This window comes from Streptomyces sp. NPDC006314 (assembly GCF_040613075.1).
In the GTDB taxonomy this organism is placed as follows: Bacteria; Actinomycetota; Actinomycetes; order Streptomycetales; family Streptomycetaceae; genus Streptomyces.
In genome coordinates, this window is sequence record NZ_JBEXRL010000030.1 from 1 (window position 1) to 57,320 (window position 57,320).

The window sequence follows — 57,320 nt, forward strand, 5'->3', positions numbered from 1 at the left end:
CGGTTACATTCCGAACCCGGAAGCTAAGCCTCACAGCGCCGATGGTACTGCAGGGGGGACCCTGTGGGAGAGTAGGACACCGCCGAACAAATCTTCAAAGGTCGGATCCTGAACTTCGGTTCAGGGTCCGACCTTTTTTTGGTTTGTGTAACGTGTCGTTCACGTCGCGCGCCCAGCATCCCAGACATGGCAACTGCAGCAATGCTCAGCGCCGCCGGCGTCGGAGTCGGTGACGAGGTCGTCGTACCGGCCTTCGGGAACGTCGAGGTCGCCAGGGCCGTCACCGTGGCGGGTGCGCTCCCGGTGTTCGCCGACATAGATCCGCTGACGTACTGCCTCGACCCGGACGCGGTCGAGGCTGCCGTAACCCCGCGTACGGCCGCGGTCGTTGTCGTACACCGCTTCGGACGGCGGGCGGACATCGGTCGGTTGCACACCCTCGGGCAGCGGCACGGGCTGCTGGTGCTGGAGCGGGGCGAGTCCGAGGCGCCGTACGACGAGATGGCGCAGCGCAGGGCACGTGCCGCCCATCTCGACGCCAAGCTCAAGGGCGTACGGACGCCGGACGGCGGTGACGGGCACACCTATCAGCAGTACGTCGTGCGGGTTCCGGGGAACGGCCGGCCGGACCGGGACGCGTTCGCGCGTGCCGTGCGCGCCAAGGGAGTCGAGTGCCGGGTGCCGGTGAAGACGCCCGTGCACCGCTTGCCGGAGTTCCGTCGGTGCGTATCGTTGCCGCAAACCGAGCTGGCCGCCGACGAGACGCTCGCGCTCCCCGTGGACGCCTCGCTCACCAAACGGGAGATGCAGCGCATCGTGTCCGCCTGCAACGCACTCGGCGGACTGCTCCAGCCCGCCTTCTGAACGGTCACCGAACGAATTTGGGAAGTCGGGCCTGTTCGGGGTAGAGTTCCTTCGTCGCCGCGGGGAGAAGCCCCGAAAACGACAGGCCCCTATAGCTCAGTCGGCAGAGCGTCTCCATGGTAAGGAGAAGGTCAACGGTTCGATTCCGTTTGGGGGCTCAAGAAAAAAGGCCCCACCCTTCCGGGTGGGGCCTTTTCTCATGTCTCCTGGTGGATTCCCGGAACCCGCATCGCCAGAATCGCCATGTCGTCGGACGGTGCGTCCGACGCGAAGCGTTCCACCGCGCGCATGATGCGCGCCGCCACCGCGCCCGCCGTGAGACCCGTGCAGGTGGTGAGGACGTCGGCGAGGCCGTCGTCGCCCAGCATGCGCGTGCCCTCGCGGCGTTCGGTGACGCCGTCCGTGACGCAGAGCAGCACGTCACCGGGATCGAGGGTGACCGTCTCCTCGTACAGCTCCAAGTCCTCGATGACGCCCAGCAAGGGCTGCGGTTCGGCCGCCGCCACCACGGTGCCGTCCTGGCGCAGGCGCAGCGGGAGCGGGTGGCCGGCGCAGACGACCTTCAGTTCGGCGCTGCCGTCCTGCTGCGGGCGCAACTCGCCGTAGAGCAGGGTCAGGAAGCGGCTGCGATCGCCTTCGTCGAGGATCGCGGAGTTCAGGCGCTCCAGTACGGCCGGGCCGCTCAGGCCCTCGCGGGCCAGCAGGCGCAGGGCGTGCCGGGCGAGGCCGGTGACCGCCGCCGCGTTGGGGCCCGTACCGCAGACGTCGCCGATGGCGAAGCCGTACGCGCCCTCGCCGATGGGGAAGACGTCGTAGAAGTCGCCGCCGACCTCGTTGCCCTCGCCGGCCGCGCGGTAGATGACCTCGACCTCGACGCCCTCGATGTGAGGGGTGCCGGGCGGGAGGAGGCTGCGCTGGAGGGCCTGGCTGATGGCCGTGCGCTCCGAGTACAGGCGGGCGTTGTCCAGGGCGAGGGCGGCCCGCCGGCTCAGGTCCTCGGCGAGTTCCAGGTTCTCCTGACGGAAGTGCTCGTCGGTGGGCTTGCCCAGGGTCAGCATGCCGATGACGCGGTTGCGGGCCACGAGTGGAAGCACGACCGTCTCACCGCCGACCGCGCCGGCCGTGGCCAGCGTCGGACCGATGCCCGAGGCGACCTGGCGCGTGGGGCCGCCGGACAGTCCGAGGCTGCGCATGGAAGTACGCAGGGCGGCCTGGTGGGCGACCTCACCGGGGGCGGTCCAGACGCGGGCGCCGGGGGTCGGTACCGGATCCGGCGGCGGGATCTTCGCCAGCAACGACTTGATGCCGTCGATGAGTTCCTCGTCCTCGTGCAGGACGTAGGACAGGCGGGGCTCGGAGGCCTGATCGGCGATCGTGTACACCGCGCACCAAGTGGCCAGTGTCGGCACCGTCATCTGAGCCATTAGCGCCAGGGTCTGGTCGCGGTCCAGGGTGCCGGCCAGCAGGTCGGAGGCCTCGACCAGGAAGCTCAGGGAGCCGCGGCGCAGCCGCTCCAGCTCTCCCAGGCGGGCCGACTCGACGGCCAGGGCGATCCGGTCGGCGGCGAACTGCAGGCGCAGCGCCTCCTCGTTGGAGTACCGGCCGGGCGCCTCTGCGGCGACGCCGAGGGAGCCGGTGAGGCGGCCCTCGACCTTGAGCGGGACCGTGACGACCGAGCGCATGCCGGTGCCGCCCAGGAGGGGTACGGCGCCGGGTACGGCCGTCAGGTCGTCGTGGACGGCGGGCATGCGCGCGGAGCCGTAGCGGCCCGGACCGGCTTCGACGGGGACGCGGGCGAAGCGCTGGCGGGCCGAGGGCAGGCCGGTGGAGGCACGCACCTCCAGCTCCGTCTCGTCGTCGGTGGCGAGCAGCAGGAAGGCGGAGTCGCCGTCGAGCATGTCGCGGGCGCGTTCCACCGTGCGCTGCAGCAGACCGTCGAGGTCGTCCGGGGCGGGGGAGCCGATGAAGATTTCGAAGGGGTCGGCGCTCTGCCCGTCGTGGGACTGCGCCTGGTCGTTGGCCGGTACGCGCGACGGCGTCTGCAGCACGGCGCGTTCGTGGTCCCGTACCAGGAGGCAGACGGTGGAGGGCTCCCCACCGGTGTCGCGGACCCTGAGATGGGAGGCGTACACCCGGACGACGCGGCCGTCGACGCCGCGGATGCCGTAGCTGCCCTCCCAGCGCGAGAGCTGGAGCGCTTCGGCGACGCCCGTTCCGGTGCCCGGGGTGTGCGGCCAGGCCGCGAGTTCGGTGAGGGGTTTGCCGATGACCTCGGCCGCCGGGTAGCCGAAGAGCTCCTCGGCGTCCTCGTTCCAGGCGCTGATGGCGCTCTTCCGGTCGACCTGCACGACCGCGACGCGAACCCGGCCGTCGGCCAGGGGCAGGAGGTCGGTAGGGAGGGACGGGCCGGCGGTGCGGGTGCCGACCGGGCGTTCGGGCAGGTCGAGCTGGAACCAGACGTTCTTGTGGGTGGGTGTGTAGTCCACGCCCCAGCGGGTGGCCAGGGCCGCGCACAGCTGGAGGCCGCGGCCGCCCTCGCGGTCGGGGTTGCCCATGGCGGCAACGGAGCGCTCGAGCGGAACCTCCCGCTCCGGGTAGCGGTCGGAGACCTCGATGCGTACGCCGTCCTCGGTGCGCAGGCACAGCACCTCCGCGTGCGTGCCCGCGTGGACGACGGCGTTGGTCACCAGCTCGCTGGTGAGGACGACCGCGTCGTCGACGATGTCGGCGAAGCCCCACCCCTGGAGGGTGTCGCGGACGAAGGACCGGGCGGTCGCGACCGATCGCCCGACGGGCTCGAAGCTGGCGGCCGCGCGCGCGGTGATCACAAAACTCCTCGGCCGATTGTCGACGTGCGGGTCTCCGGGGCCGGCCGGCTCGCGCCGCTGCAGCGGCATCAGCTCACCCGTCGGCTGTGGCTCCGGGGGCATTCCCCCGGGGATCAGTCCGGTGGTCATGGTCTGCGGCCGCCCCTTCGATGCCCGCTCGTGCTCGTGCCACCGCCCAGGCCGGTCGGACCGGTGCGGCTGGACAGCCGCATGCAAGGTTACTTACCTTCGCCGTCCGAGCGGATGCCGGTCGCCGGTGTTTACCCCCCAGGGTGTGCGGACGATGTGCGAAGCTGCCGAACTGTTATGGCCTGGTTCGGCCGGGGTGAAACACTGGGCAGGCTTCCGGCGAAGGTCGGGTCGGGCTGCGTGCGTTCCGTGCACGGCGGGCAGCAGCCCCGGGTGTGGCCGGATCTCATCCGGCAGAAATACGCAGCAGTAACGGGTACGCGGAAGTAACCGGTATGCCGATGACCGGCACGCCGGGGCCGAGGCGGCCGAGCACAGCAGTAACGGTCTACCCCTCCGGGAGGGACACAGTGGAGTCTGGCGCAGCGACGCGGGGCACGAAGACGCGCGCGAAAGGCGGACCGTCCCTGGGCAGGAGCGGCGGTACCACCGCCGTGGACACAGCTGCCCTGAACCGGCTGCTGGCGGCACTCCTGTCGATGCGTGACGGGAACTTCCGCAAGCGGCTCACGGTGTCCGGGGACGGCGTGATGTCCGAGATCGCGGCCGTCTTCAACGAGGTGGCCGACCGGAATCTGCATCTGACCGGTGAGCTGTCCCGGGTGCGGCGCATGGTGGGACGCGAGGGAAAACTCACGGAACGGCTGGAGACGGGGGCCTGCGAGGGCTCCTGGGCGGCCGCCATCGACAACTCCAACGCGCTGGTGGACGATCTCGTCTGGCCCGTGTCGGAGGTCAGCCGGGTCCTCACGGCGGTCGCCGACGGTGATCTGTCGCCGCGTATGGAGCTGCGGACGCAGGCGGCGGACGGCGGTACCGGGCATCCGCTGCGCGGTGAGTTCCTGAAGGTCGGCCGTACCGTCAACAACCTGGTCGACCAGCTGTCGACGTTCACGGACGAGGTCACGCGCGTGGCCAGCGAGGTGGGCACCGAGGGCAAGCTCGGCGGCCAGGCCCAGGTGCGCGGTATGTCGGGTTCGTGGAAGGACCTGACCGAGTCCGTCAACACCATGGCGTACCGGCTGACGGCCCAGGTGCGGGACATCGCCCTGGTGACCACGGCGGTCGCCAAGGGTGACCTGTCACGCAAGGTGACCGTTCATGTCGCCGGCGAGATGCTGGAGCTGAAGAACACCGTCAACACGATGGTGGACCAGCTGTCGTCCTTCTCCTCGGAGGTCACACGGGTGGCCCGGGAGGTGGGTACCGAGGGCATCCTGGGCGGTCAGGCGCAGGTCCCCGGGGTGGCCGGGGTGTGGAAGGAGCTGACCGACTCCGTCAACACGATGGCCGGCAACCTGACCGCTCAGGTGCGTGGGATCTCGCAGGTCACGACGGCCGTCGCCAACGGTGACCTGTCGCAGAAGGTGACGGTGCCGGCGCGCGGCGAGGTGGCGCAGCTAGCCGAGACGATCAACCAGATGACCGAGACGCTGCGGATCTTCGCCGACGAGGTCACGCGGGTGGCGAACGAGGTCGGTGCCGAGGGCCGGCTCGGCGGGCAGGCGAACGTGCCGGGTGCGGCCGGTACGTGGAAGGACCTGACGGACTCCGTCAACACGGTCTTCCGGAACCTGACCACGCAGGTACGCGACATCGCCGCGGTGACGACCGCGGTGGCCAGCGGTGACCTGTCGCAGAAGGTCACCGTGGACGTGGCCGGCGAGATGCTGGAGCTGAAGAACACCGTCAACGGCATGGTGGACCAGCTGTCGGCGTTCGGTGCCGAGGTGACGCGGGTCGCACGGGAGATCGGTGTCGAGGGTGAGCTGGGCGGCCAGGCGCAGGTGCCGGGCGCGGCCGGTACATGGAAGGACCTGACGGACTCCGTCAACACTGCGTTCCGCAATCTGACCGGGCAGGTGCGCAACATCGCCCAGGTGACCACGGCGGTGGCCAACGGTGACCTGTCGCAGAAGGTCACCGTCGACGTCTCCGGAGAGATGCTCCAGCTGAAGAACACCGTGAACCGGATGGTGGACCAGCTGTCGAGCTTCGCCGATCAGGTGACGCGGATGGCCAGGGACGTGGGCACGGAGGGCCGCCTGGGCGGTCAGGCCCGGGTGGACGGTGTTTCGGGCACCTGGAAGGAGTTGACCGACTCCGTCAACTTCATGGCCGGCAACCTGACGTCCCAGGTGCGGCAGATCGCCCAGGTGACGACGGCCGTGGCCCGCGGTGACCTGTCGCAGAAGATCGATGTCGACGCGCGCGGTGAGATTCTCGAGCTGAAGAACACGATCAACACGATGGTCGATCAGCTCTCCGCCTTCGCGGACCAGGTGACCCGGGTCGCCCGGGACGTGGGGACCGAGGGCCGCCTCGGCGGGCAGGCGCAGGTGCCCGGTGTCGCCGGTGTGTGGCGGGACCTCACCGATTCCGTGAACGGCATGGCAGGCAACCTCACCGCCCAGGTCCGCAACATCGCCCAGGTCGCCACCGCCGTGGCCCGCGGTGACCTCTCCCAGAAGATCACCGTGGACGCGCGCGGGGAGATCCTGGAGCTGAAGAACACGCTGAACACGATGGTCGACCAGCTGTCGTCGTTCGCCCAGGAGGTCACGCGTGTGGCCCGTGAGGTGGGCACGGAGGGCATGCTCGGCGGCCAGGCCGAGGTCCAGGGCGTCTCCGGCACCTGGAAGGACCTCACGCAGTCCGTGAACTTCATGGCGAACAACCTGACGATCCAGGTGCGCAACATCGCCGAGGTCACGACCGCGGTCGCCAAGGGTGACCTGTCGAAGAAGATCACCGTTGACGCGAAGGGCGAGATCCTTGAGCTCGTCACGACGGTCAACACGATGGTTGATCAGCTCTCGAGCTTCGCCGAGCAGGTGACCCGGGTGGCCCGTGAGGTGGGCACCGAGGGCATCCTCGGCGGCCAGGCGCACGTCCCGGGTGTCACCGGTATCTGGAAGGACCTCAGCAACAACGTCAACCTGATGGCCAACAACCTGACCATGCAGGTGCGGAACATCTCCCAGGTGGCGGCGGCGGTCGCCAACGGTGATCTGACGCGTCAGGTGACGATCGAGGCGCGCGGTGAGGTCGCCCAGCTCGCCGACACCATCAACACCATGGTCAAGACGCTGAGTTCGTTCGCCGACCAGGTCACCAAGGTGGCCCGCGAGGTGGGTACGGACGGCATCCTGGGCGGCCAGGCGCACGTGCCGGGCGTGGCCGGCACCTGGAAGGACCTCACCGAGTCCGTGAACCAGATGGCGTCCAACCTGACCGGTCAGGTGCGCAACATCGCCATGGTCACCACGGCCATCGCCAAGGGTGACTTGACCAAGAAGATCGACATTGACGCGCGCGGTGAGATCCTCGAGCTGAAGACGACGATCAACACGATGGTGGACCAGCTGTCCAGCTTCGCCGAGGAGGTCACGCGGGTGGCCCGCGAGGTCGGTACCGAAGGGCAGCTCGGCGGCCAGGCACGCGTGCGTGACGTCGACGGCACCTGGCGGGACCTGACCGAGTCGGTGAACGAGATGGCCGGGAATCTGACCCGGCAGGTGCGTGCCATCGCGCGCGTGGCGACCGCGGTGACCCGCGGCGACCTGAACCTGAAGATCGACGTGGACGCGTCCGGCGAGATCCAGGAACTGCAGGACTACATCAACAAGATGATCGCCAACCTGCGGGACACCACGATCGCCAACAAGGAGCAGGACTGGCTCAAGGGCAACCTCGCCCGCATCTCCGCGCTCATGCAGGGCCGCCGGGACCTGGAGGACGTGGCCTCGCTGATCATGAGCGAGCTGACGCCGGTGGTCTCCGCGCAGCACGGCGCGTTCTTCCTGGCGATGCCGCCTGTGGACGGCGTGGACGTGGTGGACGGCGAGGAGGCCTACGAGCTGCGGATGCTGGGCTCGTACGGCTACTCGATGGGGTCCATGCCGACGTCGTTCCGGCCCGGCGAGGCGCTGGTCGGCACGGCCGCCATGGAGAAGCGCACGATCCTCGTGGAGAACGCGCCCAGCGGTTACCTGCGGATCTCCTCCGGGCTCGGCGAGGCCCCGCCCGCACAGGTGATCGTGCTGCCGGTGCTGTTCGAGGGCAAGGTGCTCGGCGTGATCGAGCTGGCCTCGTTCACCCCGTTCACGCAGATCCAGAAGGACTTCCTCAATCAGATCGCCGAGATGATCGCGACCAGCGTCAACACCATCTCGGTCAACACCAAGACCGAACAGCTGCTGAAGCAGTCGCAGGAGCTGACCGAGCAACTGCGCGAGCGTTCGGCCGAGTTGGAGAACCGGCAGAAGGCGCTGCAGGCCTCCAACGCCGAACTTGAGGAGAAGGCCGAGCTGCTGGCCCGGCAGAACCGGGACATCGAGGTGAAGAACACCGAGATCGAGGAGGCCCGGCAGGTCCTGGAGGAGCGTGCCGAGCAACTCGCGGTGTCGATGCGCTACAAGAGCGAGTTCCTCGCGAACATGTCGCACGAGCTGCGCACCCCGCTCAACTCGCTGCTGATCCTGGCCAAGCTGCTCGCCGACAACGCCGAGGGCAACCTGTCGCCGAAGCAGGTGGAGTTCGCGGAGACCATTCACGGCGCCGGTTCCGACCTGCTCCAGCTGATCAACGACATCCTCGACCTGTCGAAGGTCGAGGCGGGCAAGATGGACGTCTCCCCGACGCGCATCGCGCTCGTCCAGCTCGTGGACTACGTGGAGGCCACCTTCCGGCCGCTGACCGCCGAGAAGGGCCTGGATCTGTCCGTGCGGGTCTCCCCGGAGCTGCCGGCGACCCTGCACACCGATGAGCAGCGGTTGCTGCAGGTGCTGCGCAACCTGCTGTCCAACGCGGTGAAGTTCACCGATTCCGGGTCGGTGGAGCTGGTGATCCGGCCCGCCGGGTCGAATGTGCCGCACTCCATCCGGGAGCAGTTGCTGGAGGCCGGCTCGCTGACCGATCCGGACGGTGAGCTGATCGCGTTCTCGGTGACCGACACCGGCATCGGCATCGCGGCCAGCAAGATGCGGGTGATCTTCGAGGCGTTCAAACAGGCGGACGGCACGACCAGCCGCAAGTACGGCGGCACGGGCCTCGGGCTGTCGATCTCGCGGGAGATCGCGCAGCTGCTCGGTGGCGAGATCCACGCGCAGAGCGAGCCGGGCCGCGGCTCGACGTTCACGCTGTACCTGCCGCTGCACCCGAGCGAACTGCCGCCGCAGGGCTACCAGCAGTCCGTGCCCCCGCTGGAGGCCGGGGAACTGGTCGCCTCCCAGCTGGAGAAGTCCCTGGAGCTGTCCGCCGCGGAGATCGAGACGCCGGCCGAGGTGAAGTCGTACCGCGAGACGCAGAACGGTCCCGCGGCGCTGTTCCGGCGGCGCCGCCGGAGCCTGCCGCGGGGCGAGCAGCGGTCCGAGCAGTGGGCGGCGGTCCCCGAACCGGAGAGCGTGCCGCAGCCGGCCCGCTCGGTGCGGTTCGGCGGCGAGAAGGTGCTGATCGTCGACGACGACATCCGGAACGTGTTCGCGCTCACCAGCGTCCTGGAGCAGCACGGGCTGTCGGTGCTGTACGCCGAGAACGGCCGCGAGGGCATCGAGGTGCTGGAGCAGCACGACGACGTGGCGGTCGTCCTGATGGACATCATGATGCCGGAGATGGACGGGTACGCGACGACCACGGCGATCCGCAGGATGCCGCAGTTCGCCGGGCTGCCGATCATCGCGCTGACCGCCAAGGCGATGAAGGGCGACCGGGAGAAGGCGATCGAGTCGGGCGCTTCCGACTATGTCACCAAGCCGGTCGACCCCGACCACCTGCTCGCGGTGATGCAGCAGTGGATGGGCGCGCAGTGACCGCGAAGCGGGCAGTGACCGCTCGGGACGCGGTGACCGCGAGAGGCGCGGTGACTGACGGCTCAGGGGCGCGGTGAGCCGGCGCGGTGGAGTGGATGTGAGCGTCGCGGGAACCTTGGGGTGGCACGGGGAGTTGTCAGACCATGGGGGCCGTGGTGTGGGAATCCCGGATTTCGGGAACCCTCCGGGCTCCCGCCGCGTTTCTTCTACGTGCACAGTGACATCGCGGTGACAGGGTGTGGCGACGGGCGGGGTGCGGCTACGATGACCGGCACAAGGACGGGCGGCGAAAGGGAGTCGTCCCCTGGGGCGGCGCCCGGTGTACCGCCGGGACGAGGAGGGCGGGCCATGGTGCAGAAGGCCAAGATCCTCCTGGTCGATGACCGGCCGGAGAATCTGCTGGCGCTGGAGGCCATCCTCTCTGCGCTCGATCAGACGCTGGTACGGGCATCGTCCGGGGAGGAAGCGCTCAAAGCACTGCTCACGGACGATTTCGCGGTCATTCTGCTGGATGTCCAGATGCCGGGCATGGACGGTTTCGAGACCGCCGCGCACATCAAGCGGCGCGAGCGGACCCGGGACATCCCGATCATCTTCCTCACGGCGATCAACCACGGCCCGCACCACACCTTCCGGGGCTACGCGGCGGGCGCGGTGGACTACATCTCCAAGCCGTTCGACCCGTGGGTGCTGCGCGCGAAGGTCTCGGTCTTCGTCGAGCTGTACATGAAGAACTGCCAGCTGCGGGAGCAGGCGGCGCTGCTGCGGCTGCAGTTGGAGGGCGGCGGCAAGGGCGCGGTCGGCGGCAAGGAGTCCGCCGGGCTGCTCGCCGAGCTGTCCGCGCGGCTCGCGGCCGTGGAGGAGCAGGCCGAGGCGCTGTCCAAGCAGCTGGACGACGACTCGGCGGACGCGGCCGCGGTGGCCACGGCGGCCCACCTGGAGCGCAAACTCACCGGGTTGCGTCGCGCGCTCGACGCCCTGGAGCCGGGCACGGGTGCCGGCGGTGCCTCCGTGCCCGTGCGGAACTGACGTGGGGGCGGACCGCTGTTGCCCATGAGCGTGCGTCAGTTTCGCGCCTCGGCAGGGGCGACACGAACGGGTGAAGCAGTGGGCACACGTGTCCGCTGTCGTCTCCCCCGGTAACCTCACACCCATGGCCTCACGTCCCTCCGCAGCCAAGAAGCCGCCAGCGAAGAAGGCGGCCGCTCCCGTGAAGGCTCCGGCGAGGAGGGCCGCCGCGAAGAAGGTCCCGGCCAAGAAGGCGCCCGCGAAGAGGGCGGCGAAGAAGTCCGCGCCGCCGAAGCCGGTCGCCAGCCCCACCGGGGGTGTGTACAGGCTCGTACGCGCCGTCTGGCTCGGCCTCGCGCACGCCGTCGGCGCGGTCTTCCGCGGCATAGGGCAGGGCGCGAAGAACCTCGACCCGGCCCACCGCAAGGACGGCGTGGCGCTGCTGCTGTTCGGCATCGCGCTGATCGTCGCCGCCGGTACCTGGGCCGACCTGAAGGGGCCGGTCGGCGACCTGGTGGAGATCCTGGTCACCGGCGCCTTCGGCCGGCTCGACCTGCTGGTGCCGATACTGCTCGCGGTGATCGCCGTACGGTTCGTCCGGCACCCCGAGAAGCCGGAGGCCAACGGCCGGATCGTGATCGGCCTGTCCGCGCTGGTCATCGGTGTGCTGGGCCAGGTCCACATCGCCTGCGGTTCGCCCGCCCGCAGCGTCGGCATGCAGGCCATAAGGGACGCCGGCGGCCTCATCGGCTGGGCGGCGGCGACCCCGCTGACGTACACGATGACCGACGTGCTCGCCGTACCCCTGCTGGTGCTGCTGACGATCTTCGGTCTGCTCGTGGTGACCGCCACCCCGGTCAACGCCATCCCGCAGCGGCTGCACGCGCTCGGCGTGAGCCTGGGGCTGTTGCGGGACTCCGAGGAGGCGGAGTTCATCGGGGACGAGGAGCGCTACGACGAGCAGTGGCGCGAGGCGTTGCCCGCGCGCCCCCGCAGGCGCTCGAGCGCCCCCCAGGCGTACGACCCTCACGGCGCCGAGGAGGAGGCCCTCACCCGGCGCCGCGGCCGTCCCCGGCGCTCCGCGGTGCCCCAGCCGGACCCGCAGCGGCCGCTGGACGCGGTGGATGTCGCGGCGGCCGCCGCTGCCGCGCTCGACGGTGCCGTTCAGCACGGCATGCCGCCGTCCCCGCTCGTCGCCGACCTCACCCAGGGCGTCAGCGTCGGCGGCCGCGAGGACACCACGCCGGTGCCCACGCCCACACCGGCACCCACGAAGCCCGCCGCGCCCTCGCCGGTCCCGGCCGCGCGCCACAGGCAGGAGGAGATCACCTCCGGGACCGTCCCGGACCTCACCAAGAAGGCCCCCGACAAACCCCGCGATCTGCCCGCGCGCGCGGAGCAGCTCCAGCTCTCCGGCGACATCACCTACGCGCTGCCCTCCCTCGACCTGCTGACCCGCGGCGGCCCCGGCAAGGCGCGCAGCGCCGCCAACGACGCCGTCGTCGCCTCGCTCACCCAGGTCTTCACCGAGTTCAAGGTCGACGCGGCCGTCACCGGCTTCACCCGCGGTCCGACGGTCACCCGCTACGAGGTCGAACTCGGCCCCGCCGTGAAGGTCGAGCGGATCACCGCGCTGACCAAGAACATCGCGTACGCGGTCGCCAGCCCCGACGTGCGGATCATCAGCCCCATCCCCGGCAAGTCCGCGGTGGGCATCGAGATCCCGAACACCGACCGGGAGATGGTCAACCTCGGTGACGTGCTGCGCCTCGCGGAGTCCGCCGAGGACGACGACCCGATGCTGGTCGCCTTCGGCAAGGACGTCGAGGGCGGGTACGTGATGCACTCGCTGGCGAAGATGCCGCACATGCTGGTCGCCGGTGCCACCGGCTCCGGCAAGTCCTCCTGCATCAACTGCCTGATCACCTCGATCATGATGCGGGCGACGCCGGAGGACGTCCGGATGATCCTGGTCGACCCCAAGCGCGTCGAGCTGACCGCCTACGAGGGCATCCCCCACCTGATCACGCCGATCATCACCAACCCCAAGCGGGCCGCCGAGGCGCTGCAGTGGGTCGTACGCGAGATGGACCTGCGCTATGACGACCTCGCGGCGTACGGCTACCGGCACATCGACGACTTCAACCGCGCGGTACGCGAGGGCAAGGTCAAGCCGCCCGAGGGCAGCGAGCGGGAGCTGCAGCCGTACCCGTACCTGCTGGTGATCGTGGACGAGCTGGCCGACCTGATGATGGTCGCCCCGCGCGACGTCGAGGACGCGATCGTGCGCATCACGCAGCTCGCGCGTGCGGCCGGCATCCACCTGGTGCTCGCCACCCAGCGTCCGTCGGTCGACGTGGTCACGGGCCTGATCAAGGCCAACGTGCCCTCCCGGCTGGCCTTCGCCACCTCCTCGCTGGCCGATTCCCGGGTCATCCTGGACCAGCCCGGCGCCGAGAAGCTGATCGGCAAGGGTGACGGCCTGTTCCTGCCGATGGGCGCGAACAAGCCGACCCGTATGCAGGGCGCGTTCGTGACCGAGGAGGAGGTCGCGGTCGTCGTCCAGCACTGCAAGGACCAGATGGCGCCCGTCTTCCGGGACGACGTCACCGTGGGCACCAAGCAGAAGAAGGAGATCGACGAGGACATCGGCGACGACCTCGACCTGCTGTGCCAGGCGGCCGAGCTGGTCGTCTCCACCCAGTTCGGGTCGACGTCCATGCTGCAGCGCAAGCTGCGCGTGGGCTTCGCCAAGGCCGGCCGGCTCATGGACCTCATGGAGTCCCGCAACATCGTGGGACCGAGCGAGGGCTCCAAGGCACGTGACGTTCTTGTGAAACCTGACGAACTGGACGGCGTGCTCGCAGTGATTCGCGGGGAGTCTGAAGGGTAGCGCGAAGGGCCGTTCGGCGGAGCCGGGTTACGCCGGGCGGCGGGATCGTCGTCACCCACTCGTTAGAGATCGGCGAGCAACCGTTCCCCTCCGTGGTACGTCCAGTTGAGCGAGAGGACACGTAGGCGTCTCATCCTGGGGTACCTGCCTGTCCAGCCGTCGGGATGTCGGGCCATTCCGACGGCGTACAAAGCCCGGCCGCCCGGTTGCCCCACCCTTTCGTACCCCCCCTAGACTGAGCTTCCAGCACAGGTGGCTACACGCTCGAAAGGCGCCCCCGTGTCCATCGGCAACTCCCCTGAAGACGAGCGTCCCTTCCAAGACGAGTCCCAGGAAGCCCGTACCTCCGTGGGCCGCGCCCTTCAGCAGGCGCGGATCGCGGCCGGGCTCACCGTGGACGCTGTCAGCAGCGCCACTCGTGTTCGCATCGCCATCGTGCACGCCATCGAGGCGGACGACTTCGCCCCCTGCGGCGGCGACGTGTACGCCCGCGGGCACATCCGCACGCTGGCCAAGGCCGTCCGCCTCGATCCCGAACCCCTGATCGCCCAGTACGACGCCGAACACGGCGGCCGCCCCGCGCCCACCCCCGCCGCACCCCTGTTCGAGGCGGAGCGGATCCGTCCCGAGCGGCGCGGGCCCAACTGGACCGCGGCGATGGTCGCCGCGATCGTCGTCGTGATCGGCTTCGTCGGTTTCACGGCGTTCAAGGGCGGTGGCGACGGCAGCGACGCGAAGTCGCAGCTCGCCGACGGCGCCACCCCTGCCACCAGCAAGTCCGCCTCGCCCGAGCCCAAGAAGGCGAAGCCCGCCGCGCCGACCGGCGAGCCCACCGACAGTGCCATCGCCGCCGCGCCCCAGGACAAGGTCACCGTCCAGGTCAGCGCGGCGAGCGGGCGCAGCTGGATCTCGGCCAAGGACCACAACGGCCGGATGCTCTTCGACGGGCTGCTGCAGAAGGGTCAGTCCAAGACCTTCCAGGACAGCTCCAAGATCAACCTGATCCTCGGTGACGCGGGCGCGATCCAGCTCTACGTCAACGGCAAGAAGATCGAGGACAACTTCCAGCCGGGCGCGGTGCAGCGCCTCACGTATACGAAGGGCGACCCCGAGGCCGGATGAGGCGCCCCTCGGGGAAGCGGATGTGACGGGGTCGGCCAAGATCGGCCAACCCCGTCGACATGGGGTGTCGAAGAGACAAAGTAGTCTTGAGCCCATGCCTGAACGCCGTACCGTCGCACTCGTCACTCTCGGCTGCGCCCGTAACGAGGTGGATTCCGAGGAGCTCGCAGGCCGTTTGGAGGCGGACGGCTGGCAGCTCGTCGAGGACGCCGCGGACGCCGACGTCGCCGTGGTCAACACCTGTGGCTTCGTCGAAGCCGCCAAGAAGGACTCCGTAGACGCCCTGCTGGAGGCCAACGATCTCAAGGATCACGGCAGAACCCAGGCCGTCGTGGCGGTGGGCTGCATGGCCGAGCGGTACGGCAAGGAACTGGCCGAGGCGCTGCCCGAGGCCGATGGCGTGCTCGGCTTCGACGACTACGCGGACATCTCCGACCGCCTGCAGACCATCCTGTCCGGTGGCGTCCATGCCGCCCACACCCCGCGCGACCGCCGCAAGCTACTGCCGATCAGCCCGGCCCAGCGGCAGGAATCGGCCGCCTCCGTCGCGCTGCCCGGTCACGGTCCGGCCGACCTCCCCGAGGGTCTGGCGCCCGCCTCCGGCCCCCGCGCGCCCCTGCGCCGGCGCCTGGACGGCTCCCCGGTCGCCTCGGTCAAGCTGGCCTCCGGCTGCGACCGGCGCTGCTCCTTCTGCGCCATCCCGTCCTTCCGCGGCTCCTTCATCTCCCGCCGCCCCAGCGACGTGCTGAACGAGACCCGCTGGCTGGCCGAGCAGGGCGTGAAGGAGATCATGCTGGTCTCCGAGAACAACACCTCCTACGGCAAGGACCTGGGCGACATCCGCCTGCTGGAGTCCCTGCTGCCCGAGCTGGCCGAGGTCGACGGCCTCGAGCGGGTGCGGGTGAGCTATCTGCAGCCGGCCGAGATGCGCCCGGGCCTGATCGATGTCCTGACCTCCACCCCGAAGGTCGTCCCCTACTTCGACCTGTCCTTCCAGCACTCCGCGCCGGACGTGCTGCGCTCCATGCGCCGCTTCGGCGACACCGACCGCTTCCTGGAACTGCTCGACACGATCCGCGGCAAGGCCCCCGAGGCCGGCGTGCGCTCCAACTTCATCGTCGGTTTCCCCGGCGAGAGCGAGGCCGACCTGGCCGAGCTGGAGCGCTTCCTGAACGGCGCCCGCCTGGACGCCATCGGTGTCTTCGGCTACTCCGACGAGGAGGGCACGGAGGCGGCGACGTACGACAACAAGCTGGACGAGGACGTCGTCGCCGAGCGTCTCGCCCACATCTCCCGGCTGGCCGAGGAACTGGTCTCGCAGCGCGCCGAGGAGCGCGTCGGCGAGACCGTGCACGTCCTGGTGGAGTCCGTGGACGACGAGGAGGGCGTCTACGGGCGTGCCGCGCACCAGGCGCCGGAGACAGACGGCCAGGTGCTGCTCACGAGCGGCGAAGGCCTGAGCGTCGGACGTATGGTCGAGGCGAAGGTGGTCGGTACGGAAGGTGTCGACCTGGTGGCCGAGCCGCTGACCGGCTCGCTCGCGTGTAGTGAGGAGGCGGGCAGATGACCGGAGTCCCGGCATCCGCCGCAGGCGGCTCCTCCGGTGCGCAGGGCGCCCGGGGGTCCGCAGCCGCTGCCGACGGCGTTGCTTCCGAGGTCTCCGGTTCTGCCCCAGGTCCCGCCGGTCCGGTCTCCGGGTCTGCTTCGGGTCCCGGCCCGGGCCCCGAGGGCCCCCTCGCCCACCCAGAGGACGGCGGCAGGCCCGCGCGCGGAGGGAAGATCGCGGCCGCGGCCGTCAACCAGGCGAGCGTCTGGAACGTCGCCAATCTGCTGACGATGCTCCGGCTCGTCCTGGTGCCCGGCTTCGTGGCGCTGATGCTGGCGGGCGGCGGTTACGACCCGGCCTGGCGCTCACTGGCCTGGGCGTCCTTCGCCATCGCCATGATCACCGATCTGTTCGACGGGCATCTGGCGCGCACCTACAACCTGGTCACCGACTTCGGGAAGATCGCCGACCCCATCGCCGACAAGGCGATCATGGGGACGGCGCTCATCTGCCTGTCCGTCCTGGGTGATCTGCCGTGGTGGGTGACGGCCGTGATCCTCGGCCGGGAACTCGGCATCACGCTGCTGCGTTTCCTGGTCATTCGCTACGGCGTGATCCCCGCCAGCCGCGGCGGCAAGCTCAAGACGCTCACCCAGGGCGTGGCCGTCGGGATGTACGTCCTCGCGCTGACGGGATGGCTGGCCACCCTGAGGTTCTGGGTGATGGCCGCGGCGGTCGTGCTCACCGTCGTCACCGGCCTCGACTACGTAAGACAAGCCATTGTGCTGCGCAGGCGGGGAATCGCCGAGCGCGCGGCGGCGTTGGAGGAGAAGGAAGCGTGAGTTCGCCGGCCACCGAACTGGTGCGACTACTGACCGTGAGGGGCCAGACCCTTGCCGTCGCCGAGTCCCTCACCGGTGGCCTGGTGGCGGCGGAGATCACGGGTGTGCCCGGAGCGTCCAAGGTGTTCCGGGGCTCGGTCACCGCCTACGCCACGGAACTCAAGCACGAGCTGCTGGGCGTCGACGCCGCCCTGCTGGCACAGCGCGGAGCGGTGGATCCGCAGGTCGCCGGCGAGATGGCGGCCGGGGTACGCAAGGCACTGGGTGCGGACTGGGGCATCGCGACCACTGGAGTGGCCGGTCCCGATCCGCAGGACGGCAAGCCGGTCGGGACGGTGTTCGTCGCCGTCGACGGGCCGCTCACCGCCCGCCCCGGTTCTGCCGGTGGCGGAAAAGTCGCGGCCCTGCGGTTGAACGGCAGCCGTGCGGAAATTCGTATGGAGAGTGTACGGAGCGTACTCGCAGTGCTCCTGGAGCAGCTTGCGGGCGAACAGACTGGAAATGAGCGGGCACAGGATACGGAACGGAACGGGGGGTTTTGATGTTTGCAGCCCTGAGTGAACACGACATCGCTCCCCGCACGGCCGCGGCGCAAGGCGGTACGGTGGGGCGAGAAGGATGCGGCTACGCGGTCCGAGGAGGGAGCCACCGATGATTCTGCTCCGTCGCCTGCTGGGTGACGTGCTGCGTCGGCAGCGCCAACGCCAGGGCCGTACTCTGCGCGAAGTCTCCTCGTCCGCCCGAGTCTCACTCGGCTATCTCTCCGAGGTGGAGCGGGGGCAGAAGGAGGCTTCCTCCGAGCTGCTCTCCGCCATCTGCGACGCGCTGGACGTACGGATGTCGGAACTCATGCGAGAGGTGAGCGACGAGCTGGCGCTCGCCGAACTGGCCCAGTCCGCCACCGCCACCGAGCCCGTGCCCACGCCGGTCCGTCCGATGCTGGGTTCCGTGTCGGTGACCGGTGTGCCACCGGAACGGGTGACCATCAAGGCGCCCTCGGAGGCGGTGGACGTGGTTGCCGCGTGAGGTCAGTGTGCGCGGCCTAGCCACCCGATACGAATGAAGCCCCGGCCGGCTTCCCCAGGGAGACCTGGGAAGCCGGCCGGGGCTTTCGCGTTGCCGCTGCCGGGTGGTGCGGTCATGGTGGAGGGACGTGACGGCGCCCCAGCACCGGAGGAAGCGATGTACGTCGTGAAGAGCCCGTTGGCCGAGGCGGAACTCAAGACCGTGTCCGAGGCGCTGCAGGGCGCCCTTCTCGACCTGGTGGACCTCTCACTGGTCGCCAAGCAGATCCACTGGAACGTCGTCGGACCCCGCTTCCGGTCCATCCACCTCCAGCTCGACGATGTCGTCATCTCCGCCCGCACCCACTCCGACACGGTCGCCGAGCGGGCCTCGGCGCTGGGCGTCCCACCCGACGGGCGAGCCGCGACGGTGGCCTCGGGCAGCAGCATCAAGACCACTCCGGCCGGCTGGATCAAGGACACGGACGCGGTCGGGGCGATGGTCGAGGCGCTCGCGGCGGTGATCACCCGGATGCGGGAGCGCGTGAACGCGACCGGTCAGGCGGACCCGGTCTCGCAGGACATCTTGATCGGGATCACGGCGGATCTCGAGAAGCATCACTGGATGTTCCAGGCGGAGCACGCCTGACGCGGCCGACGCCTGGATGACATACCCCACCCGAGGAACCGTCACCGCCTGCGTCCGTGTGCCCTCGATGCGCCCTCTCGGTGGCCGAGGGCACCGATTAGCGTCTGGCAGGAGGTGGTGACGGGCATGGTGGGGCGCATAGTGCGGATGGGGTCGGCAGTGCGCTGGGGGGCCGCTCTGGGGCTCACAGCGGTGTGGTGGTGGGCTGTGCTGCGGCTGGCCCTGGAGGAGGGGGCCGGCCTGCTGGAAGGGGCCGTCGCGGCCGGTGGCTGGGGGTTGAGCCTGCTTCCGGTGCACTGTGTGCCCGAGGGGAGTACGGCCGGGGCCGTGCCGGCGGGGCGCTGGGTCGGCGCCTGGCGGGCGGGGGACGTCACCAGGGCATCGCTACACCCCCGTTCGGGCGAAGAATCTGCCCCGTCGTGAACGCCGACGCGTCCGACGCCAGGTACAGCACCGCGTGCGCGACGTCGTCCGGCTCGCCGACCCGGCCCAGCGGTGCCATGCGCGCCATCGCAGTTTCGGTGTGCGCCTGTGCCTCTCGGTCGTGGCGGTCGGTCATGGGGGTACGGACCCAGCCGGGCGCGATCGCGTTGACCCTGATGCCGTGCCGGCCGACCTCGGTGGCCAGCGTCTTGGTCAACTGCACCACGGCGGCCTTCGCCGCGCCGTAGCAGAGCAGCCCGGCACCCCCCGTGTCCACCGCGCCGGAGGCCATGGTGACGATGCTGCCCCGGGTCCCGTGGACGAGCATCAGCCGGGCCGCCTCCTGGCAGGCGTACAGCACGCCCTTGAAGTTCACGTTCAGCACCCGGTCGAGGTCCTCGTCCCGGGTCTCCAGCACGGGGCTGCTGTGCATGATCCCGGCGATCGCCGCCAGCACGTCCAGGCGCCCGCAGGACCGGACGGCCTCGCTGAGCCGGGCCCGGTCGGTGACGTCGAGAACGTGCACGTGGGCCGTGCCGCCGCGGTCCGTGATCAGGGATGCCGTGCCGTGCAGGCCGACCGCGTCCCGGTCGGCGCAGTGCACCGCCGCGCCCGCCTCGGCGAGCAGGACGGCGGAGGCCCGGCCGATGCCGCCGGCGGCTCCGGTGACGAACGCGGTGCGCCCGGTGAGGTCGTACGCCGTAAGGGGCATGAGGGGACCGTATGAGCATGTCTGACGGGTCGTCAATCGGTGAACGGGGTCCGGGGCGAGGGGACGCCGGTCGGCCGGTGTGAGGGCGTCAGGCGGTGCGGCGGGGGTAGCGGTCCCGCCACCGCTGGGGTGCTCCGGGCGCGGGGGCGGGGCCCGTCTGGCAGGTGGGGCACCAGTACGTGGGGCGGTCCTGGGAGCCGTCGCCCTGGTCGGCCACGCGGACGGGGGTGTGGCAGCGCAGGCAGGGCCGGGGCGCGCGGCCGTAGACGAACAGGTCGTACCGGTGCAGGCCCGTGGTCTGCCGGACCGGACGCTCGCGGTTCATCTCCAGGAGCCGCTGGGCGAGGGCGGGCAGCTGCTCGGCGCGGTCCGCCGGGAGAGCGCCGACCGGCAGCCAGGGGGTCACGCCGAGCAGGAAGCACAGCTCGCTCTTGTAGACGTTGCCGATGCCGGCCAGATTGCGCTGGTCGAGCAGGGCCTCGCCGAGCTGGCGGGCCGGGTCCGCGAGCAGGTTGGCCAGAGCTCGCTCGGGGTCCCAGTCCGGGCCGAGCAGGTCGGGGCCCAGGTGGCCGACGGCCCGCTCCTCCTCGGTCGTGCGCAGCAGTTCCACGACGGGCAGGCGGTAGCCGACGGCCGTGCGGTCGGACGTGCCGAGAATCATCCGGATCTGGTGCGCCGGCCCGCCCCGCCAGCGCTCGCCCGTGCCGTACACCTTCCACGCCCCGTCCATGCGCAGATGGGTGTGCAGCGTCAGGCCGCCCTCGAACCGGGTGAGCAGGTGTTTGCCGCGCGCGATCGTGCTGAGAACCCCGCGGCCGGTGAGGTCGACCGTGGCGTACCTCGGCACCCGGAAGTCGCTGCGGGTCAGCGCCTTGCCCGCGAGGGCCTCGTGCAGCCGCATCGCGGCCTGCCAGACCGTGTCACCTTCGGGCATGCGTCCAGGGTGCCACGGCGGTGTGAGAGGGACGCACGGTGCCGGTCACGCTCTCAGGCGCAGACCGCGCGGTGTCGCGACGAAACCCGCCGCCTCCAGGAGGGTGCCCATGGGGGAGGTCAGGGCCTGGGCGCCGTTGATCCGCTCGACCGTGACCGTCCCGAGAGAGCCCGCGCGGGCGGCCGCGGCCAGCGCCTCGGCGGCCGTACGCAGCCGCGGGTCGTCCGTGGCCGCGGTGTCCGGGGCGGAGGGCCAGGCGAGCAGGGTCTTGCCGCCGCGCTCCATGTACAGCGTCAGCTCGCCCTCCACCAGGACGACCAGCGAGCCCGCCTTGCGGCCGGGCTTGTGCCCGGCGCCGGTCGGCGGCTCCGGCCAGGGCAGGGCCGCGCCGTAGGCGTTCGCCGGGTCGGCCGCGGCGAGTACCGTGCCACGGGGGTCGGGCGAGGGCGTACGGCCATTGCCGTGACTCCGGTTCCCGGCCGGGCCGTAGGCGGTGGCTCCGCCTCCTCGGGGGCCGCCGTAGCCGGGGGAGGTGAAGGGGTCGGCGAGATCGCGTGGGGAGACGTAGCCGCCGGGAGTGGTGGGGTGGTCCGTCGGCGGCCAGGCGAAGTCGCCGTCGAGGCCGGGGTGGGCGAAGCCGCCGTCGGCTCCGTCGAAGGCACCGGGGGGTGTGTGGCCGTGCGGAATGCCGTCGGTTCCGGTACCGCTCCCGGTGAATCCGTTCGGGAAGCCCGGATCGGAGAGTCCGTTCGGGAGGCCCGCATGGGTGAAGCCGTTCCCGGGGCCCGGGGCGGGCAGGGCCTCGCCCCGTTCGCGGGCGTTGGACACGGCGCGCAGGCGGTCCACCGCGCCGTCCATGGCGAACTGGGCCGCACCGAGTCCCTCTACCACGTAACCGCGCCTCGCCTGTCCGCTCTCCTCGAAGGCGGACAGCACGCGGTACACCCCCGAGAAGCCGCCCTGGACGCCCTCCGCGGCGACCGCGCCCCGGGTGACCACGCCGTGCCGGTCGAGCAGGAGCCGGGCCAACGCGTGCGCGCGCACGGTGGCGTCCGGTTCGACGGAGGGCAGCAGCGACCAGCGCCCGGCGACCGTCGGCGGGCCGGTGCGGGAGGCGGTGCGGGCGGCCGCCGTCAGGGAGCCGTAACGGCCGCGCGGGACGCTGCGCTTGGCGCGGTGGGCCGTCGAGCCCGCCGTACGGCCCGAGCCCAGCAGGGAACGCATCGGCGCCAGAGTGTCGTTGGTGAGCCGGCCCGACCAGGCCAGGTCCCACAGCGCGTCGGCCAGCTGGGGATCGGTGACCTCGGGGTGGGTGGTGGCCCGGACCTGGTCGGCGATCTGGCGGAAGAACAGGCCGTAGCCGCCGGAGAGGGCATCGAGGACGGACTGGTGAAGCGCGGTCAGCTCCAGCGGATGCGGTGGCGGCAGCAACAGCGGGGCCGCGTCCGCCAGGTAGAGGGAGACCCAGCCGTCCTTGCCGGGCAGGGCGCCCGCGCCGGCCCACACCACCTCGCCCGCGGCGGTCAGCTCGTCGAGCATCGACGGCGCGTAGTTCGCCACGCGGGAGGGCAGGACCAGCTTCTCCAACGCGGAGGCGGGCACGGAGGCGCCCTGCAACTGCTCGATCGCGCGCACCAGTCCGTCGACGCCCCGCAGTCCGTGGCCCTTGCCGATGTGCTGCCACTGCGGCAGGAACTGGGCGAGCGCGGCCGGTGGCACGGGCTCCAGTTCGTGGCGCAGGGCAGCCAGGGAGCGGCGGCGCAGGCGGCGCAGTACGGCCGCGTCGCACCACTCCTGACCGATGCCCGCCGGGTGGAACTCTCCCTGGACGACCCGGCCGTTCGCGGCGAGCCGCTGCAGGGCGCCCTCGGTGACCGCGACGCCCAGACCGAAGCGGGCCGCCGCGGTGGCCGACGTGAACGGGCCGTGGGTACGGGCGTAGCGCGCGAGGAGGTCACCCAGCGGGTCCTTGACCGGCTCGGTGAAGGCCTCGGGGACGCCGACCGGCAGCGCCGTGCCGAGCGCGTCGCGCAGCCGGCCCGCGTCCTCGACCGCCGCCCAGTGGTCGGCGCCGGCGATGCGGACCTTGATGGCCCGGCGGGCGCCGGCCAGCTCCCGCGCCCACTGCGCGTCCGCGCCCCGCGCGACCAGCTCGGCGTCGGTCAGCGGGCCGAGCAGCCGCAGGACGTCGGCTACTCCCTCCACGTCCTTGACCCGGCGGTCCTCGGTGAGCCATTGGAGCTCGCGCTCCAGTTCGGTCAGCACCTCCGCGTCGAGCAGTTCACGCAGCTCCGCCTGGCCCAGCAACTCGGCCAGCAGCCGGGAGTCCAGGGAGAGCGCGGCGGCGCGGCGCTCGGCGAGCGGGGAGTCGCCCTCGTACAGGAACTGGGCGACATATCCGAAGAGCAGGGAGCGGGCGAACGGGGACGGTTCCGGGGTGGTGACCTCGACCAGGCGCACCTTGCGGGACTCGATGTCGCCCATCAACTCGACGAGACCCGGGACGTCGAAGACGTCCTGGAGGCATTCGCGGACCGCTTCCAGGACGATCGGGAACGAGCCGAACTCGCTCGCCACCTGCAGCAGCTGGGCCGCGCGCTGGCGCTGCTGCCACAGCGGGGTGCGCTTGCCGGGATTGCGGCGCGGCAGCAGCAGTGCGCGGGCCGCGCACTCGCGGAACCGGGCGGCGAACAGAGCCGAGCCGCCGACCTGGTCGGTGACGATCTGGTCGACCTCGCCCTTGTCGAAGACGGTGTCCGCCGCGCCCACGGGGGCCTGGTCACTGTCGTACTCGGTGCCGGTCTTCATCGGCTCCTGGTCGAGGAGGTCCAGGCCCATCAGGTCGGCGTCGGGCAGGCGCAGTACGATGCCGTCGTCGGCATGCATGACCTGCGCGTCCATGCCGTACCGCTCGGACAGGCGGGCGCCGAGGGCGAGGGCCCAGGGGGCGTGGACCTGGGCGCCGAAGGGGGAGTGCACGACCACCCGCCAGTCACCCAGCTCGTCCCGGAAGCGCTCCACGACGATCGTGCGGTCGTCCGGGATGTGGCCGCAGGCCTCGCGCTGTTCGTCCAGGTACGACAGCACGTTGTCCGCCGCCCACGTGTCCAGGCCGGCGGCGAGCAGACGCAGCCGGGCGTCGTCCTTGGACAGCGAGCCGACCTCGCGCAGGAACGCGCCCACCGCGCGGCCCAGTTCGAGCGGGCGCCCCAGCTGGTCGCCCTTCCAGAACGGCAGCCGGCCCGGCACACCCGGCGCGGGGGAGACCAGGACCCGGTCACGGGTGATGTCCTCGATGCGCCAGGAACTCGTGCCCAGTGTGAAGACGTCCCCCACCCGGGACTCGTAGACCATCTCCTCGTCCAGTTCACCGACCCGGCCGCCGCCCTTCTTGGGGTCGGAACCGGCGAGGAAGACCCCGAACAGGCCGCGGTCGGGGATCGTGCCGCCGGAGGTGACGGCCAGGCGCTGGGCGCCCGGGCGGCCGGTGACGGTGCCGGCCACGCGGTCCCACACCACGCGCGGGCGCAGCTCCGCGAACGCGTCCGAGGGATAGCGGCCCGCGAGCATGTCGAGGGTCGCCGTGAACGCCGACTCGGGGAGTGAGGCGAAGGGGGCCGCCCGGCGGACCACGGCGAGCAGGTCGTCGAACTGCCATGTGTCCAGCGCGGTCATCGCGACCAGCTGCTGCGCGAGCACGTCCAGCGGGTTCGCGGGCACCCTCAGGGACTCGATGGAGCCCGAGCGCATCCGCTCGGTGACCACGGCCGCCTGCACGAGATCACCCCGGTACTTGGGGAAGACCACACCGGTGGAGACCGCGCCCACCTGATGCCCCGCGCGGCCGACGCGCTGGAGCCCGGAGGCCACCGACGGCGGGGACTCGACCTGCACGACGAGGTCCACGGCGCCCATGTCGATGCCCAGTTCCAGGCTGGACGTGGCGACCACGGCGGGCAGCCGGCCCGCCTTCAGGTCCTCCTCCACCAGGGCGCGCTGCTCCTTGGAGACCGAGCCGTGGTGCGCGCGGGCGATCACCGGGGGCGCGCCCTGGGCCGAGCCCGAGCCGCCCATCAGCTCGGCGGGGGAGTGGTGTTCGTCCAGGGTCTCGCCGGTCGCGCGCTCGTACGCGATCTCGTTGAGCCGGTTGCACAGCCGCTCCGCCAGCCGCCGGGAGTTGGCGAACACGATCGTGGAGCGGTGGGACTGGACCAGGTCGGCGATCCGCTCCTCCACATGCGGCCAGATCGACGGCCGCTCCCCGCCGTCGGCGGCGTCGGCCGCCGGGGCGCCGCCCAGCTCGCCCATGTCCTCGACCGGGACGACCACGGAGAGGTCGAACTCCTTGCCGGACTCCGGCTGGACGATCTCCACCTTGCGGCGCGGGGACAGATACCGGGCGATCTCGTCCACCGGGCGCACGGTCGCCGACAGGCCGATCCGGCGGGCCGGCCTCGGCAGCAGCTCGTCCAGCCGCTCGAGGGAGAGCGAGAGGTGGGCGCCACGCTTGGTGCCCGCGACCGCGTGCACCTCGTCCAGGATCACCGTCTCCACGCCCGTCAGCGCGTCGCGCGCGGCCGAGGTCAGCATCAGGAACAGCGACTCGGGAGTGGTGATGAGGATGTCCGGCGGGCGCGTGGACAGGGCCCGCCGCTCGGCGGCCGGGGTGTCGCCGGAGCGGATGCCGACCCTGATCTCCGGCTCGGGCAGACCCAGGCGCACGGACTCCTGGCGGATGCCGGTCAGCGGGCTGCGGAGGTTGCGCTCGACGTCGACCGCGAGGGCCTTCAGCGGGGACACGTACAGCACCCGGCAGCGCTTCCTCGGATCGGCCGGGGGCGGGGTCGAGGCCAGCTGGTCCAGGGCGGCGAGGAACGCGGCCAGCGTCTTGCCGGAGCCGGTCGGAGCGACGACCAGTACGTCCGAGCCCGCCCGGATGGCCTGCCACGCGCCCGCCTGGGCCGCGGTGGGCGCGGAGAACGCACCCGTGAACCAGCCGCGGGTCGCGGGCGAGAAGCCGTCGAGGGCTCGGTGTGCGGAGCTGACCATGCGTCCATCCTGCACCCGCCCACTGACAATCGCGCTGACCAGGTCAAACGCCGCGTATCGGGCGAGGTGGGGCGAGGTGGGGCCGGCCGGTGGAGCCGGCGGGGCACCGGCGGCACGAGGAGCCGCCCGGCGCCGACCTGCTCCTGGCCCGGTGCGTCCCCAAGACCTTCGTCCGCCACACCCACGAGCCCTTCGTGATCGCGGCCATCTCCGACGGCGTCCAGGTCTTCCACCACCACGGCTCCGACGTGTCCGCCGGCGGCGGAGCACTCGCGCTGGTCAGCCCGGACCCGCACACCCCGCACACCGGCCGGGCCGGCGTCCCCGGGGAGGGGGCTACGGCACGCTCCATCCGTCGCGCGAGGCCGTCGCCGCGATCGCCGCCGAAACCAGCACCGTCCGGGGCACCCCGGGTTTCGCCGGCCCCGTCCTCGTTGCCCCCTACACCGTCCGCCTGGTCCACCAGGTGCTCCGCGCCGCCTACGAGGGCATGGTGGTGGCGGCGGGGGTGCGGCCCTCGGCGGGTGAGGCGGGGCCGGCTCAGCCCGCGAACCGCTCGGTTCGGCCAGCGAAGGGGACCGGACCAGCCGCGGGTCGGCTCGGCCGGGACGGGACCGGCTCAGCCCACGAAGCGGCCGTACGCCCGCAGCGTGCGCAACGCCTCGATGGTCACCAGGGAGCGCGCCTCCAGCGCGGGGGCCGGTGCCCACTGGCGCCAGCGGATCGGCCAGCCCCCGTCCTCCTGCTGCTCGGCGGCCAGGTGGTCCAGCGAGCGGGCCATCTCGCCGTCCGTGAACCATGCCCGCGCGAGCGATCGCGGGCTCTTGGCGAAGTCGTGCGGGAAGTGATGCTCACCCGGGGCGTAGCCGGGCGCGACCGGATACGCGTCGAGATCGCCCGGGTCCAGCGCCGCGAGCCGCTGCTCCCGCACCAGGCGGCCCAGCCGGTCGGCGGCGGCCTCCGCGCGTGGGCGGTCGGGAGCCGCGTCCAGGAAGGCCACGGCGGCCTCCACCTCGTAGGGGTGGGACTTCTCCAGGGACTCCACGGTCTGCCAGCAGAAGTCGGTCGCCCGGAACAGCCAGGCGTGCCACACCTCGTTGCGGTGCAGCAGCCCGACGACCGGACCGGTGGCCAGTAGCTCGCTGGGCGGGTCGTCGAGCACGGGGACGAACGGCGCCGTCGGGTATCCGCGCTGGCCTGGGTGGATCGCCGGCAGCGCGCCGTCCGCGGTGGAGACGGACGTCAGATAGCGGCACACGCGCTCCACCCGCTGCCCGCCGCAGCGCCCGATGGCGTCCAGCACGCGCAGCGCGTGGGCGGTGTGCAGGGGCTGGCTCACGGGTCCGCGCAGGTCGGGCTCCAGCGCGTGCCCGTAGCCGCCGTCCTCGTTGCGGTAGGCGTCCAGTGCCGCTTCCACCGCGTCCGGGGTGCCGTGCAGGAAGTGGTACGCGAAGAGACGCTGCTCCAGTACGCGCGCGGCGAGCCACACGAACTGTTCGGCGCGGAAGAGCGGGGAGTGCGCCGGGGACGCAGGGGGGAGTGGGGAAGCTCCTGATTCGGCCATGCGTCAGACCGTAGGACGGAAAGCGGTCTCGACAAGCGGTCCCGGGCAGGGCCCACCCTCAGGGGCGGGATACTGGACTCATGCGGTTGACGGTCTTCTGGCAGCGGATGACGGAACACTTCGGTCCGGGGTACGCCGACACCTTCGCGCGTGATCACGTCATGTCGGAGCTGGGCGGACGCACGGTGAACGAGGCGCTGGACGCCGGCTGGGCGGCCAAGGACGTGTGGCGCGTGGTCTGCACGGTCATGGACGTGCCTGGGGAGAGGCGTTGACGCGACAGCGCTCACGCATTGATCGAAATGTCCCGGTTCAATCCGTGAAGAGGTCGACGGTGCGGCACTGATCCGTCGCGGTGATCGCAGGCGGGCGCCGGTTGTCGGCGGAGTCGGCGAGACTTGGCCCGTGACACCCACTGACGCGGACGACCAGCCGCCCATCCGGCACGCAGCACCTACCGGTATGACGCCGCCCGACCAGCCCCCGGCCCCCGGCACCGTGGCTCCGGGCGCCCGCATGCCGCGCTGGCTGCCACGCGCCATGGTGCTCGCGCTCGCGTTGATCGCCGCGTTCCAGCTCGGCAGTTGGGCCTTCCACCAGCTGACCGCTCTGCTGATCAACATATTGATCGCGTTCTTCCTGGCCCTCGCGATCGAGCCCGCGGTGAGCCGGATGGCCGCTCGTGGCATGCGCAGGGGGCTCGCCACGTTCCTGGTCTTCCTCGGGTTGACGATCGTCGCCGCGGGGTTCGTCACGTTGCTCGGCTCCATGCTCGCCGGCCAGATCATCAAGATGGTCGAGAGTTTCCCGGACTACCTCGACTCGCTGATCAACTGGATCAATGAGACCTTCCACACCGAGCTCAGGCGGGTGGACATCCAGGAGGGCCTGCTCCACTCCGACTGGCTGCGCAAGTACGCGCAGAACAGCGCGGCCGGCGTCCTCGACGTCTCCGCGCAGGTGCTCGGCGGGCTCTTCCAGCTGCTGACGGTCGCGCTGTTCTCGTTCTACTTCGCCGCCGACGGGCCCCGGCTGCGCCGTGCCCTGTGCTCCGTCCTGCCGCCCGCGCGCCAGGCCGAGGTGCTGCGCGCCTGGGAGATCGCCGTCGACAAGACGGGCGGTTATCTCTACTCGCGCGGCCTCATGGCCCTCATCTCCGGCATCGCGCACTACATCCTGCTGCAGGCCCTCGGCGTGCCGTACGCGCCCGTGCTCGGTGTCTGGGTGGGGCTGGTCTCCCAGTTCATCCCCACCATCGGCACGTACCTCGCGGGCGCGTTGCCCATGTTGATCGCGTTCACCGTGGAGCCCTGGTACGCGGTGTGGGTGCTGGTCTTCGTCGTGGTCTACCAGCAGTTCGAGAACTACGTGCTCCAGCCCAAGCTGACCGCCAAGACGGTCGACATCCACCCTGCGGTCGCCTTCGGCTCCGTCATCGCGGGCACCGCACTGCTGGGCGCCGTGGGCGCGCTGGTCGCCATTCCCGCGGTGGCCACTCTGCAGGCCTTCCTGGGGGCGTACGTGAAGCGGTACGTCGTCACGGACGACCCCCGGGTGCAGGGGCACCGCGGCAGGGGGCCGGGCGGCCCCGGCCTGCTCGCCCGCATACGACGGCTGCGGTCCGGGCCGGCTCGCACGCAGGAGTCGGCATAGCAGCGGCGCGTGTTTCCCGAGCGCGGCGCACGCTCCACCCTGGGCGCGGGGCGCACGCCTCAACGCGCGCGGGACGCATGTGCCAGGCCGTCAGCCCCCATACGGCGGCGTCAACGCATCAGCGCCGCCCCTTGCGCCGGCTGCCGCGACGGCCGCTGCGTGGCAGCCGGTGGCCGTGACCACGATGCGCCGGTGTATCCGTGTGTTCCAGGGTGTGCGGGACAGCGGCCAGGCCAGCAGGGGCAGGACCAGTACGGCGTGCAGGGCCACGCCGTGCAGCGGCTGAGCGGGACCGTCGAGTGATAGGCGGCCCCTTGGTGGCCGGTCCGGGTCAGCACGACCCCGCGCGCGATCATCGCCGCTCCCGAGGCCGGCGCCCCCATCAGCAGGGCGAGCCCGGAGCGCACCGCGAGCGGCATGCCAGCGGGGCCCGTCGGCCGGTGCCGGAAGGACGCGACGGCGAAGACCGTGAGCAGCACGGCCAGAACACCGCCGCCCACCGCGAGCGTCATGGACTCCGCCGTGTCGAAAGAGGTCTCCATGTCCAGGTGCGAGGGCACCCGGCGCCATGCCCGGAGCGTGATGCCGCCGACCTCCACCCCACAGTCGGCGGCGAAGACGAGCAGCAGGGCCGAGCACAGCCGGGCGCCGGCCCGGCGGCGTGCTCGACCGACCGCTCCGAGGCGCTCCGGATGCCGTGTGGCGCGCTTGACACGTAAATCGAACATCCATTCTTATGGAGGCTCAGGCAAGGCTTTCGGCAGGGGATTTCAGTCCGGTTTGCCGGGAAAAGTCCCTCGGTTATCCACAGGCTGGGCCTGCGTCGGGGCGCATTGTCAGTGGCAGGCGTTAGCGTCTTTGACGTGAAGCGATCGACTCAAGCAAACCGGGTGGAACCCATGGCAGGAACCGACCGCGAGAAGGCGCTCGACGCCGCGCTCGCGCAGATTGAACGGCAATTCGGCAAGGGCGCGGTCATGCGCATGGGCGAGCGGTCGAAGGAGCCCATCGAGGTCATCCCGACCGGGTCGACCGCGCTCGACGTCGCCCTCGGCGTCGGTGGCCTGCCGCGCGGCCGTGTCGTGGAGATCTACGGACCGGAGTCCTCCGGCAAGACGACCCTGACCCTGCACGCCGTGGCGAACGCGCAGAAGGCCGGCGGTCAGGTCGCCTTCGTGGACGCCGAGCACGCCCTCGACCCCGAGTACGCGCGCAAGCTCGGCGTCGACATCGACAACCTGATCCTCTCCCAGCCGGACAACGGCGAGCAGGCCCTGGAGATCGTGGACATGCTGGTCCGCTCCGGTGCCCTCGACCTCATCGTCATCGACTCCGTCGCCGCGCTCGTCCCGCGCGCGGAGATCGAGGGCGAGATGGGCGACAGTCACGTCGGTCTGCAGGCCCGTCTGATGAGCCAGGCGCTGCGCAAGATCACCAGCGCGCTCAACCAGTCCAAGACCACCGCGATCTTCATCAACCAGCTCCGCGAGAAGATCGGCGTGATGTTCGGCTCCCCGGAGACCACGACCGGCGGCCGGGCGCTGAAGTTCTACGCCTCGGTCCGCATCGACATCCGCCGCATCGAGACCTTGAAGGACGGCACGGAGGCGGTCGGCAACCGCACCCGTTGCAAGGTCGTCAAGAACAAGGTCGCGCCGCCCTTCAAGCAGGCCGAGTTCGACATCCTCTACGGCCAGGGCATCAGCCGTGAGGGCGGTCTGATCGACATGGGCGTGGAGCACGGCTTCGTCCGCAAGGCCGGCGCCTGGTACACGTACGAGGGCGACCAGCTCGGCCAGGGCAAGGAGAACGCGCGCAACTTCCTCAAGGACAACCCCGACCTGGCCAACGAGATCGAGAAGAAGATCAAGGAGAAGCTGGGCGTGGGGGTCCGGCCGGAGGAGCCCGCCGCCGAGCCCGGCGCGGACGCGGCGGTGGCCACCGCTGCCGCCGACGACGCCAAGACGGCGCCCGCTCCGGCTGCCAAGGCCACCAAGCCCAAGGCCGCCGCTGCCAAGAGCTGACCCGTGACACGACGAACCGACTGGGCCGAGTACGAGTACGCCACCCCCGGTGCCCCTCGGGGGAGGGGTACCGGGAGTTACCCGGACTCCGCCTCGGACGGGGACGGCGGCCACCGAGACGACGGGTACGGCGGGTACGAGAGTGACGGCGGCGCGTACCCCGGCGGCGGGGGCGACGAGCCGTACGGGGCCGGCTTCCCCGGCCGCGACCCCGGAGGCACCGCCGGACCGCGAGGCGGCCGGGGGCGCGGCCGGCGGCGGCGCGACTTCGGGGACGCGCCCGGTGAGGACGAAGGCGCCCCTTCCTCGTCGAGGGCCGAGCGGGGGGAGCCTTCAGGGGACCCGGCTGAGCGGGCACGGGCGATCTGCCTGCGCCTGCTCACCGGGACCCCGCGCACCCGCAAGCAACTCGCGGACGCCCTGCGCAAGCGGGAGATCCCCGAGGAGGTCGCCGAGGAGGTGCTGTCGCGGTTCGAGGAGGTCGGGCTGATCGACGACAGCGCGTTCGCGGACGCCTGGGTGGAGTCCCGGCACCACGGCCGGGGGCTTGCCCGGCGCGCACTCGCCCGGGAGCTGCGCACCAAGGGCGTCGACTCCGCGCTGATCGACGAGGCCGTCGGCCAGCTCGACTCCGAGCAGGAGGAGGCGACCGCCCGTGAACTGGTCGCCCGCAAACTGCGCGCCACCCGTGGCCTCGACCGTGACAAGCGGCTCCGCCGCCTCGCCGGCATGCTCGCCCGCAAGGGCTATCCCGAAGGCATGGCCCTCCGCGTGGTCCGCCAGGCCCTGGAGGAAGAGGGCGAGGACACGGAGTTCCTCGGGGACACGGACCTCTGACGGCGCCGTGCGGTCGCCGGCCTTCTCGCGGTCCTGGCCAGTGCCGTTCCAGGGCGTGTGGCGCTCCGGGGGCGGGGCGGTGGCGGTGGCTACGGCGAAGGAATGACACCCTGTCATGAACGGCATGGGGGAGTCGGCGGTGGAGGGCACCATCGCGCCGCTGCGGAAGCGAAGGCCGAGAGAATCGCGGAGGCGGGCGTACGCCCGGTCGCCAAGGACGACGTCGCGACGGCTCCGGTGTGCTGCCCGGCGGAATGACGGACCGCACACCGCACCGCTCAGGACGTCACCGCTCCACCGGCAGCCCCGCCGCCCGCCATGCCTGGAAGCCGCCCACCAGATCCGTCGCCCGGCGCAGGCCCAGCTGGTGGAGAGAGGCCGCGGCGAGGCTGGAGGCGTAGCCCTCGTTGCAGATCACGACGATGCGCAGGTCGTGCCCCGTTGCCTGCGGGATGCGGTGGCTGCCCTGCGGATCGAGGCGCCACTCCAGTTCGTTGCGCTCGACGACGAGGGCACCGGGGATCAGCCCGTCCCGCTCGCGCAGGGCCGCGTACCGGATGTCGACCAGCAGCGCGTCACCGGTTTGCGCCGCCTCGTGCGCCTCCCGCGCCTCGATGCGCCGGTACCCCCCGCGCACCCGCTCCAACAACTCGTCGACACCGACGGGCGGTTCGTCCGCCGGGCTCACCGCTGACCGCGTGATGTCGACGGGCCGTTCACCCGTCGCGCTCGCCACCGGCTCCCCGCCGCCGGCCGGCCCCTCGTGCGTCACGCTCACCGTCGACTCCTCGCTGTCCACTTGTGGGCTGCCGATCCTGCCGCTCACTGCCAGTCCTCCGGGCGTTCGACCTGCTCCAGGCGCAGTACCTGACCCGTGCGGCTGTAGCGGCGGATCCGCGGCAGCGGCGGGTAATAGGCGTGGACGGAGATCGCGTGCTGGTCGGGAGACTCGTTGAGCACCTCGTGCACATGGTGGCGGCCGAAGGCGCGGCCCTTACCGGCGGTCAGCCGGCGTTCCCGGTCGACGCCCTCGGTGAGTTCCAGGGTCTTCCAGCCGTCGGTGGGCAGCCGGACGGCGAGGGAGTACTCCTTGAGTTCGCCCGAGGCGGTGAGGAAGGCGCCGACCGAGTCGGCGTGGTCGTGCCAGCCGGTGCCGGTGCCCGGCGGCCAGCCGATCAGCCAGGCCTCGCTGCCGCCGGGCCCCTCCAGCCGCACCCAGGTGCGGCCCTCCGGATCGAGCGGGAGGGAGGCGATCAGCTCGGCGTCGGCCGCCGTGCGCCGTACGAAGTCGAGGAGGTCCGCCTGGGTGGGCGCCGAGCCGACGGCAGGGGAGACGGAAGGGGAGGAGACAGACACGTACACCGTCCTGAGGAAGGTTCGCGGAACGGGCGCACGACGGCGCTCGGAAGGGAAGGGGGACGCGAATTCAGCAGGACGGACGACACACGCAGCCCGCGTAGCGGACGAGGTCCATGTGGACCCTCCGCCACAGGCGCACACAGGTGTCGGTCACGAGCCGGAGTACAGCACGCCGCCGCACTCCGGTCAATGCACCGTCACGATGTGGACGCAGCGTGGCGGTGCTCACGGTCAGCGCACGCCGGAGCCGGCCGCCGCCTGCTCCTTCACCGCGCCGCCCACCGTGGCCTCGGCCGCCGCGTACAGATCGGCCGGGCGGACTCCGCTCAACGCGGTGACGAGATGGCCGTCGGGGCGCACGAGCAGCACGCTGTGCGCCGGCGCGCCCGGGTAGCTTTCGGCCACCAGCAGCTCGGCCGGGTGGGGCAGCGCGGTCACGGCGGCCGCGAGCCGGGGCATCACCCCGGCGGAGACCCAGTGTTTGCGGTCCCACACGCCCGTGCCCGGTGCGACCAGGACGACGAGCAGCGCGCCCCGGCCGAGCCGGTCGCGCAGCTGCACGAAGGAACCGTCCTCCGCCGTGACCCGTACGTCCGTGACCGGTGCGCCGGGCGGGGTGTCGACCGGGATCTCCGCCTCCAGGGGCCGGGGGGCGAGCGGCGAGTCGGCGTACGCCCCCGGCGCGCCGAGCGGCCCGCGCCCCAGGTGACCGTCCGTGAGCAACCCGTCGTGGCCCCTGGCCGCGCCCGGCACGATGTGGCGCAGTCCGCCCCCGCTACGCAGCACCGGCAGTACCTGGTCGGCGGCGCGCAGCCGGGCGGCGACCACCGCGCGCCGTTCGGCCTGGTAGCTGTCCAGCAGCGCCTCGTGCGGGCCGTGGTGCCAGGAGACGGCCAGCTTCCAGGCGAGGTTGTCGGCGTCCCGCAGGCCCTCGTCGAGCCCCTGGGTGCCGAACGCGCCGAGCAGGTGGGCCGCGTCCCCGGCGAGGAAGACCCGGCCGACGCGCCACCGGCGGGCCAGCCGGTGGTGCACGGTGTGGACGCCGGTGTCGAGCAGGTCGTACGCCGGTGTGGGGTCGCCGGTCCAGCCCGCCAGGGTCTCGCGGATCCGGGTCACCAGGATCTCGGGCGTGACCAGGTCCTTGCCCGGCGGCAGCAGCCAGTCCAGGCGCCATACGCCGTCCGGGAGGGGGCGGGCGGTCACCTCGCCGGCCGAGGGCACGGACTGGCGCCACGGCGGCATCCGATGGAGCAACGCCTGACCCGCCCAGGGAAGTTCCGCACGCAGCGCCGCGACCGCGTGCCGTTCCACCGCCGTACGGCCCGGAAAGCGGATGTCCTGGAGTTTGCGCACCGCCGAGCGGGTTCCGTCGCACCCGACCAGGTAGCTGCCGCGCCACCAGGTGCCCTGAGGCCCGCGGGTGTGCGCGGTGACGCCGGAACGCTCCTGCTCGATCGAGTCCAGGCGGCTGTCCACCACCATCTTCACCAGCGGCTCGTCGGCGATGGCAGCGCGCAGGGCGTGCGTGAGCACGTGCTGGGCGATGTGCAGCGGGGCGGCGGGGTCCGCCTCGTCGAAAGCGATCTCGCTCATCACCTGCTTGCGCCGCAGGGACCGCCATCCGGCCCAGCGCACGCCGTGCTCACCGAGCGCGACTGCGGTCAGCCGCTCCAGCAGGGCGGCCGTGTCCTCGCGCAGCACGACGGTGCGCGCCGGGCGAACTTCGTCCTTGCCGGGGCCCTCGTCCAGGACGACGGTCGGCACCTCCTGCCGGGCCAGGGCCAGGGCGAGCGTGAGCCCGACGGGCCCCGCTCCGACGATGATCACCGGGTCCATGACGCGGCGCCCCCTGCCCGTGACGATGCCCTGACGGAGACAAGTGAACAGGAAGGGGGAGCGGGGTGCACGATCACAGAACGTATGCAACCCATTGGCAGAGTTTGCGTCAAGCGACCGGAGGCAGTGGCGATCATGCCACTGCCTCCGGGTGCCTCATGTCACCTGAATGATCGTCAGTCCTTGTGCACGCCGCTGTGGCCACCGCCGCCGACGAAGGGACCGCTGAGGTCCAGGCCACCGGGGGCGCCTCCGGCCCCGGTCGCCGCGGTACCCGCGATGTCCGCCACATCCTGGGCTCCGAGCACCGCGCCGGTCGACTTCTTGCGTCGCCGCAGCCGGCCCTCCAGCCAGCTCGCGAAGGAGGTCAGCGAGAAGTTGAGGACGACGTAGATCGCGGCCACCACCGTGTACGACGCGATGACGTTCGCACCGTAGTAGCCGCTCATCGTGTTCGCCGAGGCGAGCAGTTCGGGGAAGGTGAGGACGGCGCCGCCGAGCGCGGTGTCCTTCACGACGACCACGAGCTGGCTGATGATCGCCGGGAGCATCGCGGTGACCGCCTGCGGCAGCAGGATGAGGCGCATCACCTGGTTCTTGCGCAGACCGATCGCCATGGCCGCCTCGGACTGGCCCTTCGGCAGGGAGAGGATGCCCGCGCGGACGATCTCGGCGAGCACCGAGGCGTTGTACAGCACCAGACCGGTGACGACCGCGTACAGCGGACGGTCGTCCGAACTGACGTCGGTGTACTGGCTGTACAGCTCGTTCCCGAAGATCATGAGGACCAGCACCGGGATCGCGCGGAAGAACTCGACCACGACCGAGGCCGGGACGCGTACCCAGACGTGGTCCGAGAGCCGGGCGATGCCGAGGACGGCGCCCAGCGGCAGCGCGATGACCATCGCCAGGGCGGCCGCCTTCAGGGTGTTCTGCAGGCCGGGCCAGATGTACGTCGAGTAGGCCTCGGAGCCGCTGAAGAACGGCTTCCACAGCACCCAGTCGAGTTGGTTCTTCTCGTCGAGGGACGCGTACACCCACCACAGGAGGGCCGCGAGCGCGACTATGAAGAGCACCGTGTAGAGGACGTTGCGCCGCTTGGCGCGCGGTCCCTGGGCGTCGTACAGAACCGAGCTCATCGCTTCACCGCAACCTTCTTGCCCACCCAGCCGAGGATCAGACCGGTCGGCAGGGTCAGGCAGCAGAACCCGAAGGCGATGACCGCGGAGATCTGCAGCAGCAGGGCCTCCTTGTCGAGCATGTCCTTCATGAGTGTCGCCGCCTCCGCCACGCCGATCGCGGCCGCCACCGTCGTGTTCTTCGTCAACGCGATCAGCACGTTGGTCAGCGGGCCGACGGTCGCCCGGAAAGCCTGCGGCAGTACGACCAGGAACAGCACCTGCGTGAAGCTCAGGCCGATGGCCCGCGCGGCCTCCGCCTGGCCGACCGGCACGGTGTTGATGCCGGACCGGATCGCCTCGCACACGAAGGCCGACGTGTAGACGATCAGCCCGAGCACGGCCAACCGGAAGTTGATCGTGTCGGTCTCGTCGGAACCGAGGCTGACGTTCAGCGTCTGGTAGAGGCCGAGCGACGAGAACAGGATGATCACCGTGAGCGGAATGTTCCGCACGATGTTCACGTAGGCGGTGCCGAAGCCGCGCATCAGCGGCACCGGACCCACCCGCATCGCGGCCAGCAGAGTGCCCCAGACCAGGGAGCCCACGGCGGACAGCAGCGTCAGCTGCACCGTCGTCCAGAAGGCGCTTAGTACGTCGTAACCTTCAAGAAAGTCGAACACGATCTCCCGCGCTTCCGCGTGTAGGGATGCCCGGATGCGCCGCCCTCACGGACGGCGCATCCGCCAGGCGTTGCCTCAGCTCTTGATGTCGCCGATCTTCGGGGCGGCCTCGTTCTTGTAGCCGGCCGGCCCGAAGTTCTTGTCCACGGCCTTCTGCCAGGACTTGTCGGCCACCATCTCCTCAAGCGCCTTGTTGATCTTGGCCTTGAGGTCGCTGCCCTTCTTGACGCCGATGCCGTAGTTCTCGTTGGTCATCTTCAGGCCGCCCAGCTTGAACTTGCCCTTGAACTGGGCCTGGGAGGCGTAACCGGCGAGGATCGAGTCGTCCGTGGTCAGGGCGTCGATGACCTTGCTCTGCAGACCGGTCAGGCACGCGGAGTACGTCGGGTACTTCTGGAGCTGCGCCTTGGGGGCGAGCTTGTCCTTGACGTTCTGCGCCGAAGTCGAGCCGGTGACCGAACACAGCTTCGCCTTGTTGAGGTCGGACGGCGACTTGATGCTGTTGTCGTCCGCGCGGACCAGCACGTCCTGGTGGGCGAGCAGGTACGGGCCGGCGAAGTCGACCAGCTTCTGGCGCTCCGGGGTGATCGAGTAGGAGGCGGCGATGAAGTCGACGTCACCACGCTTGAGCATCGTCTCGCGGTCCGCGCTCTTCGACTCCTTCCACTCGATCTGGTCCGCGCTGTAACCGAGCTTCTTGGCGACGTACGTGGCCACGTCGACGTCGAAGCCGGCGTAGCCCTGCGGGGTCTTCTGGCCGATGCCGGGCTGGTCGAACTTGATGCCGATGGTGATCTTCTTGCCACCATCGGAGGAGCCGTTGTCGTCCTTCTTGTCGCCGCCGCACGCGGTGGCGCTCACCGAGAGGGCGAGGAGGACGGCCGAGGCGGCGGTGACCTTGCGGAGCTTCATGGTGAACATCCTTTGAGTGGTGAGGAACGAGGTCCGTCTAAGGGATGGGCGACCCGGATCGTGCGGGTGCCGGGGCACGCACCGTCAGTGGTGCAGGATCTTGGACAGGAAGTCCTTGGCCCGGTCGCTGCGCGGGTTGCTGAAGAACTGGTCGGGCGCAGCCTGTTCGACGATCCGGCCGTCCGCCATGAAGACCACGCGGTTCGCAGCCGAACGTGCGAAGCCCATCTCGTGGGTGACGACGATCATCGTCATGCCCTCACGGGCGAGCTGCTGCATGACCTCGAGGACCTCGTTGATCATCTCGGGGTCGAGGGCGGAGGTCGGCTCGTCGAAGAGCATGACCTTCGGGCCCATCGCCAGCGCCCGCGCGATGGCGACGCGCTGCTGCTGGCCGCCGGACAGCTGGGCGGGGTACTTGTCGGCCTGGGTGCCCACACCGACCCGGTCGAGCAGGGCCCGCGCCTTCTCCTCGGCCTGCTTCTTGTCCGCCTTGCGGACCTTGATCTGGCCCAGCATCACGTTCTCGAGCACGGTCTTGTGCGCGAAGAGGTTGAAGGACTGGAAGACCATCCCGACGTCCGCCCGCAGCCGGGCGAGTTCCCGGCCCTCGTGCGGCAGGGGCTTGCCGTCGATCGTGATGGTGCCTGAATCGATCGTCTCCAGGCGGTTGATGGTGCGGCACAGGGTCGACTTTCCGGACCCGGAGGGCCCGATGACCACGACGACCTCGCCGCGGGCGATCGTCAGGTCGATGTCCTGGAGCACGTGCAACGCGCCGAAGTGCTTGTTGACGCTCTTCAGGACGACCAGTTCGTCTGACGTGGCCACGTCTTCCTTGGCCACCGATACTTTGGTCATCGCTCTCAGGCTCCGTCCTCCTCGGTTTCCGTGGACAGTAGTGAGCGGCTTGACCTGCGTCATCACATCTGAGGGAGATCTGAGCATCACGATCCGATAGCAACCGGACACGGCTCGTAGCACGTGTCGCCGTCTGCGTATCGGCCGGATAACGGAAGCGGCGGGCAACCGGAACCCTCTTGACGCCGTCCTTATCCATCAGCGTCACTGCCATGGTGCACGCGTGTGTGCACGCGATGACAAGACCGACGACAACCGAGACCGTACGACCGCTGAACCGGAGGGGGCCGGGATGAGACTGCTTCTCGTCGAGGACGACAACCACGTCGCCGCGGCCCTGTCCGCCGTCCTCGCGCGGCACGGCTTCGACGTCACCCATGCGCGCAGCGGCGAGGAGGCCCTCCAGGCGCTCGTCCCGGAGGGCGCCGGATTCGGGGTGGTCCTGCTCGACCTGGGCCTGCCCGACCAGGACGGCTACGAGGTCTGCGGCAAGATCCGCAAGCGCACCAGCACTCCGGTGATCATGGTCACCGCCCGCTCCGACGTCCGTTCCCGCATCCACGGTCTCAACCTGGGCGCCGACGACTACGTGGTGAAGCCGTACGACACCGGCGAACTGCTCGCCCGTATCCACGCCGTCAGCCGGCGCACCGCCCACGAGGACCCGGCCGCCGCGGGCGAGGACGCCCTGCACCTCGGTGCCGTGCGCATCGAACTGCCCACCCGCCAGGTCAGCGTGGACGGTTCGGTCGTCCAGCTCACCCGCAAGGAGTTCGACCTGCTCGCGCTGCTCGCCCAGCGGCCGGGGGTGGTCTTCCGGCGGGAACAGATCATCAGCGAGGTCTGGCGCACCAGCTGGGAGGGCACGGGCCGCACCCTGGAGGTGCACGTCGCCTCGCTGCGGGCCAAACTGCGCATGCCCGCGCTGATCGAGACCGTACGCGGCGTCGGCTACCGCCTCGTCGCCCCGGCCGCATAGCGGGGACGGGTGCGCACACGGCTCCTCCCGCTGCTCATCGTCCTGCTGGCGGCCGTCCTGCTCGCGCTCGGCATCCCGCTCGCCGTCAGCGTGGCCGCCGCCCAGCAGCAGCGGGTCGTGGTCGACCGGATCGACGACACGGCACGCTTCGCCGCGCTCGCCCAGTTCGTCACCGACGGACCCAGCGGCTCCCGCCGCACCACCAGGGACGAGCGCGGGGAGACCCTGCGCAGCGAGCTGGAGAACTACTACGGCGTCTACGGCATCCGCGCCGGCGTCTTCTACCGCAACGACTCGGCGATGGCCAACGCACCCGGCGACTGGTTCGTACCGAGCGCGGGGGAGATGCGGGAGGCGTTCGACGAGGCGCTGCTCAGCCGGCGCAGCCACGACCCGCAGCAGGTGTGGCCCTGGCAGCGCAGCCGGCTGATCGTCGCCTCGCCGGTGATCCGCGACGGGGACGTCGTGGCGGTCGTGGTCACCGACTCGCCCACCGGGCAGATGCGGTCGCGGATCCTGCGCGGCTGGCTGTTCATCGGGGCCGGCGAGATCGCGGCGATGCTCCTCGCCGTCGGCGCGGCGCTGCGCCTGACCGGCTGGGTGCTCAAACCCGTACGGATCCTGGACGCCACCACCCACGATATCGCCACCGGACGCCTCAAGTCCCGGGTCGCGGCCGCCGGCGGGCCGCCGGAACTCAGACGGCTGGCCCGCTCGTTCAACGAGATGGCGGACAACGTCGAGTCCGTGCTGGAGCAGCAGCGCGCCTTCGTCGCCGACGCCTCGCACCAACTGCGCAACCCGCTCTCGGCGCTGCTGCTGCGCATCGAACTGCTCGCCCTCGAACTGCCCGAGGACAACGAGGAGATCGCGTCGGTCCGCACCGAGGGCAAGCGCCTGACGCAGGTCCTGGACGACCTGCTCGACCTGGCGCTGGCCGAGCACGCCGACGCCGACCTCCGGCTGACCGACATCGGCGCCCTGGCCGAGGAGCGGGTGGCCGCCTGGTCACCCGCCGCCCGCGCAAGGGGCGTCCGGCTGACCGGCGACTGCCCGCCCACCACCGCCTGGGCCGACCCGATCGCCCTGTCCAGTGCGCTGGACGCGGTGATCGACAACGCCGTGAAGTTCACCCCTGAGGGCGGCACCGTCGAGGTCACCGTCTCCGCCGACGGCGACACCTCCATGGTCGTCGTCACCGACACCGGCCCCGGCCTCACCGACGAGGAACTGGCGCGCGTGGGCGACCGTTTCTGGCGCAGCGGCCGCCATCAGAACGTCAAGGGCTCGGGCCTGGGCCTGTCCATCAGCCGCGCCCTGCTCGCGGCCGGCGGCGGCTCGATCGACTACGCCCACCACGAGCCGCGAGGGCTGCGGGTGACGGTCTCGGTACCGCGGGACACGGAGAGCCGGCAGGAGTCCTAGGCACCCCTTCGATGGCGGACCGGTTACGGCTTCACCGACCGGTAGTAGCGCCGGGCGCCCTGCTGCAGGGGCAGCGGGTCCGTGTAGATGGCGGTGCGCAGGTCGACCAGTTGCGCGGAGTGGACGTGTGCGCCGATGCCGTCGCGGCTCTTGATCACGGTGCGCGTCACCCACTCGATCAGCCGGGGGTCGATGTCCGTACGGGTCATCAGCAGGTTGGACACGGCGATCGTCGGCACCGGCGTGCCCTGCTGCACGGCCGGGTAGGCGGACTCGGGGATGCTGGTGGCCCGGTAGTAGCGCGCCCCCTGCCCTTGGCTGTGCAGCTTCGCGATGAGATCACCGTCGATCGGCACGAACGTGAAGGCGGACTTCTTCGCGAGCGTGAGCAGCCCCTTCGTGGGCAGCCCACCCGACCAGAAGAAGGCGTCGATCTTTCCCTGCTGCAGCCGGCCGGGCCCGGTGTCGATGCCGTCCGCGACCGGAGTGATGTCCTTGTGCGGATCGATGCCGGCCGCCCTCAGTACCCGGTTGGCGATCAGCCGCACGCCGGAGTCGGGCAGCCCGGTCGCCACCCGCCGGTGCCGCAGATCCGCGACGCTCTTGATGTCCGAGCCCCGTCGCACGATGAGATGCACATAGTCGTCGTAGAGCCGGGCCACCCCGCGCAGCTGCCCCGCACCACTGCCGCTCCGGAGCTCGTACGTCTCCACGGCGTCGGCCGCCGCGATGGTGAAGTCGGCCTGTCCGGTCGCCACCCGCTGGACGTTCTCCTGCGAACCGGCGCTGTTGAGCAGCTTCACCTCCAGCCCGGGCATGTCCTTGGCCAGCTCGGTGCGCAGGCGCTCGCCGTACTCCTGGTAGACGCCCCGGGGCGTGCCCGTGCTGAAGACGATCGTTCCGCTCGGCGGCGTCTCACCCAAGGGCAGCAGCCACCACAGCAGCAGCCCGAGGGCCACCACACCGACGGCCGCGCTCTGGAGCGCCCGGCGCCTGCTGATTCGGGGGAACACCTTGGACATGCGGCGATCCTGCCAGGCGACGCGCGCTGCTGACCAGGGCCGAGGTCACTCCGGGGCGGAGAGGCGCCGCTCAGGGGCCGGGAGATGTGCCGCTCAGGGGCCGGGGAAGCCGCTCCCGGGTGGCGAAGACCGCTCGGGGATCCGGTGGGACCGCTCGGGGATCCGGCGGGCCGATCGAGGAGGCCGGTGGGCCGGTCGAGGCTCGGGCGGGATCGGTCGAGGGTCCGGCGGGACCGCTCGGGGGCAGGTGAAAGGGCGGAAGGCTTTGTCAGTGGTGGCCGTTAGAGTCGCCGTATGAGCACCTCGCCCGCCGACCTCGTCCGTGAGTTCCACCTCGCCTTCGGCCTCGACGCCCGCAGCACGCCGAGGGAGGTGTCCCCCGCGCTGGCCGCCCACCGCGGGGAACTGCTCGCCGAGGAGGCCGCCGAGGTCGCCGAGGTCGCGGTCGAGGGCCCGCTGGACCGCCTCGCGCACGAGCTGGCGGACGTGGTCTACGTGGCGTACGGCACGGCTCTGGTCCACGGCATCGACCTGGACGAGGTGATCGCCGAGATCCACCGCGCCAACATGAGCAAACTCGGCCCGGACGGTCACGTCGCCCGCCGGGCCGACGGCAAGGTCCTCAGGGGAGAGCACTACCGGGCGCCGGACGTGTCGGCCGTGCTGCGCCGCCAGGGGTGGATACCGGGCGGCGCAGCCTGACACCCGCGCCGGCGCCCGGCACGGTGAGGAGATCCGGCGCCTGTCGCGGTGGCGAGGTCGACGCGTGCGCGGCGGGGCGACGTCCCACGCCTGCCCCGTCACCGTGGCGAGGTCAGCGCCCGGCGCCTACGACGACAGGGAGCCGCCCGCCAGCTTCCACTCGCGGTGCAGGGCGCCCAGCGGGACGTTCCGCTGGATGACCGGAGTACCGAATATGGACAGCTGGAGCCGCAGGGTCCCGGACAGGTCGACCCCGCCGTACACGCTCCACGCGCCTTCCGCCCTCGGCTTGCTTCCGTCGGTGGAGGCGGTGACCGTTCCGGAGGCCTCGCCGCGCAGGTACGGGGCCAGGTCGGCGGTGACGCCGACGGTGCCGTAGAGGCCCACCGTGGCCTCGGCGCCGAGCGCCGTCTTCAGGGTCCCGGCGGTGGTGACGGAGGCGCGCACCGGGGTGCTCGTGAAGTCAGAGGAGCTGACCGGCGTCCATCCCTTGGCCAGGCCGAAGGTCCCGCCCGCCTTGAAGCCGCCCTTGAGGCTCTGCTCGACGTCGACGGTGACGTGCCCGTCGACGCTGATCTGCAGGTAGCAGGTCAGGTCAAGGTTGACCACGACGGGGACGGGGCCGACCTGCAGAACGGGGTCGGCGTGCAGCTTGGCGAAGGGGATGCGCAGCGGGGTTCCGGTGGCCGCGGCGGCACGGCCCTTGACCGCCCACCCGGAGGTCCAGTCACCGGACACGCCGAGGTACGCCGAACCGGGCGCCGCGCCGGTCCCGGTGCCGCCGTAGGCGAAGTCGACCTGCGGGGCGACCTGGACGAAGCCCTTCACCGAGGCGGTGGCGGAAGCGGAGGCGCCCTGGACTGCCGGCACCTCGGCGCTCACGTCGAGCCGGAGGCTGCCGAGCGGCACCGTCGCACCCTTGGGGCCGACGTGTACGTCACCGGCCTTCGACCAGGACACGTTCACATCGGGCAGCAGCTTGTCGACGGTGAACGACGACGGGTCGACGGGCACGTCGCCCTTCGCCGTGTCATCGCCCAGCAGCGCGTTGAGCGTGGCCGGTTTGGTCTGCACCTCGGTGCCGCGCTCCGTCTCACCGATCACCTTGGTGACCTCGGCGAGCAGCCCGTGCGGCGCCCCCGGCGCCGGCGCACTGGCGATCACGTCGCCCACGGCGGTTTCGTGCGGTCCGGCGGAGGAGCCGGCGGAAGGAGTGGGCCTGCTCGGGGAACTCTCCTTACCGTTCGGCTTGTCGGAGATGACGGCACGCCGTGTGTGGCTGTCGTACGAGCTGACGGTGAGTCTCGTCCTGTGTGCTCGCTGCCCGTCGCCGCCCGGGCTCGCCGTGGCGGTCGCCGTGGCGGCCGGGGTGGCGGTGGGAGCGGCGGCGACGGTGAGCGAGTGGCCCGTGCCGTCGGCGGGACGGTCGTCGGCCTTGATCTGCTGGCTGTGCTCGCCGGCCGCCGACCGCTCGGCGTGCGGTGTCGGCGAGGAGCAGGCCGCGGCGAGGAAGAGAGTGGTCACGGCGAGGGCGGGCAGCAGGGCACGCCTGTGCCTCATGCGTCTGCGCAAGGTCGGTCCTGAGTGAAGTGGGGGGTGGCAGAGAGGTTCCGGCGAACGGTCTACTTGTGGGCAGGACCGGCCGGTACCTCGGTGACGGGCCATGAGCATGCCATGGCCGCACCCGCTGTTCCCTCGCAAACCGGTCACAACCCAAGGTGACCTGCGCCACGGTGAGTTCACGTCAGGTATGACTCAAAGCCGAGGCAAGTGAGGCGAGTTGGGACGCGGGCGACCGTCCGGGAGTAGCCGGTGTCCCGCGCCCTTCTCGGGTGTCAGCGGCCGGAGAGCCCGGTGCCACCGAGCCGGGTCAGGAGACCGGAGAGCAGCGCGATGTCCTCCTGGACCCACGCCGCGCCGGCGAAGATCTCGGTGGCGGTCTCCTCAGCCGTGGCCAGCATCTCCTGCAACCGCTGGCGGCCCGTCCCGGTCAGCGAGGCGTAGGCGACCCGCGCGTCCCGGGCGTCCGGCACGCGGGTCACCAGCCCGATCCGCTCCAGCGGAGCCAGTCCGCGCGTGACTCCCGAGGCCGTCAGCCCCAGCGCTTCGGCGAGGTCGACCCGGCGCATCCGGCCGCCCGGCGCCTGCCCCAGGCGCAGCAGCAGGGTGAAGTCGGCGAGGCTGACGCCGTGCAGCCCGCTCAGTCGGGCGTCGAACCGCCGTACGAGCGCCGCCTGTGCCCGCACGAGCCGAAGCGCCGCGTCCAGGGCCTCACTCATGGCTGCCGCCCCCGATACTCATTGCCATCTCCTTGACTCCTCAAGCTTATGAACCGAGTGAACGCGCTGCCCGCCGCCGGCGCTTGCCCAGGGGTGCCTGGGAGAGGTCCTCGGCGGTGGACCGGAGGTTCTTGAAGCCGTAGCCGCGCTCGGACAGCCAGGCCTTCGCCGCATCCTCGGCCCGCTCGGTCGCCTCCAGGATGTCTCCCTCCTCCTCCCCGGTGTCGGAGAAGCGGAAGACGAAGGCCGGCCGGGCGGCGATGTCGTAGGTGAGGTTGCCCTCGGGGGTGAACGCGGCGCGCAGCACGTCGTGTGCGGCGGCGTCGGCCAGCAGCGCGGCCCGCTGGGCGTCGGTGAGGCCGTCGAAGACGCCGCGCACGGTGATTCTGAAGGTCCGGGTACTCATCCCGCGACCTTAGGCACAGCGGGGGTGGGCCCTCCACCGGGTTTCCGGCGGTCGGCACGCCCACTCGCGGTGGCGGACCGGGACGGGATCCCGGCCGCGCACCGCACGGCCGTTCGGAACGATCCGGTAGCACAGGCACGACCCCCGAGGCCGGCGCCGTACGTGTGGATCCCGGCGTTTCTCCGAACCGTTCCGTCACCAGCGGATGGCCGTCAAGTCGATGGGGCGGGGGCGGAGCAGGCGGGTGCGTTCTGCCAGCGTCCGCAGCCGCCGGGCTGCACATCACGGTCGACGCGGGTGTGGCGGCCGCGTTCCTGAGATGAGCCCGCGCGTCGTGTCTCTGCCTCATCGCGCGGCAGCCGCAGATCGGCGACTTTCCTCCGGACTCGCCGATCAGTCCGGGTGCGGACTGTCGGGCGGCGTCACAGTTGGTGCGGCGGGCGTCCACGTACCAACCCAACCGCTCTCACGGTCGGACGAATGCGGCAAACGGCCGGAACGACGTGCCCCGTCGCGTCCTCGCACGGGATCACCGCCACACAGTGCCCCCGGACGGGACCCCGGGGCGCCGTGGCCGGCCCGGGAACGGCGCGGGTGTGCGGACCGCACTCGCCGAGGGCCTTCCGGAAGCACCTACCCTTGAGGGCATGACCAGCAGCAGCGACCGGAGCCCCGCAGTGGACGTTCACGCACCCAAGAGCTACGAGATCCGCACCTACGGGTGCCAGATGAACGTCCACGACTCCGAGCGATTGTCCGGGCTGCTCGAAGAGGCCGGGTACGTGCGGGCGCCCGAAGGATCGGACGGGGACGCCGACGTCGTCGTCTTCAACACCTGCGCGGTCCGTGAGAACGCCGACAACCGGCTGTACGGCAACCTCGGCCGGCTCGCGCCGAAGAAGTCCTCGCGGCCCGGCATGCAGATCGCGGTCGGCGGCTGCCTCGCGCAGAAGGACCGCGACACCATCGTGAAGAAGGCGCCCTGGGTGGACGTCGTCTTCGGCACGCACAACATCGGCAAGCTGCCCGTCCTGCTGGAGCGCGCCCGCGTCCAGGAGGAGGCACAGGTCGAGATCGCCGAGTCGCTGGAGGCCTTCCCGTCCACCCTGCCGACCCGGCGCGAGAGCGCCTACGCGGCCTGGGTGTCGATCTCCGTCGGCTGCAACAACACCTGCACCTTCTGTATCGTCCCGGCCCTGCGCGGCAAGGAGAAGGACCGCCGTCCCGGCGACATCCTCGCCGAGGTGGAGGCGCTGGTCGCCGAGGGCGTCTCGGAGATCACGCTGCTCGGCCAGAACGTCAACGCCTACGGCTCCGACATCGGCGACCGTGAGGCCTTCAGCAAGCTGCTGCGCGCCTGCGGGAAGATCGAGGGGCTGGAGCGCGTCCGCTTCACCTCGCCGCACCCGCGCGACTTCACCGACGACGTCATCGCCGCCATGGCCGAGACGCCGAACGTGATGCCGCAACTGCACATGCCGCTGCAGTCCGGCTCGGACACCGTCCTGAAGGCGATGCGCCGCTCCTACCGGCAGGACCGTTACCTCGGGATCATCGAGAAGGTCCGGGCCGCCATCCCGCACGCCGCCATCACCACCGACATCATCGTGGGCTTCCCCGGCGAGACCGAGGACGACTTCGAGCAGACGCTGCACGTGGTGCGCGAGGCGCGGTTCACGCAGGCCTTCACCTTCCAGTACTCCAAGCGCCCCGGCACCCCGGCCGCGACCATGGAGGACCAGATCCCCAAGGAGGTCGTCCAGGCGCGCTACGAGCGGCTCGTCGCCCTCCAGGAGGAGATCTCCTGGGAGGAGAACAAGAAGCAGGTCGGCCGCACCCTGGAACTGATGGTCGCCGAGGGCGAGGGGCGCAAGGACGGCGCCACCCACCGCCTTTCCGGCCGCGCCCACGACAACCGCCTGGTCCACTTCACCAAGCCCGAGCAGGAGGTGCGCCCCGGTGACGTGGTCACCGTCGAGGTGACCTACGCCGCCCCGCACCACCTCCTCGCCGAGGGGCCCGTTCTCGACGTGCGCCGCACGCGCGCGGGGGACGCCTGGGAGAAGCGCAACGCCGCGGAGGCCGCCCAGCCGGCGGGCGTCATGCTCGGCCTGCCGAAGATCGGCGTACCGGCACCGCTGCCGGTCGCCACGGGCAGCGGCTGCGGCTGCGACTGACCGGGCACGGCCGGACCACTGTCGACGATCGGAACACGGGGGAGGACGGGCCGGTGGCTCGATGGGCGCTGCTGCTCGACAAACCGCCTGGTGAGGGGCCATACCGCAAGCAGTACGAGCTGATGGCCACGATCGACGGCGCCCGCGAGGAGGCCGAGGCGCGGTTCGCGGAGTTCGTGCGCCTGTACCAGCCCCGGCATCCGATGTATCCGGTGCGGATGCGCCGGTACCGCACGGGTGACGGCTGGATGCTGGTCGGGGACGGCTCGTCCGGCGGTGTGTTCACGTACCACTTCCTGTTCACCGAGCTGGAGTGGGACTCGGGGCCGATTACCTACTGACCGCGTACCCTGCCGATCATGCTTGTCGCCGCCGCAGTCTGCCCCTGCCCTCCCCTGCTCGTGCCCGAGGTCGCCGCGGGTGCCGCGCCCGAACTGGACACCGCGCGTGCGGCGTGCGCGGACGCACTCGGTGTGCTCGCCGCCGCCCGCCCGGACCTGCTGGTGGTGATCGGGCCCGCCGAGCAGAGCGGGCGGGGGCCGTTTCCGCAGGGCACCCCGGGCTCCTTCCGGGGGTTCGGGGTCGACCTGGACGTGCGCCTGGGCCGCGCCACGGATGCCGTCCCCGAACGGGAACTGCCGCCCCCGCTGGCCGTCGGCGCCTGGCTGCTCGAGCGGACCGGCTGGGCGGATGCCCCCATCGAGGGGCTCGGCATCGGGGAGCCGCTCGCGCCCGAGCGGTGCATCGAGGTCGGGAGGGAGATCGGAGCCCGGGCAGCGCGAGTGGCGTTGCTGGTGATGGGAGACGCCAGCGCGTGCCGCACGGTCAAGGCGCCGGGGTACCTGGACGAGCGGGCGGCACCCTTCGACGCGGAGGTCGCACGGGCGCTGGGCGCGGCGGATCTCTGGGCCGTCCAGGCGCTGGACGCCGAGCTGGCGTACGAGCTGAAGGCCTCGGGCCGTGCCCCCTGGCAGGTCCTGGCCGGAGCCGCCGAGGGCGCGGGCCTCAGCGGCGCACTGCTGTACGAGGACGCGCCGTACGGCGTGGGGTACCTGGTCGCGACCTGGTCCTAGCGCCGGGCACCTGGCCGCGGCGAGGGCGAGGGCGAGGGCGAGGGCGAGGGCGAGGGTGCGGGTGCGCAGCCCCGGATCCAGGTCCAGGGTCTCCGGCTGGTGCAGCGGTCCGACCGCCTCGCGCAGCCGGCGGGCCTCGTCGGCGCGGCTTCCGCAGGCGCCCAGGTGCTCCTCCACGGCGGCCGTCTCCGCCGCCGGGCAGGCGGCCGGCGCCCAGGCGCCGAGGTGCGGGCGCGCTGCCCTGGGGGTGGGCCGCGCTCCGCCGCGGGGGTGAGCCACGCTCTGCCATGGAAGTGGCATGCTCGGCGCGCGGCATGGGCGCACGCCGGCCCTCTGCCGTGGCGGCCGGCGCCTGCCGCGGGCGGAAACGGCGGACGGCCGCGAGCCGTTCCGCTCCGCGGCCGTCCGCCATCACATGCGCCGATCACCGGGGCCTTGTGGCAGTACCCGTGCTGAAAAGACGATCACCTGCCGTTGAGGTGAGGCACCCCACCGTTTCCGAGCAATCCGGGAACCTCGGAAGGCCCCTCAGGAAGTCGGCGGTGGGCCCTCCGGCCGGGTGGGGTCCCTCGGGTCGCCGGTTGCCGTCCCCGGGTCCTCCGGCCGGGTGGGGACTGTGGGGTCGCTGGTTGCCATCCCTGGGTCCTGGGGCGGGGTGGGGACTGTGGGGTCGCTGGTTGCCATCCCTGGGTCCTGGGGCGGGGTGGGGACTGTGGGGTCGCTGGTTGCCATCCCTGGGTCCTCGGGCCGGCTGGGGACCGTCGGATCGCCGGTGGCCATCCCCGGCTCTCCCGGCCCGGTGGGGACCGTGGGGCCGCCGGGAGCCGCCCCCGGGCCCTCCTTGTGCGCGAGGCGGTCCATCGCCTCCTTGGCCTTATCCGTACCCGCGTGGATTTTGTCGCTGTACTTGCCCTTGGTCCGCTCGTCGACGACCTTCGCGGCCTTGTCGATGCCGTGCTGGACCTTGTCGCCGTGCTGCCGCGCGAGGTCCGACACCTTGTCCTTGGCCGGAGTGAGCTTGCTCTTCACGTTGTCCAACAGACCCATGGTCCACCTTCCCTCGCGGGACAGTCACCTTCGGGCGCCGTCGCCGGTCTCGTTGTCGGCGGCCTCCTCGGCGGACTGCTGCTTGGGGATGTCGGCGCTCGCGGACGCGTGGTCGTCCGTACCGGCCTCCGGCCGGGCCGGCGCGTCCTCGTGTCCGTCCTCGGCCGAGCCCTTCGCCTTCGCCGACTCGGCTCCCCCGGCCTCCGCCGGCTCCGCTGCCGCCGCCTCGGCTCCCTCCGGCTCCCTGCCGGCCTCTGCCTCGGCGGCCGACGCCTCCCGAGCCGCCTTCGACCTGCGGAGGAGTCGTGCAAACACGCCCATATCCACTCCATACGGTACTCGTGCGGGCGAATTCCCGCGTAACCCCGTGCGTCAAGTTGTGCCGCCCGGGTCACCGCCACCGGCGCTCCGGCAGGCGGCACTCGCCTCGGGCAACGACCCCGGCTCCCCACCGTCACGTAACTCGTTCGAGACCGCGTCCGCGGGTTTGCGAGACTGGTGCGGTGAGCAGCGCACCCCTCGCCCCCCGCGTCATCGCCGTCGTCGGTCCCACCGCGGCCGGAAAGTCCGATCTCGGTGTCTTCCTGGCCCAGCAGCTCGGCGGCGAGGTCGTCAACGCCGACTCCATGCAGCTGTACCGGGGGATGGACATCGGCACCGCCAAGCTGACGCCCGAGGAGCGCGGCGGCGTACCGCACCACCTGCTGGACATCTGGGACGTGACGGTCAGCGCCTCGGTCGCCGAATACCAGAAACTGGCCCGCGCGCGGATCGACGCGCTGCTCGCCGAGGGGCGCTGGCCGATCCTGGTCGGCGGCTCCGGCCTGTACATCCGCGGTGCCGTCGACAACCTGGAGTTCCCCGGCACCGACCCCGAGGTCCGGGCCCGCCTGGAGGAGGAGCTGACGCTGCGCGGCTCCGGTGCGCTGCACGCCCGCCTGGCCGCCGCCGACCCCGAGGCCGCGCGCGCGATCCTGCCCAGCAACGGCCGCCGTATCGTCCGGGCCCTGGAAGTGATCGAGATCACCGGCCAGCCCTTCACCGCCAACCTGCCCGGCCACGACTCCGTCTACGACACCGTCCAGATCGGGGTCGACGTGGCGCGTCCGGAACTGGACGACCGCATCGCGCGCCGGGTCGACCGGATGTGGGACGCGGGCCTCGTGGACGAGGTGCGCGCCCTGGAGGCGCAGGGGCTGCGCGAGGGGCGCACGGCGGCGCGCGCGCTGGGTTACCAGCAAGTGCTCGCGGCGCTCGCCGGGGAGTGCACCGAAGCGGAAGCACGGGCCGAGACCGTACGCGCCACCAAGCGCTTCGCGCGCCGCCAGGATTCGTGGTTCAGGCGCGATCCCCGGGTGCGCTGGCTGAGTGGTGCCGCGGCGGACCGCGGGGAACTTCCGCAGCAGGCCCTGACGTTGGTCGAGCGGCCGGTCACAGCCTGATCACGTGATGGCATCGGGATGCGCCGCCGGTCATCGCGGCCTTCGGTGCCGTGCCATCATCGAGCTTCGATCGACCAAGTGGAGCCTAGTTGGGAGGGCGCGTGGCGATGGAGGCCGGCCCTCGCGACACCGCACAAAGTGCCGAGCACGTCACCACCGACGGTGACGAACCGGATCAGGCCGAGGACCGCCTGGCCGACGACGGACCCGACGAGACGCCGGGCGGCGTGACCGCCGACGGGCCGGCGCCGGAGGAGATGTACCCGGCCGGGCCGGAGGTCGAGGTCGAGCTGCGCCCGCAGCGCCGACTGCGTCTGTGGCAGCTCGCGCCCATCGTGGGACTCTCCGCCGTCGGCTCCCTGATGTTCGCCTTCCCGCTCGCCTTCGACTTCGGTGACAGCGGCGCCGTCATCGCCATGCTCGGCCTGCTGATCTGCTCCTGCGCCGCGGGCTGGGGCATGATGGCCGCCCGCCGGGTGGGCTACACCTGTCCGGGCCTGCCCCCGCGCGGTTCCGGCCGCCGCCCCGACTGGCGGGTCGTGCTCGCCTACCTGCTCCTGGTGGCCGTGGTGGTGGTTCTTGCCGTGTGGCGCGTCGCAAGGCTCCGCTGAGGCGTCCTGGAGGGGCGTGGGGGACTACGCGACCAGCCGCAGACGGCCCTGCCCCCGCGCGGTTCCGGCTGCCGCCCGGCACCGGCCGCTGCCTCCCGTCGGCCTCCCAGCGGAGCGCTCCGCTCCCGTACGATCGAGGAATGAGCACGCGGATCGCCTTCCTCAAGGGTCACGGCACCGAGAACGACTTCGTGATCGTCCCGGACCCCGGGAACGCCCTCGACCTGACCCCGGCCGCCGTCGCTGCCCTGTGCGACCGCCGGGCCGGCATCGGCGGCGACGGCGTGCTGCACGTCGTGCGGTCCGCCGCGCACCCGGAGGCCGCGGAGATGGCCGACGAGGCGGAGTGGTTCATGGACTACCGCAACGGTGACGGCTCGATCGCCGAGATGTGCGGCAACGGCGTCCGTGTGTTCGCGCGCTACCTCCAGCACGCCGGGCATGTGGCCGAAGGTGATCTCACGATCGCCACGCGCGCGGGCGTCAGGACCGTCCACATCGCGAAGGACGGCGACGTCACCGTCGGCATGGGCAGCGCCCGCCTTCCCGAGGGAGACGTCACCGTGAGCGTCGGCGAGCACAGCTGGCCCGCGCGCAACGTGAACATGGGCAACCCGCACGCGGTCGCCTTCGTGGCCGACCTCGCGCACGCGGGCCGCCTGCTCGACCCGCCGCCGGTCAGCCCGGCGGACGCCTACCCGGACGGTGTGAACGTCGAGTTCGTCGTCGACCGCGGCCCCCGCCACGTCGCCATGCGCGTGCACGAGCGCGGCTCGGGCGAGACCCGTTCCTGCGGCACGGGTGCGTGCGCCGTCGCCGTGGCCGCCGCCCGGCGCGACGGCGCCGACCCGGCCGTCACCGGCACCCCGGCGACGTACACCGTCGACGTGCCCGGCGGGCGCCTGGTCATCACCGAACGACCCGACGGCGAGATCGAGATGACCGGACCCGCCGTGATCGTCGCCGAGGGCGAGATCGACGCCGAGTGGCTGGAAAACGCCCCGCGCTGACCTGGCGAGAGCCGGCGAACGACGGTCCCGCCAGCCCGGAACAGCAGGTCCCCGCGGCAGGGGCCGTTCGAAACCGCGGCCGAGTCCAGGGCACATGGCGCAAACCCTAAACCTCCTTTCCGTCGCTCGAATGGGTGATCCGTTTCACGCTCGGCGAGAGGCGGTCGGTCGCGCGTGGTCGGCTCGATAGCATCAAGCACCGGCACGGACGGGGGAACGTCGCCAATCCCTGAGCCGCGTACGCCCTGGGGGCCCCGTCCGCCGGTCCACGAGCCGGAGGTGCCCATGAGTGCGGAGGCCACGAACCCTGCGACCCCTGGCCCGGTAGCGCCCACAGCGCCACAGGCGCTCACAGCGTCCGCGGCGCCCGCGGCGGCCCGCAGGAAGTCCCGGCCCCGGATCGACCTGCGCCGGCTCGGCCGGGCCGCACTGCTCGGCCCCGCCGTCCGTGGCAGGCTGCCCGACGCCATCAGCCACGTCGTGGAGGCGCACCGCGCCCACCACCCCGACGCCGACCTCGAACCCCTGCGCCGTGCCTACGTCCTCGCGGAGTCCTCGCACCGCGGCCAGATGCGCAAGAGCGGCGAGCCGTACATCACGCACCCGCTCGCCGTGACCCTGATCCTCGCCGAACTCGGCGCCGAGACCACGACGCTGACGGCTTCGCTGCTCCACGACACCGTCGAGGACACCGATGTGACGCTGGAACAGGTACGGGAACAGTTCGGCGAGGAGGTTCGTTATCTCGTCGACGGTGTCACGAAACTTGAGAAGGTCGACTACGGGGCCGCCGCCGAGCCCGAGACCTTCCGCAAAATGCTCGTCGCCACCGGCAGCGACGTGCGCGTGATGTCGATCAAACTCGCCGACCGCCTCCACAACATGCGCACCCTCGGCGTGATGCGCCCCGAGAAACAGGCGCGGATCGCCAAGGTCACCCGTGACGTCCTCATCCCGCTCGCCGAACGCCTCGGCGTGCAGGCCCTCAAGACCGAACTGGAGGACCTGGTCTTCGCCATCCTCCACCCCGAGGAGTACGAGCACACCAGGGAGCTCATCGCCGGGAACGCCGCCCGGCAGGGCGATCCCCTCGCCGAGGTGGCCGACGAGGTGCGCGGTGTGCTGCGCGAGGCCGGCATCCCGGCCGAAGTCCTCATCCGGCCCAGGCACTTCGTCTCCGTCCACCGCGTCGCCCGTAAACGCGGACGGCTGCGCGGCACCGACTTCGGCCGCCTGCTGGTGCTGGTGAACGAGGACGCCGACTGTTACGGCGTCCTGGGCGAACTGCACACCTGTATGACGCCGGTCGTCTCGGAGTTCAAGGACTTCATCGCCGTACCGAAGTTCAACCTCTACCAGTCGCTGCACACCGCCGTGGCCCGGCCGGACGGCCAGGTCGTCGAAGTGCTCATCCGCACCCACCAGATGCACAAGGTCGCCGAGGCCGGTGTCGTCGCGCTGGGCAACCCTTACGCCCCCGGGTCCGACGATCCCGCCGACGGCGAGCGCGCCGACCCCACCCGCCCCGGCTGGCTCTCCCGCCTTCTCGACTGGCAGCGGGCCGCCCCCGACCCCGACACCTTCTGGTCCACCCTGCGCGAGGACCTCGCCCAGGACCGTGAGATCACCGTCTTCCGCCCCGACGGCGGCACCCTCGGCCTGCCCGAGGGCGCCACCTGCGTGGACGCCGCCTACGCCCAGTACGGAGAGGACGCGCACGCCTGCATCGGCGCCCGCGTCAACGGCCGTCTCGCCACCCTCAGCACCGTCCTGAAGGACGGTGACACCGTCCAGCTGCTGATGGGCCAGGACCCCGCCTCCGAGCCCTCGCGCGAGTGGCTGGAGCACGCCCACACCCCGGCCGCCCGCATCGCCATCCAGCGCTGGTTGGCGGCACATCCCGGCGGTGGCGCCGGAACCGGGGAGACGAGCGGCAGCCGTCTTGAACCCGCCGAGGACACCGCCCCCGCGCGCCCCACGGACAGCACCGCCGAGAGCGCCCCGGCGGGGCGTCCCCGCGGTGCCGACGTCCTCGTGGACAGGCCCGGGGCGCCCGTACGGCTCGCCGGGTGCTGTACGCCCGTACCTCCGGACGAGATCACCGGCTTCACGGTCCGCGGGGGAGTGGTGACCGTGCACCGCGCGGAGTGCGCTGCGGTGGCGCACATGAAGAGCCGGGGGCGCGTCGAGATCGGCGTGCGCTGGGGAGACACCGCCGCGTGCCGCGTCACGCTGGTCGCCGAATCGTTCGGGCGCCCGCATCTCCTCGCCGACCTCACCGAGGCCATCGCCTCGGAGGGCGCCGAGATCGTCTCCGCCACCGTCGAACCGCCCAGCCAGCAGCGGGTACGCCACACCTACACCCTCCAACTCCCCGACGCGGCTCACCTCCCGGCCCTGATGCGCGCCATGCGGGACGTGCCCGGGGTGTACGACGTCAACCGGGCCCAGCACCAGGCACCGGCCCACTGAAGGCTGCTGGACCAGGAGACCTCACGGAGGCGAACAGGCGGCCGGGGGAGGTGAGCAGAAGGTCCCCGGGCACCGACCCGTTCGGGTGCGTCGGGCGCGTGTCGCCGCCCTAGCACGGACACGTCCCTGATAGCGGTGGTCCATGCTGCTCACTCCAGGCCCCAGGCCCCACCCCCGGATCTCCCGGCACCGGAAGGCGGCCCTGCTCGCCTCGGCCGTCTCCGCCTGTCTCCTCGCCGCCGCGGCCCCGGCCGAGCCTTTGGGCGTCGGCGACCGGCTCTACCCCTACCTGGGCAACCCCGGCTACGACGTGGCCTCGTACGACCTGTCCCTCAGCTACCCGGGGACCAACGACAAGCCGCTGCAGGCCGTCACCACCATCAACGCCTGGACGACCACCGACCTGAACCGGGTGAACCTCGACTTCGCGCACGGCACGGTCCGGTCCGTCAAGGTCGACGGACGCTCCGCGGACTTCACCAGCGCCGGCGAGGACCTGGTCATCACCCCCGACCGCCCCCTGCGGAAGGGCAACTGGACCCGGATCACCGTGCGGCACACCAGCGACCCCGTCCCCGGCAAGGACCAGCAGGGCGGCTGGGTGCGCACCTCCGACGGCCTCGCCATGGCGAACCAGGCCGACGCCGCCCATCTGGTCTTCCCGTGCAACGACCACCCGTCCGACAAGGCGCTGTTCACCTTCCAGATCACCGCACCGAACGCCTACACGGCCGTCGCGGGCGGCCTGCCCGTCGGTGTGAAGCGGGTCGGGGGCACCACCACCTGGACCTACCGCACCCAGCACCCCATGGCCACCGAACTGGCCCAGGTGTCCATCGGCCGGTCCGCCGTAGTGCGCCGCCAGGGACCGCACGGCCTGCCGGTCCGCGACGTCGTCCCCAGCGCCGACCGCAAGGCCCTCGAACCGTGGCTCGCCAAGACGCCGGATCAGATCGCCTGGCTGGAGAGCAAGGTCGGCCCGTACCCGTTCGAGACCTATGGCGTGCTCATGGCGCAGGCGTCCACTGGCTTCGAACTGGAGACGCAGACCCTCTCGCTCTTCGAGAAGGACCTGTTCACCGAGCCCGCCTACCCCAAGTGGTACGTCGAGTCGATCATGGTGCACGAGCTGTCGCACCAGTGGTTCGGCGACAGCGTCAGCCCCCGCACCTGGTCCGACGTCTGGCTGAACGAGGGGCACGCCACCTGGTACGAGGAGCTGTACGCCGAGGAGACGGCACACCGGCCCATGGAGGACCGGATGAAGGCCGCCTACGGCGCCTCCGACCGCTGGCGCGAGGCCGGCGGCCCGCCCGCCCGGCCCAAGGCGCCCACCCCCGGCCAGAAGATCGGCATCTTCCGGCCGAACGTCTACGACGGCGCCGCGCTCGTGCTGTACGCCCTGCGGCAGGAGATCGGCGGGCCGGCCTTCGCACGGCTGGAACGACGCTGGGTCCAGGGACACCGGGACTCCACCGCCACCACCGCCGACTTCGTCCAGCTGGCCTCGGCGGTCGCCGACCGCGATCTGAGCGGCTTCTTCCGGGCCTGGCTGTATGGCGAGAAGACCCCGCCGATGCCCGGACACCCGGACTGGAAGCCCCTGCCGGCGAACCAGTCCACCAAGGCGCCCGCCCAGCGATAACCCCGTGACGAGACGTGCCGTCCCGTGCGACCATCTTCAGGTCGGCGCGACACGGGACACGGGAATCTCCCGGGGTACCCGTGCGTTGCACATGACGAGCGGTCGTGGTGACCGCCCACCGACGCCGTAACGGCATCCCGATCGACGTAAGGATCCAATGACCTCCTCTTCTTCCCCTTCCCAGGACACCAAGCGCCTCGCGCACGCCTATCCCGAGGGTCTTCGGGCCGATGCCCTGATGGAAGAGGACGTCGCCTGGAGCCACGAGATCGACGGCGATCGGGACGGCGACCAGTTCGACCGCTCCGAG

Annotated in this window: 45 protein-coding genes, 1 tRNA gene, 1 rRNA gene and 5 pseudogenes (1 of these 52 running past the window's edge); 30 read left to right on the top strand and 22 right to left on the bottom strand. The window is 71.3% G+C overall.

Features of this window, described 5'->3' with window-relative positions:
* From rrf to ABZ079_RS34065, 3 genes are all read left to right on the top strand, one after another.
* Positions 1-88 (top strand): 5S ribosomal RNA (rrf, locus tag ABZ079_RS34055); the annotation flags it as partial.
* Between the two features lie 113 nt (positions 89-201).
* Positions 202-864, top strand: a complete 663-nt coding sequence (locus ABZ079_RS34060; protein WP_356943366.1) for a DegT/DnrJ/EryC1/StrS family aminotransferase — start codon at positions 202-204, stop codon at positions 862-864.
* 85 nt (positions 865-949) lie between these two features.
* Positions 950-1,022, top strand: a tRNA-Thr gene (locus ABZ079_RS34065).
* Between the two features lie 39 nt (positions 1,023-1,061).
* Here the strand turns inward: ABZ079_RS34065 and ABZ079_RS34070 are convergent.
* A complete protein-coding gene (locus ABZ079_RS34070; protein WP_356943322.1) occupies positions 1,062-3,821 on the bottom strand; it encodes a SpoIIE family protein phosphatase in 2,760 nt (919 codons plus the stop codon).
* 410 nt (positions 3,822-4,231) lie between these two features.
* Between ABZ079_RS34070 and ABZ079_RS34075 the strand changes: the two genes are divergently transcribed.
* The 10 genes from ABZ079_RS34075 to ABZ079_RS34120 all read left to right on the top strand — a co-directional run bounded on the left by ABZ079_RS34075 (position 4,232) and on the right by ABZ079_RS34120 (position 19,178).
* Positions 4,232-9,691, top strand: a complete 5,460-nt coding sequence (locus tag ABZ079_RS34075; protein WP_356943323.1) for a HAMP domain-containing protein — start codon at positions 4,232-4,234, stop codon at positions 9,689-9,691.
* Positions 9,692-10,039: 348 nt separating this feature from the next.
* A complete protein-coding gene (locus tag ABZ079_RS34080) occupies positions 10,040-10,720 on the top strand; it encodes a response regulator (RefSeq protein ID WP_356943324.1) in 681 nt (226 codons plus the stop codon).
* Positions 10,721-10,844: 124 nt separating this feature from the next.
* A complete protein-coding gene (locus tag ABZ079_RS34085) occupies positions 10,845-13,592 on the top strand; it encodes a DNA translocase FtsK (protein ID WP_356943325.1) in 2,748 nt (915 codons plus the stop codon).
* A 279-nt stretch (positions 13,593-13,871) separates the two neighbouring features.
* Positions 13,872-14,714, top strand: coding sequence for a RodZ domain-containing protein (locus tag ABZ079_RS34090; RefSeq protein ID WP_356943326.1), 843 nt, complete (start codon positions 13,872-13,874; stop codon positions 14,712-14,714).
* Positions 14,715-14,808: 94 nt separating this feature from the next.
* On the top strand, positions 14,809-16,281 hold the full coding sequence (gene rimO / locus ABZ079_RS34095) for a 30S ribosomal protein S12 methylthiotransferase RimO (RefSeq protein ID WP_356943327.1): 1,473 nt from the start codon (positions 14,809-14,811) through the stop codon (positions 16,279-16,281).
* Positions 16,278-17,102 (top strand): CDP-diacylglycerol--glycerol-3-phosphate 3-phosphatidyltransferase, encoded by an 825-nt coding sequence (gene pgsA / locus ABZ079_RS34100; protein WP_356943328.1) that lies wholly within the window; start codon positions 16,278-16,280, stop codon positions 17,100-17,102. Before rimO ends, pgsA begins: the two co-directional genes overlap by 4 nt.
* Positions 17,099-17,644 carry a CinA family protein gene (locus tag ABZ079_RS34105; protein WP_356943329.1) on the top strand — a complete coding sequence of 182 codons (546 nt, stop codon included), beginning with the start codon at positions 17,099-17,101 and terminating at the stop codon, positions 17,642-17,644. Before pgsA ends, ABZ079_RS34105 begins: the two co-directional genes overlap by 4 nt.
* 109 nt (positions 17,645-17,753) lie before the next feature.
* A complete protein-coding gene (locus ABZ079_RS34110) occupies positions 17,754-18,128 on the top strand; it encodes a helix-turn-helix transcriptional regulator (RefSeq protein WP_356943330.1) in 375 nt (124 codons plus the stop codon).
* Positions 18,129-18,284: 156 nt separating this feature from the next.
* Positions 18,285-18,755, top strand: a complete 471-nt coding sequence (locus ABZ079_RS34115) for a DNA starvation/stationary phase protection protein (protein WP_356943367.1) — start codon at positions 18,285-18,287, stop codon at positions 18,753-18,755.
* Positions 18,756-18,902: 147 nt separating this feature from the next.
* Complete coding sequence (locus ABZ079_RS34120; protein WP_356943368.1) at positions 18,903-19,178, top strand: hypothetical protein; 276 nt, start codon at positions 18,903-18,905, stop codon at positions 19,176-19,178.
* Here ABZ079_RS34120 and ABZ079_RS34125 read toward each other — a convergent pair.
* The 3 genes from ABZ079_RS34125 to ABZ079_RS34135 all read right to left on the bottom strand — a co-directional run bounded on the left by ABZ079_RS34125 (position 19,126) and on the right by ABZ079_RS34135 (position 25,873).
* Entirely contained in the window at positions 19,126-19,890 is a 765-nt protein-coding gene (locus tag ABZ079_RS34125; protein ID WP_356943331.1) for an SDR family NAD(P)-dependent oxidoreductase, read from the bottom strand. The two genes, ABZ079_RS34120 and ABZ079_RS34125, sit on opposite strands and share 53 nt — an antisense overlap.
* Before the next feature lie 88 nt (positions 19,891-19,978).
* Positions 19,979-20,824 carry a DNA-formamidopyrimidine glycosylase family protein gene (locus tag ABZ079_RS34130; protein WP_356943332.1) on the bottom strand — a complete coding sequence of 282 codons (846 nt, stop codon included), beginning with the start codon at positions 20,822-20,824 and terminating at the stop codon, positions 19,979-19,981.
* A 45-nt stretch (positions 20,825-20,869) separates the two neighbouring features.
* Entirely contained in the window at positions 20,870-25,873 is a 5,004-nt protein-coding gene (locus tag ABZ079_RS34135; protein ID WP_356943333.1) for an ATP-dependent helicase, read from the bottom strand.
* An 89-nt stretch (positions 25,874-25,962) separates the two neighbouring features.
* On the opposite strand from ABZ079_RS34135, the pseudogene ABZ079_RS34140 reads away from it, so the two are divergent.
* Positions 25,963-26,378 (top strand): annotated as a pseudogene (locus tag ABZ079_RS34140) (AraC family ligand binding domain-containing protein); the annotation flags it as partial.
* 114 nt (positions 26,379-26,492) lie between these two features.
* Here ABZ079_RS34140 and ABZ079_RS34145 read toward each other — a convergent pair.
* Positions 26,493-27,437, bottom strand: coding sequence for a hypothetical protein (locus tag ABZ079_RS34145; protein ID WP_356943334.1), 945 nt, complete (start codon positions 27,435-27,437; stop codon positions 26,493-26,495).
* Positions 27,438-27,517: 80 nt separating this feature from the next.
* On the opposite strand from ABZ079_RS34145, the gene ABZ079_RS34150 reads away from it, so the two are divergent.
* Positions 27,518-27,712 carry a DUF3046 domain-containing protein gene (locus tag ABZ079_RS34150; RefSeq protein ID WP_356943335.1) on the top strand — a complete coding sequence of 65 codons (195 nt, stop codon included), beginning with the start codon at positions 27,518-27,520 and terminating at the stop codon, positions 27,710-27,712.
* Positions 27,713-27,899: 187 nt separating this feature from the next.
* Entirely contained in the window at positions 27,900-29,090 is a 1,191-nt protein-coding gene (locus ABZ079_RS34155) for an AI-2E family transporter (RefSeq protein ID WP_356943369.1), read from the top strand.
* A 90-nt stretch (positions 29,091-29,180) separates the two neighbouring features.
* On the opposite strand, the pseudogene ABZ079_RS34160 reads toward ABZ079_RS34155, so the two are convergent.
* Positions 29,181-29,737 (bottom strand): annotated as a pseudogene (locus ABZ079_RS34160) (hypothetical protein); the annotation flags it as partial.
* A 252-nt stretch (positions 29,738-29,989) separates the two neighbouring features.
* Between ABZ079_RS34160 and recA the strand changes: the two are divergent.
* Together recA and recX are read left to right on the top strand one after the other, a co-directional pair.
* The gene (recA, locus tag ABZ079_RS34165) at positions 29,990-31,114 is read left to right on the top strand and encodes a recombinase RecA (protein WP_356943336.1); all 1,125 of its coding nucleotides are present in this window, start codon (positions 29,990-29,992) and stop codon (positions 31,112-31,114) included.
* A gap of 3 nt (positions 31,115-31,117) precedes the next feature.
* Positions 31,118-31,951: a recombination regulator RecX gene (gene recX / locus ABZ079_RS34170; RefSeq protein ID WP_356943337.1), complete on the top strand. Its 834-nt coding sequence runs from the start codon at positions 31,118-31,120 to the stop codon at positions 31,949-31,951.
* Positions 31,952-32,237: 286 nt separating this feature from the next.
* Here recX and ABZ079_RS34175 read toward each other — a convergent pair whose 3' ends face one another.
* From ABZ079_RS34175 to ABZ079_RS34210, 8 genes are all read right to left on the bottom strand, one after another.
* Positions 32,238-32,639: a rhodanese-like domain-containing protein gene (locus tag ABZ079_RS34175; RefSeq protein WP_356943370.1), complete on the bottom strand. Its 402-nt coding sequence runs from the start codon at positions 32,637-32,639 to the stop codon at positions 32,238-32,240.
* Between the two features lie 134 nt (positions 32,640-32,773).
* Positions 32,774-33,307 (bottom strand): cysteine dioxygenase, encoded by a 534-nt coding sequence (locus ABZ079_RS34180; RefSeq protein ID WP_356943338.1) that lies wholly within the window; start codon positions 33,305-33,307, stop codon positions 32,774-32,776.
* Between the two features lie 70 nt (positions 33,308-33,377).
* On the bottom strand, positions 33,378-33,539 hold the full coding sequence (locus ABZ079_RS34185; protein WP_356943339.1) for a putative leader peptide: 162 nt from the start codon (positions 33,537-33,539) through the stop codon (positions 33,378-33,380).
* Positions 33,540-33,541: 2 nt separating this feature from the next.
* Positions 33,542-35,146, bottom strand: a complete 1,605-nt coding sequence (locus ABZ079_RS34190) for an FAD-dependent monooxygenase (protein WP_356943340.1) — start codon at positions 35,144-35,146, stop codon at positions 33,542-33,544.
* Positions 35,147-35,322: 176 nt separating this feature from the next.
* Positions 35,323-36,285, bottom strand: a complete 963-nt coding sequence (locus tag ABZ079_RS34195; RefSeq protein ID WP_356943341.1) for an amino acid ABC transporter permease — start codon at positions 36,283-36,285, stop codon at positions 35,323-35,325.
* Positions 36,282-36,947 carry an amino acid ABC transporter permease gene (locus ABZ079_RS34200; protein WP_356943342.1) on the bottom strand — a complete coding sequence of 222 codons (666 nt, stop codon included), beginning with the start codon at positions 36,945-36,947 and terminating at the stop codon, positions 36,282-36,284. Before ABZ079_RS34200 ends, ABZ079_RS34195 begins: the two co-directional genes overlap by 4 nt.
* Positions 36,948-37,022: 75 nt before the next feature.
* On the bottom strand, positions 37,023-37,859 hold the full coding sequence (locus tag ABZ079_RS34205) for a glutamate ABC transporter substrate-binding protein (RefSeq protein ID WP_356943343.1): 837 nt from the start codon (positions 37,857-37,859) through the stop codon (positions 37,023-37,025).
* A gap of 84 nt (positions 37,860-37,943) precedes the next feature.
* Positions 37,944-38,720, bottom strand: coding sequence for an amino acid ABC transporter ATP-binding protein (locus ABZ079_RS34210; protein WP_356943344.1), 777 nt, complete (start codon positions 38,718-38,720; stop codon positions 37,944-37,946).
* 292 nt (positions 38,721-39,012) lie between these two features.
* On the opposite strand from ABZ079_RS34210, the gene ABZ079_RS34215 reads away from it, so the two are divergent.
* Both ABZ079_RS34215 and ABZ079_RS34220 read left to right on the top strand, forming a co-directional pair.
* Positions 39,013-39,699 (top strand): response regulator transcription factor, encoded by a 687-nt coding sequence (locus ABZ079_RS34215; protein ID WP_356943345.1) that lies wholly within the window; start codon positions 39,013-39,015, stop codon positions 39,697-39,699.
* 9 nt (positions 39,700-39,708) lie between these two features.
* Entirely contained in the window at positions 39,709-41,124 is a 1,416-nt protein-coding gene (locus ABZ079_RS34220) for a HAMP domain-containing sensor histidine kinase (RefSeq protein WP_356943346.1), read from the top strand.
* A gap of 23 nt (positions 41,125-41,147) precedes the next feature.
* Here the strand turns inward: ABZ079_RS34220 and ABZ079_RS34225 are convergent, their stop codons facing one another.
* Entirely contained in the window at positions 41,148-42,146 is a 999-nt protein-coding gene (locus ABZ079_RS34225) for a TAXI family TRAP transporter solute-binding subunit (RefSeq protein WP_356943347.1), read from the bottom strand.
* Between the two features lie 294 nt (positions 42,147-42,440).
* Between ABZ079_RS34225 and ABZ079_RS34230 the strand changes: the two genes are divergently transcribed.
* Positions 42,441-42,848 carry a MazG nucleotide pyrophosphohydrolase domain-containing protein gene (locus tag ABZ079_RS34230; RefSeq protein ID WP_356943348.1) on the top strand — a complete coding sequence of 136 codons (408 nt, stop codon included), beginning with the start codon at positions 42,441-42,443 and terminating at the stop codon, positions 42,846-42,848.
* A 126-nt stretch (positions 42,849-42,974) separates the two neighbouring features.
* On the opposite strand, the gene ABZ079_RS34235 is transcribed toward ABZ079_RS34230, so the two are convergent.
* From ABZ079_RS34235 to ABZ079_RS34250, 4 genes and pseudogenes are all read right to left on the bottom strand, one after another.
* The gene (locus tag ABZ079_RS34235; RefSeq protein ID WP_356943349.1) at positions 42,975-44,408 is read right to left on the bottom strand and encodes a hypothetical protein; all 1,434 of its coding nucleotides are present in this window, start codon (positions 44,406-44,408) and stop codon (positions 42,975-42,977) included.
* 275 nt (positions 44,409-44,683) lie between these two features.
* Positions 44,684-45,127: a MarR family transcriptional regulator gene (locus tag ABZ079_RS34240; RefSeq protein WP_356943350.1), complete on the bottom strand. Its 444-nt coding sequence runs from the start codon at positions 45,125-45,127 to the stop codon at positions 44,684-44,686.
* A 46-nt stretch (positions 45,128-45,173) separates the two neighbouring features.
* Positions 45,174-45,533: a DUF6204 family protein gene (locus ABZ079_RS34245; protein ID WP_356943351.1), complete on the bottom strand. Its 360-nt coding sequence runs from the start codon at positions 45,531-45,533 to the stop codon at positions 45,174-45,176.
* Between the two features lie 364 nt (positions 45,534-45,897).
* A pseudogene (locus ABZ079_RS34250) lies at positions 45,898-45,993 on the bottom strand (MBL fold metallo-hydrolase); the annotation flags it as partial.
* A gap of 187 nt (positions 45,994-46,180) precedes the next feature.
* On the opposite strand from ABZ079_RS34250, the gene miaB reads away from it, so the two are divergent.
* From miaB to ABZ079_RS34265, 3 genes are read left to right on the top strand one after another with little or no spacing between them, the layout of a single operon-like run.
* Entirely contained in the window at positions 46,181-47,710 is a 1,530-nt protein-coding gene (miaB, locus tag ABZ079_RS34255) for a tRNA (N6-isopentenyl adenosine(37)-C2)-methylthiotransferase MiaB (protein ID WP_356943352.1), read from the top strand.
* Between the two features lie 53 nt (positions 47,711-47,763).
* Positions 47,764-48,051 carry a hypothetical protein gene (locus ABZ079_RS34260; RefSeq protein WP_356943353.1) on the top strand — a complete coding sequence of 96 codons (288 nt, stop codon included), beginning with the start codon at positions 47,764-47,766 and terminating at the stop codon, positions 48,049-48,051.
* Positions 48,052-48,069: 18 nt separating this feature from the next.
* Positions 48,070-48,783: a class III extradiol dioxygenase subunit B-like domain-containing protein gene (locus ABZ079_RS34265; protein ID WP_356943354.1), complete on the top strand. Its 714-nt coding sequence runs from the start codon at positions 48,070-48,072 to the stop codon at positions 48,781-48,783.
* A gap of 51 nt (positions 48,784-48,834) precedes the next feature.
* Here the strand turns inward: ABZ079_RS34265 and ABZ079_RS34270 are convergent.
* From ABZ079_RS34270 to ABZ079_RS34280, 3 genes and pseudogenes are all read right to left on the bottom strand, one after another.
* Positions 48,835-49,083, bottom strand: a pseudogene (locus tag ABZ079_RS34270) (MDMPI N domain containing protein); the annotation flags it as partial.
* A gap of 519 nt (positions 49,084-49,602) precedes the next feature.
* Positions 49,603-49,830: pseudogene (locus ABZ079_RS34275) on the bottom strand (antitoxin); the annotation flags it as partial.
* 24 nt (positions 49,831-49,854) lie between these two features.
* Positions 49,855-50,151: a hypothetical protein gene (locus tag ABZ079_RS34280; protein WP_356943355.1), complete on the bottom strand. Its 297-nt coding sequence runs from the start codon at positions 50,149-50,151 to the stop codon at positions 49,855-49,857.
* A gap of 182 nt (positions 50,152-50,333) precedes the next feature.
* On the opposite strand from ABZ079_RS34280, the gene miaA reads away from it, so the two are divergent.
* From miaA to hflX, 6 genes are all read left to right on the top strand, one after another.
* Entirely contained in the window at positions 50,334-51,272 is a 939-nt protein-coding gene (miaA, locus tag ABZ079_RS34285; protein WP_356943356.1) for a tRNA (adenosine(37)-N6)-dimethylallyltransferase MiaA, read from the top strand.
* A gap of 107 nt (positions 51,273-51,379) precedes the next feature.
* A complete protein-coding gene (locus tag ABZ079_RS34290; RefSeq protein WP_356943371.1) occupies positions 51,380-51,883 on the top strand; it encodes a hypothetical protein in 504 nt (167 codons plus the stop codon).
* A gap of 140 nt (positions 51,884-52,023) precedes the next feature.
* Positions 52,024-52,893 (top strand): diaminopimelate epimerase, encoded by an 870-nt coding sequence (gene dapF, locus ABZ079_RS34295; protein WP_356943357.1) that lies wholly within the window; start codon positions 52,024-52,026, stop codon positions 52,891-52,893.
* Between the two features lie 285 nt (positions 52,894-53,178).
* Complete coding sequence (locus ABZ079_RS34300) at positions 53,179-55,365, top strand: HD domain-containing protein (RefSeq protein ID WP_356943358.1); 2,187 nt, start codon at positions 53,179-53,181, stop codon at positions 55,363-55,365.
* Between the two features lie 142 nt (positions 55,366-55,507).
* Entirely contained in the window at positions 55,508-57,010 is a 1,503-nt protein-coding gene (locus tag ABZ079_RS34305; protein WP_356943359.1) for a M1 family metallopeptidase, read from the top strand.
* A gap of 157 nt (positions 57,011-57,167) precedes the next feature.
* Positions 57,168-57,320 carry the 5' end (the start) of a GTPase HflX gene (hflX, locus tag ABZ079_RS34310; RefSeq protein WP_356943360.1) on the top strand. 1,338 nt of this gene lie beyond the right edge of the window, so 153 of the gene's 1,491 nt are visible here — the first part of the coding sequence; its start codon is at positions 57,168-57,170; its stop codon lies beyond the right edge, outside the window.

Coding starts and splice junctions, on each gene's coding strand:
- rimO (WP_356943327.1), top strand. CDS start 14,809: ATGCCTGAACGCCGTACCGTCGCACTCGTCACTCTCGGCTGCGCCCGT.
- ABZ079_RS34060 (WP_356943366.1), top strand. CDS start 202: ATGCTCAGCGCCGCCGGCGTCGGAGTCGGTGACGAGGTCGTCGTACCG.
- ABZ079_RS34225 (WP_356943347.1), bottom strand. CDS start 42,146: ATGTCCAAGGTGTTCCCCCGAATCAGCAGGCGCCGGGCGCTCCAGAGC.
- ABZ079_RS34215 (WP_356943345.1), top strand. CDS start 39,013: ATGAGACTGCTTCTCGTCGAGGACGACAACCACGTCGCCGCGGCCCTG.
- ABZ079_RS34210 (WP_356943344.1), bottom strand. CDS start 38,720: ATGACCAAAGTATCGGTGGCCAAGGAAGACGTGGCCACGTCAGACGAA.
- ABZ079_RS34230 (WP_356943348.1), top strand. CDS start 42,441: ATGAGCACCTCGCCCGCCGACCTCGTCCGTGAGTTCCACCTCGCCTTC.
- ABZ079_RS34080 (WP_356943324.1), top strand. CDS start 10,040: ATGGTGCAGAAGGCCAAGATCCTCCTGGTCGATGACCGGCCGGAGAAT.
- dapF (WP_356943357.1), top strand. CDS start 52,024: ATGAGCACGCGGATCGCCTTCCTCAAGGGTCACGGCACCGAGAACGAC.
- ABZ079_RS34085 (WP_356943325.1), top strand. CDS start 10,845: ATGGCCTCACGTCCCTCCGCAGCCAAGAAGCCGCCAGCGAAGAAGGCG.
- ABZ079_RS34290 (WP_356943371.1), top strand. CDS start 51,380: ATGGAGGCCGGCCCTCGCGACACCGCACAAAGTGCCGAGCACGTCACC.
- ABZ079_RS34190 (WP_356943340.1), bottom strand. CDS start 35,146: ATGGACCCGGTGATCATCGTCGGAGCGGGGCCCGTCGGGCTCACGCTC.
- ABZ079_RS34135 (WP_356943333.1), bottom strand. CDS start 25,873: ATGGTCAGCTCCGCACACCGAGCCCTCGACGGCTTCTCGCCCGCGACC.
- ABZ079_RS34245 (WP_356943351.1), bottom strand. CDS start 45,533: ATGAGTACCCGGACCTTCAGAATCACCGTGCGCGGCGTCTTCGACGGC.
- ABZ079_RS34240 (WP_356943350.1), bottom strand. CDS start 45,127: ATGAGTGAGGCCCTGGACGCGGCGCTTCGGCTCGTGCGGGCACAGGCG.
- ABZ079_RS34110 (WP_356943330.1), top strand. CDS start 17,754: ATGATTCTGCTCCGTCGCCTGCTGGGTGACGTGCTGCGTCGGCAGCGC.
- ABZ079_RS34115 (WP_356943367.1), top strand. CDS start 18,285: ATGTACGTCGTGAAGAGCCCGTTGGCCGAGGCGGAACTCAAGACCGTG.
- ABZ079_RS34155 (WP_356943369.1), top strand. CDS start 27,900: ATGACGCCGCCCGACCAGCCCCCGGCCCCCGGCACCGTGGCTCCGGGC.
- ABZ079_RS34235 (WP_356943349.1), bottom strand. CDS start 44,408: ATGAGGCACAGGCGTGCCCTGCTGCCCGCCCTCGCCGTGACCACTCTC.
- ABZ079_RS34145 (WP_356943334.1), bottom strand. CDS start 27,437: ATGGCCGAATCAGGAGCTTCCCCACTCCCCCCTGCGTCCCCGGCGCAC.
- ABZ079_RS34150 (WP_356943335.1), top strand. CDS start 27,518: ATGCGGTTGACGGTCTTCTGGCAGCGGATGACGGAACACTTCGGTCCG.
- ABZ079_RS34280 (WP_356943355.1), bottom strand. CDS start 50,151: ATGGGCGTGTTTGCACGACTCCTCCGCAGGTCGAAGGCGGCTCGGGAG.
- ABZ079_RS34130 (WP_356943332.1), bottom strand. CDS start 20,824: ATGCCCGAAGGTGACACGGTCTGGCAGGCCGCGATGCGGCTGCACGAG.
- ABZ079_RS34205 (WP_356943343.1), bottom strand. CDS start 37,859: ATGAAGCTCCGCAAGGTCACCGCCGCCTCGGCCGTCCTCCTCGCCCTC.
- ABZ079_RS34265 (WP_356943354.1), top strand. CDS start 48,070: ATGCTTGTCGCCGCCGCAGTCTGCCCCTGCCCTCCCCTGCTCGTGCCC.
- ABZ079_RS34120 (WP_356943368.1), top strand. CDS start 18,903: ATGGGGTCGGCAGTGCGCTGGGGGGCCGCTCTGGGGCTCACAGCGGTG.
- ABZ079_RS34070 (WP_356943322.1), bottom strand. CDS start 3,821: ATGACCACCGGACTGATCCCCGGGGGAATGCCCCCGGAGCCACAGCCG.
- pgsA (WP_356943328.1), top strand. CDS start 16,278: ATGACCGGAGTCCCGGCATCCGCCGCAGGCGGCTCCTCCGGTGCGCAG.
- ABZ079_RS34195 (WP_356943341.1), bottom strand. CDS start 36,285: ATGAGCTCGGTTCTGTACGACGCCCAGGGACCGCGCGCCAAGCGGCGC.
- ABZ079_RS34305 (WP_356943359.1), top strand. CDS start 55,508: ATGCTGCTCACTCCAGGCCCCAGGCCCCACCCCCGGATCTCCCGGCAC.
- recA (WP_356943336.1), top strand. CDS start 29,990: ATGGCAGGAACCGACCGCGAGAAGGCGCTCGACGCCGCGCTCGCGCAG.
- miaB (WP_356943352.1), top strand. CDS start 46,181: ATGACCAGCAGCAGCGACCGGAGCCCCGCAGTGGACGTTCACGCACCC.
- ABZ079_RS34300 (WP_356943358.1), top strand. CDS start 53,179: ATGAGTGCGGAGGCCACGAACCCTGCGACCCCTGGCCCGGTAGCGCCC.
- ABZ079_RS34125 (WP_356943331.1), bottom strand. CDS start 19,890: ATGCCCCTTACGGCGTACGACCTCACCGGGCGCACCGCGTTCGTCACC.